Source organism: Rhizobium giardinii bv. giardinii H152 (assembly GCF_000379605.1).
Taxonomy (GTDB): Bacteria; Pseudomonadota; Alphaproteobacteria; order Rhizobiales; family Rhizobiaceae; genus Pararhizobium; species Pararhizobium giardinii.
On record NZ_KB902713.1, the window covers coordinates 1 to 57,671 of the forward strand.

Here is a 57,671-nt window from a genome sequence, read left to right on the forward strand (position 1 = left end):
ATGATCTGGCAGATGTTCGAGGAGGAGCGCGGCAGCCTCGTGCATTACGTCGGCCCGTTCGATGGTTTCCACTGTGTCCCGGCCTCGGTGTCGAAGACCTGCACNGTCCGCTTCGACAACAACAAATACTCTGTCCTCTCAACGGCTGTCGGCCGCCCTGTTGAGGTTCATGCCTATGCCGAGAAGATCGTGATCCGGCAGGATGGCGTGAATGTCGGTGAGCATNCTCGTTGCTTTGGCCGTGGCGAGACGNTCTANGATCCNTGGCATTATGTCCCTGTTCTGGCTCGNAAACCTGGNGCTTTGCGCAANGGTGCGCCGTTCCGNGANTGGGTNNTNCCNGCNGCNATGGAGAAGGTGCGCCGNCGGCTGAAGAGCGTCCATGATGGTGATCGGCAAATGGTCACCATCCTCGGCTGTGTTCCCACCGACGGTCTGGCGGCTGTCGATGCTGCCTGCCAGGAGGCTTTGGATCACGGCGTCTGCTCGGCCTCGGTGATTATCAACATTCTGGCCCGCAGCCGTGATCCGGCTCCGGCCGCAACCCTGCAAACCCCGGATGCGCTGCGGCTGACCCATGAACCGGTCGCCGACTGCGCACGCTATGACAGCCTCAGGAGGGCAAGCTGATGGAACGTTGCTCATCAGTTCGAGAACCTGTGTAGAGAGCGAAGAGTGACGTGATGCAGTGCCTTGCAAGCCTGCTGGAGTGAGAAATGTTCGTCATGTGCGAGGCGAACTGCAAGGGCTTTTCTCCGTTTCAGTTAGCCGACCCATGAGGACGCGATCGGCTGTCTCCTGCTGAAGCCCATATGGGCTTCGGACGTTCGAGCCGCCCGGGTGGGGGCGACAATGAACATCCCGTCGTTAGATAGCCCGGGACCGCCATGGCCGCCTCAAGCCTTCACGTTAAAGCTCATTGCCCTCCCTTCGCCTGTCCAGGAACTGTTCGATCTTAAGCGCCAGCGCCGCGGGCTCGTGGCCAACCGTTTCAAGATGCAGTTCAGGGCTCTCGGGCCTCTCATAAGGCGACGAAACGCCGGTGAAGTTCGCAATCTTGCCCGCAAACGCCTTCTCGTAGAGGCCTTTCGGATCACGCCGCGCGCACTCGTCGAGCGGCGTGTCGACGAAGATCTCGATGAACTCGTCCTCCTCCATCAATTCGCGCGCCATGCGCCTCTCGTCGCGGAACGGCGAAATCAACGAAACGAGAACGATCAGGCCCGCGTCAGCCATGAGCTTGGCAACCTCTGCCACCCGGCGGATATTCTCAACGCGATCGGCTTCGGTGAAGCCAAGGTCCCGGTTCAGTCCGTGGCGCACATTGTCCCCGTCGAGCACATAGGTGTGTTTGCCGCGAGCGTGCAGCAGACGGTCGAGCGCGTTGGCAATCGTTGATTTTCCCGATCCGGATAGGCCCGTGAACCACAGGACCCCGGGCCGCTGGCCCTTGGTCGCCGCGCGCGCGCCTTTGTTCACGTCGGTTGCCTGCCAATGCACATTGTCGGCGCGCCGGAGCGGGAAGTCGATCATGCCGGCGCCGACCGTTGCGTTAGTCGCCCGGTCGACCAGGATGAAATTACCGGTCGACCTGTTGTCCTTGTAGGCGTCGAAGGCGATCGGCGCCTGGGTCGAGATGTTGCAGACACCGACTTCATTCATCTGCAGGGATTTCGCGGCCTCTCGGGCGAAGCTGTTAATATTGACCTGGTGCTTCAGCGCCGTGACCGTTGCGCTAACACTGTCCGTTTCCGTCCGCAGAATGTAGCTTCGCCCGGGAAGCATGGGGTTAGCGCCGAACCAGATGACATGTGCCTGCAACTGGTCCGCCACAAACGGTCTCGATGCTGGTGCTGCCAGCATGTTGCCGCGCGAAGCATCGACCTCGTCCGTAAGGACAAGTGTCACGGCCTCGCCCTCAGCGGCGACGGCCAAACTCCCGTCGAACGTGACGATCGCCTTGACTGACGAACGCTGCCCGGACTTTGCAACAACGACCGGATCCCCAACAGAGATTCTGCCGGAAGCAACCTGCCCGGCATACCCGCGAAAATCCGCATTGGGCCGCACCGCCAGTTGAACCGGAAAGCGGAACGGCCTTTCCTCAACGAGTGGGTCGAGTTGCACCGTTTCGAGGTATTCGAGAAGTGCTGGCCCAGTATACCAGGGTGTGTCCTTTGATGCAGAAATGACGTTGTCGCCGAACCGCGCCGAGATCGGGATGGGTTGGATGCTGGCAAAGCCCAGTGTCTTTGCAAAGAGCATGTAGTCCACGGCGATTTCGTCGAAGACCGATTGTCGGAAGTCGACGAGGTCGAGCTTGTTGACCGCCAGCACGACATGGCGGATGCCGAGCATCGAAGCAATATAGGAGTGACGCCGCGTCTGCTGGAGGATCCCTTGGCGGCTGTCTATCAAGATCACAGCCAGGTCGGCTGTTGAAGCGCCGGTCACCATGTTGCGCGTATACTCCTCATGGCCGGGAGTGTCGGCAACAACGAACTTTCGTTTCGACGTGGCGAAGTAACGGTATGCGACGTCTATAGTGATGCGCTGTTCACGCTCCGCCTCGAGCCCATCGAGAAGCAGGGCCAGGTCGATCTCCCTCCCACCGATGCGCCCGAGATTTGCCAACTGATCCTCGAAGATCAGCTTTGCGTCGTAAAGCAAGCGTCCGATCAGCGTTGACTTGCCGTCGTCGACCGAACCACACGTGATGAACCTCAGGACCGACTTTTTGTCGTGCTCGGTAAGATGCGCCTCGATGTCATGCGGCGGCACCGTTTGAAGATACGACATCAGAAGTACCCCTCCCGCTTTCTTTTCTCCATCGCCCCGGCTTCGTCCAGATCGATCAGGCGACTCTGCCGTTCCGACGTGCGCACCGTCAGCATTTTCCGCAAGATGTCCGGAACCGTGGCTGCGTTGGATTCAATCGCGCCCGTCAGCGGATAGCAGCCGAGCGTGCGGAAACGGACCAGGCGCTCCGTAATCTCTTCTCCAGGCTGAACTGGCATTCGGTCGTCATCGACCATGATAAGCACGCCACCGCGCCGCACCACCGGCCGGCGTGCCGCGAAATAGAGCGGTACGATCGGAATGTTCTCGCGCCGGATATATTGCCAAATGTCGAACTCGGTCCAATTAGAAAGCGGGAAGACCCGCATCGTTTCGCCCGGCCCGACGCGAGCGTTATAGGTCTTCCACATCTCGGGCCGCTGATACTTCGGATCCCAGCCATGCTGTGCGTTGCGCATCGAGAAGATGCGCTCCTTGGCCCGCGACTTCTCCTCATCGCGCCTCGCTCCGGCGAGCGCTGCGTCAAAACCGTATTTTTCCAGCGCCTGCCTGAGCGCAATTGTCTTCATGAGATGGGTGTGGACGTTGGACCCGTGGGTGAAAGGCCCGATTCCCTGATCGATCCCGTCCTGATTGACGTGCACCAGAAGGTCGAACCCTACTTCGCGCGCTATCCGGTCACGAAACTCGATCATTTCCCGGAACTTCCATTTGGTGTCAACGTGCAGGAAGGGGAAAGGTGGTTTGGCCGGGTAGAACGCCTTCGTCGCCAGATGCAGCAAGACCGACGAGTCCTTGCCGATGGAATAAAGCATAACCGGGTCGGAAAACGTTGCAACGACTTCTCGAAGCACATGAATTGCTTCCGCTTCAAGACGTTGGAGGTTGCCATGAGACATATGATGTTTATCCCTTTGAGACGAATTCGTCATCAATCTCAAAGAATCTCGCATAAGGTCCGTCTGCAAAGTGACGTCGCAACGCGTCGAAATTCTCTACCGTTTCGTCCAGCGGCCGCCATTCCTGGCGCTGAAGGATCGCGCGGCTAGAATGCTGAAGCGATGGAGCGCCCAGAAAATCCCAAATTGTTTCCAAGCATGCGGCCGGTTCACTAAGGAGCCTCTCATATTCGATCTCGACTAAGCTGGCCGAAGCGAATGATTGCTCGACCCGAACGTGGAAATCGTCGGCGGCATTGAAGTAGGCCTCGCAGGAGGCGATAGGCAATTTTACCCGTGGCGGCGGTGCCGCATCGTCATCCGAAGTGAACTTTAGCCATTGGCGGCTTTGCCTTGCCTGCTCCAGCGACCGCAGGGACTCCAATGTATTCCGCCGGTACAAGAAAATGACCTTGAGCCCTGGCCAGTGGGCGAGCTCGTCAAAAAAGCCCGGGCGTTCTATAAACTGAGGCTCGTTGATCTTGCACCCGACATGCGTCACCTTCTTGTCGCTACGCCTCGGGAAGCGCAAATAGGCGAGTTCGAGGAGCTCACGATCGCTCCGTAACAGACGATCCTTATCGGGCCAATTTGTATCATACGTGTTAAGTAACTCGCCGTTGCTCAACACGTTCGGATGCTCATTTAGCAAAGCTTCGAGATAGTGCGTTCCAGTCCTTGGCATCCCAAGGATCACAAATGGTTCAGGTGACAGTGCGGAATGGGTCATTGCTTGTGTCCTCAACATTGTTCGCGAAGGTGTGTGCGGGGCCAGCACTAGAATTCTCTGGCCGCGCAGAGCGGCGCGAGTTCATAACGCGCGGCTTTCTTCCGGCAATTTTCAAATAAAGGTCACGGATCAAGGGGCGGCGTCATTTTGCATGAGGAGGCCAGCACCCGGTTCATGGCGACGCGTTCCATGCGCGGCTAGATCGATCGCTTCCATGCAGGACTTCCCTGCACGCTTGCGATGCTGTGCTGCAGTTGCTGCACGACGGTGGCGCCTGCCCCCGCCGAAACGCGGGGCTTCTCACGAACAAGCTGTCCATCAGACCGATGCCATCCTCCGGAAACCAGCTCCCGATATAAAGCTCCTCGAGTCGATGTGTATCGACGCGGGATGGCACAGCGCACATCTCGGCGGCATCAACAAAATTCATGCTCGCCTCCAGGGCTGCGCCCAATTGCGAGAGCCCGGCTTCCGTGGTGTGCTCTTTGGGTGCCCAGGCCCCGTATGCTTATGTTGAGGCCGCTGAGGCCTGGTTCCCGAGACTGCATCGCGCGTCTCCTTCTTGTATGGGCGACGTCAAGGCATCAGACGCCGGCGAAACAGAGCTGCCGACAGGAAGAAGGGCAGTACCGCGTAGATGCAGAGCGCACCGATATGGAGGCCCATGTTACCGGCCGGACGGCTAAGCAACGCCGGACGAATGAGGTCGATTGCATGTGCCAGCGGCAGGAAATGTGCTGCCTGCTGAAAAACGTTGGGCAATTGGGCAACCGGAAATACGGCGCCGCACAGGAACAACATGGGCGTGAGGACGAGCGTTTGGTAAAAAACGAAATAGTCGTAGCTGGGAGCAAGCGCAGTGATGACCATTGCCAGGCTAGCGAAGGCTAATCCAGTAAGCGCGATGACTGGCAGCGCGTAGAGGACGGACGGCCACGCCGCATAGCCCAGCAGTGTGGCAACAACTGTAATTCCCGTGCCGGCGAGAAAGGCCTTTGTGGCTGCCCACGCCAATTCGCCGAGAACGATATCGCCAAGCGTAAGCTGCGTGTAGAGGATTGCTTCCCATGTGCGCTGAGCGTGCATACGAGCAAAAGCCGCGTAAATCGTCTCGAATGTCGCGGCGGTCATTGCGCTTGTCGCGACCATGCCGCCCGCCAAAAATGCCACATACGAGGTGCCGTCAATACGACCTACAACCACCCCGAGGCCAAAGCCGAGACCAAACAGGTAGATCATAGGATCGGCAAGATTACCGAGAATGGACGCGAGCGCAACCTTTTTCCACGCCAGATAGTTGCGGCGCCAGACCGCAATCCAATTCCAGGCGTTGGCGGGCAGGGCCGCAGCACACAGTTCACGCATCGTTCATTTCTCCATTTCGCGCCCGGTCAGCCGCAAAAAAACATCCTCCAGATTTGGCGGACGCTGCAGAAGGCGCAATCCCGCATGCCCGCGCAGTTGCAGGCGCACCTGTTCCGGATCGGGTGCATAACAAAAGAGAGTTTCGCCGCTCACCTCGATGCGCTGCGCATACGGACTGATGAGCGAATGCAGTTCATGCGGATTGCCGCCATAGATCTCGATGACTTGGCACCCGATCTGCTCCTCGATCAGCGCATGAGGATGGCCTTCGGCTATCTTGCGGCCTTTTTCGAGCACGCACAGCCGATCGCACAACCGCTCGGCCTCTTCCATGAAGTGGGTCGTCAAGATAATCGTCTTGCCGCGCGCCAAAAGCGAGCGCAGGCGCTCCCAAATCAGGTGGCGCGCGTGCGGATCAAGACCGGTGGTCGGCTCGTCCATGACAAGCAGCTGCGGATCGTTGATCAGCGCACGCGCCAGCGTCAGGCGCCGCTTCATGCCGCCGGACAGTTCCGAGACCCGCGCATGCGCCTTACTCTCGAGGCGGGCGAACTCGAGTAGCGACGGTATAATCGCTTCGACCTCGCGCGTGCTCATGCCGAAGTAGCGCCCGAACACCAGTAGATTTTCGCGCACAGTGAACTCAAGATCGAGGTTGTCGAACTGCGGGACCACGCCGATGCGTGCGCGAGCCAAGCGAGCTCGAGCAGGCACCGGCACGCCGAGCACCGTAATCTCCCCTGCATCAGGCGATGTCATGCCGAGGACCATACGTGCGATCGTGCTTTTGCCCGCCCCGTTCGGCCCCAGCAGGCCGAAGCATTCACCAGCCGCAACGCGGAACGACAGCCCGTCGACAACTACCTTGCCCTCATATGTCTTGCTTACCCCGGCGAGATCGATTGCTACCGTGGACATATGATCATCTAACCGTAGTCGTTGCGGCGTCTGGCGATTGCTCAGTTATCTGAGTTCTCGTGAACAGCTGGCCGTCGCACCATACGTGTCCGACGCGTTCCCACTCGCAGGCTGCAGCGGCATCCGGGAAAAAGCCACATCCATGGTAGTTGGCGCTCGTATTGCAAAGCAGCGGAATTCCAGTGAGCTTTTCATATTCGATGAGCAGCTCGACGACTTTGTGTTGAGAGCTTCTGGATATCGTCTGCAGCCGGGCAGATCCGTCGAGATGTACAACAGCGGGGACTTTGTCCTGCCATTCCATTCGCGTCTGATGATCGAACAGCATGTATGGATCGGGCGTTCCGGGGCTGAATATTTCCGGCGCTCGGTCTTCCAGGCATATCGGCGCCACGGGGCGGAAGTGTTCGCGAAGTTTGACTTCGTTCAAAAAATCCTTCATTTCGGGCGAAGTCGCGGATGCGAGAATGCTTCTGCCTCCCAACGCTCGTGGTCCAAGCTCGGCGCGCCCGGAAAGGAAAACCACGGGCCTGTTGCCGGCGAGAATACTGGCGAGTTCTCGCATACTGCACGGCGTGGCCTCCCATCCGGTCGGCACATGGCCACTTTGCAGCACCGGGCCACTGTAGACCGACCATTCCAGAGGGACGAAGCCTTGCTGCGCCACCATTGCGCTGCAAGCGGCACCGATTGCCGAACCGCTGTCATTCGGGAAAGGCGGCACCCAGACGGAATCGAATAGGCCCGCCCCCCGCAGTGCGCTGTTCCATTTGATATTGAGGCCGCAACCGCCCACTATACACAAATTTTGCTGTCCCGGATACGCATAACGCTTCAAGACGGTTGTCATCTCGCGGACGAGGAGACGCTCGAGAAAGAGATGAAACGATGCAAGCACATCTTCAGGCGCCTTTGCCGCCAATCGGAAGACGCTGGCATCGAAAAAATCGTGCACAGCCGCAAGCGTCGCCTCTGCACTGTTGATATCCGCGCGGTAACGATGGGCAGCCTCGGTGTTGCCGGCAAAATGCTCATCGTAGAGCCCCTGGAACACGTCGACGATGCCTTCATCAACCGACCCCAGGGCTATGTAAGCCATCAGCTTGCCGGCAATACCTAGATCCCAGCCAGCGCGGCTCGCCCGCTTATAAGGTCCGAAATAATGGCCGGCGGCAGCGTAGGCTTGGCCGATCACTGGGAACAGGCATTCGAGGAAGCGGGCGCCCCCGCCATCCACATAATAGAGGCGCGGAAAGATGCAGCCATCCCACACCAAGCAGAACGCGGGTTGTCCAGCCTTCGCAAAGGGGCTGGTGCAGTATGCGGAGGCCACATGGCCCGTCACATGGGGATAGCTTTTGTACGAAAAGATCCGGGCATCAAGCACCAAGCCGGAGCCGTCGAGGCAATCGAGAAGGCCCTCGGCATGGCGCTCGACATAAGGCGCCCCCTTGAGTGTTAGGGGAACCACGCCGCTGAGGACCTGGAACTGCGACTCGTCCTCACCGTCCCAGCCGTCGATAACAAACTGATCAACATCGCACGCATTCAGACCGTGTTCGGCCAAAGCGGTGACAACAGCGTCGAGATTGTCGATTGTTTGATATCGCGGATTGTTGTTCCGCTTTTCCTGCTCCACGCAGAAGACGAGACGCCCATCTTCGATAAGGGCGACAGCCCCGTCATGGGTCAGCTTGATACCACAGATGCGCATAACGTCTCCATGTCTAGTCGACAATTCGGTTCATGGGGTATCGGAAACTGGATTCCGGAAAAGCGAGAGCAGACAGTCTTCGTTGATCGATTCACCCCGGCACTCATGACGCTCTACCTCGACCAAGGTTTCGCTCAGCATAGCGATGACCGTCTCGGCACCGGCAACGTGACCCCAGCGCCGGCAATTAGCATCGCGTGCGGAGCCGAAGACCAGGTGGCCGCCTGGCGCAAGCAGCTGTACTATGTTGCCGACGGCCGCGCGCATTTCGGCTATGTCTCCGACATAGTAGAGCACCTCGGCCACCACGATCAGATCAAACGGCTCCTCAGTCGAGAACTGTTGAATATCGGAGACAATCCAGCGGATGTGCGGCGGCTCCTTCATCCGTCGACGAGCCAGCTCTATTGCTCGCGGCACCACATCGATTACTGTGAGCCGTTGGCAGGAGGGAGCTAGTCGTTCTGTGAATACGCCCGCAGCGCACCCTACTTCGAGTGCATTTGTGATAGAGCCTCGACCAAGAGACAATCGAAGCATTTGCGTGTGACGTTCCCGCTCGAACGGATTGCCGGCGAGTCGCCACGGATCGTCTGCGGCCAGTTCCCGACTCAATAATTCATGGTTTGTGTTCTGGGTCAAACTCGTCCACCTGGCTAGATTAACTGTCACTCGTCGCTGCAAACGACGTCAGATGTCATGGGCCTTGTGGAATCGCGCGCGAGATTGAACCTGCGAAGCGGAGCCGACCGGGTCGAGTACTCGGCAATGTTTGATTCAGCCATCGGTTGGGTGGGGACCTGCTTTCCACCCTTGTTTGATGCGTCGGGAGTAAAGCTGCGAGACAGCCAATCGCTGTTGCTCAATGTGCACAGCGCGTAGGCTTTCAGGGGCAATAGGAGAAAAATATTGATGAATGTGTGCAGCGAAAAACCCAGAAACCGAAGCTGACGAGCGCGAAAAGCCACCACGGTACAGCGTATAAACGTCATGGACACGATCATCAGGACTGTCCACCAAGGCACGGTGGCTGTCAGTGCCAGCTCTGCGAGCCCTGTCAGCACCGACAGCGCAAGAAGTAGCGGGCCAAGATTCTGTCCGACTACGTCCAGTGTGAGATAGCGATCCAGGCTGGGCAGTAGGCGCAGCCCAAGCAACGTGTCCCGGAAGGTGCTGCGTGCCCAGCGAAGTTGTTGGCGCAGATACGGTCCTAGTTTGTCCGGAACGACAGTAGCTGCGATAGCGCCTGGAACGTACTCGGTCCGAAATCCTGCCTTCAGCATAAGGATGGTGAGATGGCGATCCTCGCCGAAGTCGCTTGGCTTGCCCCGAAAAAATTGCGACTCGTACTGATCGAGCAGCGAAAGCAGCGCGGACCTGCGATACATGGCACATGGGCCGCAGCAGCACATAACGGCCCCGAAGTGAGCCTGTGCCGCACGTTCCTCGTTGCATGCCAGCCAGTACTCCATATCGATCAACCGGGTCAACCAGGTGTCGCTCCGATTGCTGGCCGTCAATTGCCCCATGGCCGCGCCGACCATTGGATCTTGCATCTTCGGCACAAGCTTTGCGATGACGTCGGGGGCAAGTATCGTGTCTGAGTCGACGTTCAGCACCAAATCTCCGGAGGAGCGGCGTATCGCGGCAATCTGAGCCTTGCGCTTACCAACGTTCTGGGGAAGCAGAATGATATTGACCCTGGGATTGCGCGCGAAGCTGACATGTACAGATTTTACGGCTTCCCGATTTCTGGAACCGTCATCAATCACATAGATTTTGACGTCCCCGGCGTATTCCTGGTTTGTAATGGAAGCCAGACACTCCGAAAGCGTGTGCGGGTCTTCGTTGAAACAGGGGACGATGACATCGACACTCGGCAGCTGGCCGGAGCTGACCAAGCCCTCCGACGCTGATGAGTTGTTTGCCGGCACAGCGTAAACGACCTGCATGCTTTTATAAGCAGTCGAGAGCAGCGCATAGAGCGAGATGGCGACCGCGCTCGTTGTATCAAGCAGATTCATGGAATATCGCCTTCAATAATCTCGAGGAAGCGCGCTGATGACAAATCCGCGGTCATGCAAAGCTGGAATAATGCGAGATAGCGCCGCGACGGTCTGGTAGCGCAGACTGGCGTCATTGTCCGGTTGCAACTCGCTGGGAGGGCACCCGTCGTGCAAGAGAACAATTGCGCCCGGCCGGATGGAGTCGAGCACGGCACTGACGATGGCGTCCACCCCGGGGTTAGACCAGTCGCGCGGATCTACCGACCAGTGGACGGCGGTCAGTCCAGCGCTCGCCACCGTAATGAGGACTTCTTCGGTCCAGATCCCATACGGTGCGCGGATGTACCGCACCGAGGCTTGTCGGGACGCGCTTTTGATCGCTCTGTCCGCCTCGAGTATTTGACTTTGTACTTCGCTTGGTTCGCATATGGACAGGTCCGGATGCGTCATCGTGTGGTTAGCGACCTCGTGCCCTTCCGCGATCATTCGTTGGATCAGTTTTGGCTGATCTGCCGCGTACTCGCCAATGACGAAGAAAGTCGCCGGCACCTGGTGTTGGGCCAACACGTCAAGAACTTCAGGTGTAAAAATTGGATGAGGACCGTCGTCAAACGTTAAATAAACGCTGCGCTGGCCGGAGCCATCAGCGCACTCGCTGGGCACTTCGGACAAGCAATCGAGTTGTGTCATAGCTCCGGCCCGTTCCGATCTATTATCGCACCGGTGGGCCAATCGGACATTGAACGTCCAACCGGCAGAACGATGACCAGTGGATCCTCGACGCGTGTGGGCGGCAGATCGACACGCGCATGTGGAAGTGTCGACCTTACGCTAATTCCCGACAGAACAGTCACCGGCCCGTGTCTGCCGAACCTTTCAACATGTTTCCGCAGCTCTGGCCGAACGGTACCGAAAGCGAATGGAACTTGAAGCTCCTGCAGTGTCGGAGACAAGGCGTGGATTGAATGGGAGATTCCGAGCCCCTCAAGATTCGGACGCACCCCATATAAGCCTAGTTCAGCCACCAGCAGGTCTACTCCGTCAACCTTGATGAAACGGCGCAGCAATCCCATATGAGCCGCCACGCCACTTGAGTCATAGCCGATTGCCCGAAGCTCAGGCCTTGCTCCGGCCCAGCTTTGGCTCCCGCTGAACGGCTTTGCATTGAAGACTCCAGTCGGCCCGTAGGTTTTGCGAAAGAACTCGGCAAGTTCGACATGGTCGGCGAGTTCCAGCTCGTTTTCCCAGCACAGCTTCCACCGCACCTCAGAGCGCATGCAAAGCCCTCCTTCTTCTTTTTTCTTGCTGCTTTTCGGAAGACCGCATTATGGGACCGAAGCAGCTGTCAGTTCGCTGCATGCCAGACAGCGACACTGGGGTTCGCGATATTGGCCAAGTGAGATGATCGCACGTTTCGACAGTGCTCGCGCCTGAAGTGATAAACTCGCTCAATACTTCCGACCTTCCTGAGCCACTCGTAATTTGTGTCGACTTACTTGTCTGGTAACCACCAAACTTGTCGGATTATCGACATTTTTCCTAATGCATCATCACGGGAGATTGGTAAAATTGATTGTTTGGATGGCATGTATCCATGCTGTGGATAGACCTGAACTTCCTCATGCGCTCGACGCGCAGATGACCGCGCGAAATGCCACTGCGGGCGGAGCGTGATTTTGGGGCCGGTCGGTCGCATACGTGGCTTCCCCCACTTAAGCGCCTATGTCGGCGATGAGCAGTCGAAGTGAATGCTGGAGAACCTGTCCCTACGCTGCGTGCGCAAGGCTCGCCTCGGCGCCCGCAACGACGCGAGCGTTTCATGATTTCCTGACAAAAACTGCATAAAGGACCTAAGGCTGCCTTATTTCTTGACGCTGTCAATCTGGGTCCTGTTCGCCATCGACTGCAGTGGGGCGTGTAGACGCTCTTTTCGCCGCAGCATTGCCGCCATCGCTGCAGATCTCTTCGATGCGGCTTAGTAAGCTGAAAACATCCTGTAAAACCTCCTCATCGAAAGTCCGCAACTTCACTATGGTAGCCAACAGCAACACCGCTTTGGTTTCAGTATCGCCCCAAAGATGGGGTGCCGCCGGCGCGATGATCTCTTCCGGAGTTGCATCCAAAACATGGGGTAATCGCGGCGCGATCGTCCCAGGCCAGGTAATAAAATGACGGCTGGCGAGGTGGTTGCCCCCGATAAGATGGAAATACGGGCTCACGATTGGCACCGGGCCCAAACATCATTGGAGGCAACCATGAACCAATATATCGGACTCGACATTTCATTGAAAGATACCGCGATCTCGATCCGACAGGAGGGTAAGCGGATATGGCGGGGCAAGTGCCCTTCGGACCCAAAGCTTTTGGCGCAGCTGGTCCGCAAGCATGCCCCGCACGCCAAGCGCGTTGTATTTGAGACGGGGCCACTGTCGACGTGGTTCTATCATGCGCTGACGGCCGAGGGGGTGCCGGCGATCTGCATTGAAGCGCGACACGCGCAAAAGGTCTTGAACGAGACGCTCAACAAGACCGACGCCAATGATGCGGATGGCTTGGCCCAGCTGGCCGAAGCCGGCTTCTACAAGGCGGTCCGGGTAAAGGCGTTCGACAGCATGTTGACGCGCACGCTGGTGGCGGCTCGCAACCAGCTTTTGAGCATCTCAACCCAGCTCAGCAATCAGATCCGCGGCCTGATGAAGACCTTCGGTCTTATCGTCCCCAAAGGAACAGGTCGGATATTCGATGGCAATGTGAGGAACCTCTTGGATGGGAATGACGGCCTGGCACGGATCATATTGCCTCTGCTTGAGGCGTGGCGCGACATACGCAGGCGCGGGGCCGATCTTGATCGCCAGCTTGTTGCAGCAGCGCGGGAGAGCCAGGCGACGAAACTTTTGATGACGATCCCGGGGATCGGCGCCGTCACAGCCGTTTCCTATGTTGCCGCGATTGAAGATCCAGACAATTTTCGAACGTCGCGCTCGGTTGGCGCCTGGCTCGGGCTGACAACGCGGCGTTATCAGTCAGGCGAGGTCGATTATGACGGCCATATCTCACGAAGAGGCGACAACCATCTGCGCTGACTGCTTTATGAAGCGGCGACGGTGATCCTCACGAGAACCAGTGCCAGCAACGAGAGCAGTCTGAAGAGCTGGGGCCTTCGCGCCCGCATATGGGCCACGGCAATTTGCGCCATTGTCAATATCGCCTTCGGATTGACGCAACGAAAGGAAGTTACATGCGTGCGCCATCAGGTGCTGTTGCGGGACTTTGCTCTGCCTCCGCCACCATGTTTGCAGTGGGAATGGCATTTCTAGGTTACTGGGGTTTGTATGAGCCCGGCGGCTGGCGTAGCGCCGACCTAGTCATTGTGGTTTTGGCGCTTGTCGGATTCGCTGCGCTTGGCTCGGTGCCCTGGATTGTTACAACCCCCGTTGCAGATGACGGGGAGGAGAAGGTAGCAGCCGCCCGGCGAGCTTTGGCTTTGGAAGTCGTCTTGATCTGGCTATCTGTTCTCGTCTCAGTCCTCACCTAAGTTTGGATTTAACAGAGCTGGCGACCATTCGATTTGAACCATGGACACGGACAAGAAGTTGTTGCTGCGGCCCGAGGATCGGGTGCGGCTGGAAGGTTAACTGTCGATCCACAAACGGTTCGCAGAGGAGGTGACGTCGTTTGCGTCCGATGAGCCGGGAGATTTGAGCCCTGATGCCGGGGCTGAGGGCTCGGGGGGAACGACGACCCCTGACCGTTTTCACGACACGCCGCCCCCGATGTCGCTAGCATCATGATCAGCGATCCTGGACCCTAGGGTGACTTCTCAAAGGTGTGTCGCCAGAAGCTTGCATGCGCGGTGCGCACGTCGGCGATCTCCGGTGCCATTGATAAGGACCCGCACGTTGACCCATTCGGGCGCCAACAGCCTGACCGGCATTCAAAGGTCAGTCGCCGTAAGTCATAGCTCCGGCCCCATTCGATTGACTATGCCACCTCACGGCCAGTCGCACGTCGAGCGCCGGACTGCAGAACGACGACAAGCGTCACCGACCATGGGGGAATATTGGCCTGAACTAGCGTCTGCAAGAATGGAACGTTCTGATGTATGCCCCCTGGAGAATTGCTGTCCGCTGAACGACATCCAATGGGCTATCGATGCTTGACTCCGATCAACTGATGTACTTCATGCATCCACGCCATGGATGAAGGAAAATATGCGTTTCAAGGGCCTTGACTTAAATCTCCTCGTCGCGCTCGACGCGCTGATGACCAAGCGTAACCTCACTGCGGCGGCCCGCAGCATCAACTTAAGTCAGCCGGCAATGAGCGCGGCCGTCGCCCGGTTGCGCGCCTACTTCGGCGATGAGTTGTTTACAATGAATCGCCGAGTACTCGTCCCAACGCCGCGTGCGGAAGGGCTCGCCTCAGCAGTCCGCGAGACACTCCTCCACATCCAGCTCTCCATCATTTCCTGGGAGCCATTCAATGCTCTCCGATCTGATCGGTGCTTTAGGATCATCCTTTCCGATTTTATCTCGCTTACTTTTTTTGATAAGGTCGTGAAGCGAGTGGCGCAGGAAGCTCCTGCGGTCAGCTTCGAGTTTCTCCCGCTTGCCGACGATTTCGAGGAGCTTCTGCGAAGCGGCGACGCTGATTTTCTCATTCTCCCGGAGTTGTTTATGTCGAACGCGCATGCTCGCGCGAGATTGTTCGACGAGACACTCGTCTGCATAGGCTGCGGTACAAACCAGCAGCTATCAGAGCCGCTAACATTCAAGAGATACATGTCAATTGGCCATGTTGCGCCCAAATTCGGAAATGCGCAGAGGCCTTCCATCGATGAATGGTATTTGCTCGAGCACGGTTTCACTAGACGTGTTGAAGTCGTCGTGCAGGGCTTCAGCATGATTCCTTCAATGGTGTCGGGTACTGACCGTATAGGGACCATGCCGTTGCGGCTCGCGCAGCATTTCGCAAAAACAGTTCCGCTACAGATCGTTGAGCTTCCTCTGCCACTTCCTGCTTTCACTGAGGCCGTCCAGTGGCCTGCACTCCACAATAGTGATCCGGCGAGCCTGTGGATGCGGGAGATCTTGTTGGACGAGGCGTCACGCATGGCTTCGCCGCGTAACGCCGGGGCGGGGCGGTGAATGTTCGCGGGAATGGCATCTCTCCGCCCACCAGGCGGAAATACTTGTGCAGGCTGTATAAACCGCTCCCCGATGCCATTCGCTCATTGGCAATAGGTTCAGCCTTCAATCTTTTGCGACTGACTGGGTGCCGAAAACGCCCCAGGCGGCTGATCGGTACCATCTCATGTGGAGTCCGCGTCCGGAGATCCCCTGATGATTGGGCGACTGCTACTCGTTTGTTTCCGGACGTGCGTTCAACGCGGTCGATTGATCTCGGCTTACCGGCTAAACGGTAGAAGAATCGGCATGGACAAGCCGGACGGTAATGTCGACGAAGCGCCTGCCGCCTTTTCAAGCCGCGGCGCTCAATGAAGTTTACAAATCAGACCCGAGCGGGAGAATAATCGTTTGGGTCTGGCAGGTGTGGCGAAACCATGCGCGACGCCTCCTCTACCAACAGCTCACGGATCCAGAGGCTCGCCGGATCACTATTGTGAAGCGCAGGCCATTGAACGGCCTCGGTGAACGGCAGGTGTTGTGGCAGCGGAAGCTCAACGATCTGCAACGGTATTGTTTTTGCGAAATGCTGCGCCAGCCGCAGGGGGATGGTTCCTATCCGCTCGGTTTCCGAAAGCATAGGCGGAATCAAACTGTAGCCGTGTACGACGACGTCGATCCGTCTCTTGCAACTGTGCCCGAGCAGATATCGTTCCTCGATGCCTAGCCTCAGGGTATCGCCGAACCCGACGACGACGTGTCCCATCGACATGTATCTGTCGAATGTTAGCGGCTCTGACAGCTGCTTGTTCGAGCCACAGCCCACACACACGTGGACATCGTCGAACAGTCTCGATCTGGGGAAGGCATCCGACATGAATATTTCCGGCAGAATCAGTAGATCAACGTCACCGCGCCGGAGGAGGTCCTCATTGTCGTCAGCAGGAGGCCGAAACTCGAAGCTCACAGCAGGAGCTTCCCGCGCTGCGCGCTCTATGATCTTCTCGAAGAATACGAGTGTAACGTAGTCGGAAAGGATGATCCTAAAGCACCGGTCCGATTGAGCCGGGTTGAAAGGCTCCCATGTAATGATAGATAGTTGGATCTGCAGCAGAGCTTCTCGGACCGCCGAGGCGAGTCCTTCCGCACGCGGAGATAGAACGAGTTCTCGGCCGTTCATCGTAAAGAGATCATCGCGGAAATAGGTGCGCAACCGGGCGACGGCCGCGCTCATGGCCGGCTGGCTTAAGTTGATACGGCGGGCCGCCGCAGTGAGGTTGCGCTCGGTCATCAAGGCGTCTAGCGCAACTAAGAGATTTAAGTCCAGGCCTTTGAAACGCATATCGTCATCTATCCAATCCGTGGATGTATGCCATCCAAATGTCAGCACCCTTCGTTATTAATACAAATTGTCCAAAATCAAGGCGAGCCGCCGGCGCAAACAAGAGGGGTCAACGAACATGGTCTCTGGGGCGCATGTTTTCCACGGTGTCGGCCAAACGCGGGCGCTGCATGCTGTGCCGTCCAATGGCCAACCGATCGCGCTCCTTTAAACCCAGCCTGACCGCTATGACGACGCAATTCAAGATGGGCCCGCGTGGCTGCTTGTGGCGATGGAGCAGGGCACACGCGGTGGTTGCTTCTGCCTCGCTGGATTGGGGCAAGACGGCAAGGTGGCCAGATCCGGCCTGCGGCGTCACGGCATTTGTCGCCTCCCGCATGCCGGGCGCCATATGTGGAACGGCCCGCGTGTCAAGGAGCATTTTCTGACGATATTCGCCGTGGGGTTGGTAGCGGTCATATGTCCGGCCTTTGTGTGCGGCGCATGACCGCTGGCCTTGATGAAGTCCGCAAGGCGAGGGGTTAATCAATCAAACGCGCTTTGAGCGCATGTCGCCGCGACCTCACTCGCCTTGGGATTTCGTCCCCGGGGAATCATCGTCTTTTCATGCACCTTGCCTCTGCCGGCTATCGCGCCGATTAGTGTGTTCTTGTCGCAATTGGGCTCAGGCGCTCGCAACGTCCTTTGCCCGCTCCAGCCCTCGATATACACCACCCTTGGTCAGCAGCGCCCAGATGATTCTCGCCATCTTATTGGCGAGAGCCACGGCCGCAACCTTGAAGGGGCGTCGCCCCAGCAGGTCGCCCAACCATTTTGGCGCATTGGCATGGCCCCGCACGTAACGCAGAACCGCGGTCGCCCCAAGCACCAACAGCGAGCGAAGCTCCGGATTGCCCATCTTTGATATCCCGACCAGACGTTCCTTGCCGCCGCTCGAATGTGGTTTCGGCGTCAATCCCAGCCAGGCGGCGAGATGTCGACCGGATTTAAATCCACTGGGATCTGGAATGAGCGCTTTGATGGAAGCTGCCGTGATCGCGCCGACGCCGGGAATTGTGGTCAGCCGTCGCATGTCTTGATCACGCTTCGCTTCGGCAACAAGCTCTCGCTCCAGTTTGTTGATCTGCAGCGCCAGCGCCTCGATTTGGTCGGCAATTGTCGTCAAAGCGAAGCGGGCTGCTTTGGGCAAACGTTTGTCGGTCTCATCACGGACGATTGCCATCAGGCCTACAATCTTCGTCGTACCGATGCCGGCGATTATTCCCAGATCCGACAGGTGCGCACGCAGAGCGTTGATCGCCTGAGTTTGCTGACGAACGAGAAGGGCGCGTGTCTTCAACACCATCCCCGCCGCCTGCTGCTCAGCCGATTTCACTGGAACGAAACGCATCGTCTTGCGTGTCACCGCCTCGCTAATCGCTTCAGCATCGTCTGTCTTCCCCCGCTTCACGAACGGTTTGACGTAGGCTGGTGGGATCAATCGCACCTCGTGACCGAGCGCGCCAATTTCGCGCGCCCAATGATGCGCGCTGCCGCAGGCTTCGATCCCAACCAGGCATGCTGGCTGCTTTTCGAAAAACCTGAGCACTTCGGCCCGGCGCAGTTTGCGGTTTAGGATAGGGGTACCCTCAGCGTCGGCGGCATGAACCTGAAAGAACTGCTTGGCCAAATCTAACCCGATGGTGGTAATCTGCTTCACGGAACGGCTCCTACTTTGTGGCGTTGAGATCAACGACCACGTTTTAGCACCTGGATGCTGTCGTAGCGGGCTGTTCCACCTCATCAATCAAGGTGAGACTCAGCGTCAATCAGGATGAGACTCGGCGGCGGGGGTGTGACGAAGGGAGGGCGTAGCCCGACCGGAGTTACACCCCCGCCGCGGCGCAATTTTTCGGCGTCTGATGATCGCGGTTAGCCCGTTAGCGTGGGTGATTTTCTGAGAATGGAGAATCACCTTTGTGCCGGGTCGCCATGTAACCGATCATCAGACGAGGCTTTTTATGAAGTACCGACAAAACAATTCCATCGAGGTCTCCGCCGCCAAGGCGTCGATCAGCCGGGCGACAGCTTACCGCATCGAGAAGGAAGTGCGTCTTCCATCGCAGAACAGGCCGCCGCGCGACCGGCGTCGCCCCGATCCTCTTGAGCATATCTTTGACACCGAGGTTGTTCCGCTCCTCAAGGCCGCTCCTGGCATCCGTGCGGTCGCCGTTTACAACGAGATGCTGCGGCGTCATCCGGAGCTGTCCGAAGGTATTCGCCGCACGCTTGAGCGCCGTATCCGATCATGGCGGGCTGTTCACGGTCAGGAGCAGGAGGTGATCTTTCGTCAGACGCACGAACCCGGTCGGTTGGGACTGTCGGATTTTACCGACATGGGCAGTCTCGGCGTGACGATTGCCGGCCAACCGCTCGACCATCTGCTTTATCACTTCCGGCTGGTCTGGTCGGGCTTCGAGCACGCCCATGTCATCCTTGGCGGCGAAAGCTTCGTCGCTCTGGCCGAGGGCCTGCAGAACGCGCTGTGGTTGCTCAGTGGTTCGCCGCTCTATCACCGCAGCGACAGCTTGTCGGCCGCCTTCCGCAACCTTGATGCCGATGCCAAGGTCGATCTGACACATCGCTACGAGGAACTGTGCGCCCATTATCGCATGACGCCGACGCGCAACAACAAGGGCGTCGCGCACGAGAACGGCTCGATCGAAAGTTCCCACGGCCATCCCAAGAATGCGATCCGCGATGCTCTGCTGATGCGCGGAACCAGGGATTTTGGCGATCTCGTTTCTTACCGCGCCTTCATCGATGAGATCGTCAGCCGCCGTAATGCCGCGCATGGCAAGCGTATCGACGCCGAGCGCCGGCATCTACAGGCTCTCCCCGATCATCGCACCAGCGACTTCGAAGAAATTATCGTTGCCGTATCGAGCACCGGCGGCTTCGTCTTGCGCAAGGTCTTCTACACCGTACCTTCCCGTTTGATCGGCCATCGGCTACGGGTACGTCTGTTCGATGATCGTCTCGACGTCTTCATCGGAGGCACGCATCTGCTGACTTTGCCCCGAGGCCGTGCCCATGCGAATGGCAAGCACGATCAGGTCGTCAACTATCACCACGTCATTCATTCCCTGCGCAAAAAGCCGATGGCACTTTTAGGGCTCGTTTATCGAGACAAACTCTTTCCCCGGCCGGAATATCGAAGGACTTTCGACACTCTCATCGAGCAACTGCCCGAGCGGCAGGCTTGCAAGATCACCGCCGAACTGCTGGCACTGGCGCATGAGCGATATCGACGTCAGTGCCGAGGTGACCCGCTCGGCTGCCGGCAAGACGGCGCGGAAGATCAGGATCGGCACCATCTACCCGGCCACCATCGGCGTGCTGCCGGCATTCCTGTCGAAGATCGCCCGCAAGTATCCCGACATCCAGCTGCAGGTCCAGAGCGGCTCGACCGACGACAGGTCATTCCTCTATCGCCGGGCGATGTTAGCTGGAGGTGCGTTTGAAATAAGGGGCCCCTATAGGGTTGTCGGTTCGGATCCCTCACATCAGGATTTTTGTCAAATGTTCATTCGAGTGGCATCGAATTTCTCCTTCGTAGGCGGATCCACGGTCTGAGCCCAGTCATTACCGGCCCGTCCTCGGGCCTATACAACCTCACATCCGGTCGCCGCTCGTGGCGGCTGCACCATTATCCCGCGTTCGACGGGCACGGGCTCAGGAGAACGGGGCCAAACTCAAGGTCGGCGTTTAAAGCCAAAAGGATCCCCGGTCCGTTCACCTGGATCCGTCAGGACTGATCAGGCCCTGAGGATTAGAAACTGTGTTTCGCAGCAGTTTGTGTTTCAGGCGGTTTTCATGATTGCCCCTTCAATTACGACGCCGGAGTTCACGTACTTCCAGAGTGCAACCAGCAACTTACGGGCCAGCGCTACTATCATCGGCGTTTTAAGGCGGCCTGCATTGCGTGCAATGCGTTCCTTGAACCATAAAGTTAACGCCGATTTCGGTTGATGCCGCAACCATAGCCAGGCGAGTTCGACCATTGTCGCTCGTAGTCGCGGGTTTCCCGCCTTCGAGACACCTTGTTCGCGATTGACGTTGCCGCTTTGCCAAGGGGAGGGGGCGAGGCCCGCGTAAGAGGCAACTTGCCGCCGATTGTCGAAGTGTCGGAATAGGCCTTCCGTGTAGAGTATCGTTGCGAACTCCGGACCAATTCCTCTGATGCTCAAAAGCGCGGCCGCTTCTTTCGGCGCCTCCGGCGTCTCGTGGACGATCAAAGCATCTCGCTCTGCTTCGACGGCCTTGATATGCGTGAGCAATAATTCGAGGCGATCAAGCTCTCTGGAGACTTCCGCTTTCAAATGCTTTGAGAGTGGACGGCCATCTCCAGTTCGAAGCTCGTCCAGACGCTGGCGACGATCTCGATTTACAGGCTCGTAATCTCGTATTCCCTGCGTGAAGAGCAGTCCCTTTATGCGGTTGACGTGGAAGACGCGTTCCGCAATCAGGGTTTTCCGCTCCCGCCCGATCCGTCGGTTGTCCTCCTCCTCGGGCGTGAGAAGCTTGACCATCGAACAGGCACGCGGCTCGCCACGTTTCCATGCCATCAGAGCGCGGATCAAGGTTTCGCCATCGATGCGATCGGTCTTCGCCCGGCGATGCCGGCGCGGCATGGCAATGGATGCGGCCTCGACAATATGGCTCTCGATCCAGGCTTCCTTGCTGAGCACTCGGCCTAACCAGAAGCCGTCGAGTCCAGCCTCTTGGATCACCACCAGTGGGTAAAGCCTCTCTTTGCGTCGCTGTGCTTTCTGGCGAAGTGCGGCAAAACACGAGAATAAGCCGGCGGTGTCGCCACCAGTGACAGTATGGCGAGACATCTTTTCGCTTCCTGGCGATAAAGCTGTCACGAGCCATGTCGATTTGCTCAATTCCAACGAGACGAAAATTGCGCCAAGATCGATGGGGGTAGCGGTCTGCGCTTGAGTTTGATCTGCTGTTATCGGCATGATTGGCCTCCAGAGAGTTTTCTAGCGACCTCACTCTGCCACGGTGCAGGCCGCTACTCACCCCTGATGGGATCTCAAGACGTTCCACCTGGAATCCTCGCCCAACTCATTTCTTCGGGACGGCTTTCGGTTTCGGTTGATACAGACGCCGTTTGACGTTCGAGCGTAGAGCATTGGAGAGATCTTTGTCCGCGATCGAAAGGTCGAACCATTCCTGATCAAAGTAGCCACCGCACCAACGAATGGTTTCAGCATATTCTGGATCTTCCCGATCGGCGATGATCTCCAGGAACCGCTCATAACCGGACGCCACCAACATCCTCGGGCGGTCGCGCCCTTTCGCCGGCGATGCAGCTTCCTTGTTTGGGCGGAGAAGCGAGCGTCAAGAACTCCTCAACCGCGAGGGTGTGCCGCCAGCCATCCCCGAAATCATAGTGGTAGATGAAGACGGCACCTTGCTCGAAGTCCAGCAAGCGAACTTCTCTCTGATCGAATACTCGAGGATCGTCGTCGGTCGCATCCTCCGTCAGCGTCTCGACATCCCCATACCGCAGCCCACCGATGCGGAATTCATATAGATGATAGTTCCACCAGTTGAATGCGGCCTGAATTCCGAGATGCAAATGCTCCAGGTTCCAATGGACGGGCAGGACCAACCGACGCCAGACCTCCGGCTCGATCTCGTCGATGGAAACTCTGATCTGCACAGCGTTTGCGGCTTTGAACATTGCACGAATGAACAAGGTTGGGCGACCATCGTCAAGAAGGCCGCTGGGTTGTCATTGTATTCGAATTGGATCGTCCTGACGGCGATCTGACAGCTTGTGCAGCCTTCGAGGCTTACTATCTCTTGTGTAACCCCGAACTGGAGCGTCGTCATGGATCGAAGCGCGGCCGATACCCTGTCGGAATTCCACATTGAGATTCTTCCGCCGGACCGCGAAGAGATGTGTGCGTCGGATGCAATGACCTGTCCGTGTTGTCGAAGGTTACGTCCGGCATCGAGCATGGATGACGATGGCTGCGGGATTTGCGACGAATGCCTGGCACCATGACCGCCGGCTCCAAAACACCGCCACCTCTTCTGGCGACCTTCGAAGACGCGCTTGCGAAATTGCCGGACGGCTATGTCGACGGATATTTTGGTGGCCGGCCATGGGGCGTGACCGTCAAGCGGTCGGAGGATAGCAAACGGATCTGGCTCTATGGCGAGGAGCTTAGCGCAACAGATATCGTCAGTTTCAACCTCTATCGATTGGCTGAACCGGGGTCGATACTGAAACCGTGCGAAATGTCCTCCGCCAAGGTGATCGAATTCGTTCTCGGTTTCGAGCCAGCATCCGAGAAAGCTGCGTCTCGAAAATAGTGGCCGAAAAATAAGCAGAGGATTATGTTGCATTGCAACAAGCGCATGGCTGTATTGCAATCTGAGCGCTGGCGGTCGTAGCAGCCTCTGGTATTTTCAGATCATCGAAGCGATGCACCTCCTCCCGCAAAGCTTCGTGTTTCAGGCGACCCATTCCTCCTCCCAAGGGGCGCCTGACGGAACAGCGGCACTCCTCCTCCCAGCCGTTGTTCAATTCTTTCGAAAAGCCTGCCGCACCTCCTCCCGCGGCAGGCTTTTTCGTTTTCCGATACAATCAAGCTCTGAGGTCAGGTGTTAAAGCAGACTGCCCTGTGCCACCGGCTCTCCGGATTTCGAGACGATCGAGGAGCCATAGACTTCGCGCGACGAAATAATTAGCGCGTCGTCCGGTAACGGGCGGGCCAGCTCCTTGGCCTCCTCCCAAGGCGCCCGCATCCAAGTGTCGGTCTCTTCCTTCGTCAGCAGCAGGACCGGCATGGCCTTCTCATGGATCGGCTTCACCAGGCTGTTGGGATCCGTGGTCAAAAACCCATAGAGATCGTCGCTGGTCAGGCCGTCCTTGACCTTTCGGACACTCAGCCATTGCGGTACATGGATGCCAGCGAAAAACATCAGCGACTTTTCCTTGTCGCGGGCAAACCATGCATTGGGCACATTGCCACCCTCTTCCTGGCTGGCCGGATCCGGTTCCGCGAAGCTGGTGACCGGGACGAGGTACTATTTTCGACACCGAACCATCGCTTCCAGTGCGGAAAATTGAGCTTGCGCACGTTGGTCGTACCGCGGTCGGCCTCCTTTGCGACAGAACCCGATAAGTTACAGTGCCGGACGCGTCATCGCCGTAAGGTTTGCGAAGGAGACTGGCCGAAGCGAAGTTTATAGTCGACTGCGAACCGTCCCATATGGCCGAATCCCCATTTTAGGGCGATCGCCGCGACGGACAAAGCCGGCGAAGCTTGCTGAAGCTCCTTGTGAGCCGCTTCCAGCCGGAGATGCTGGAGATAGGTCATCGGTGTCGTCATCTTGAAATCTTTGAAACCCTTCTGAAGCGACCGCACACTGACCTGGCACGCGTCCGCGATGTCACCGAGACTGATGGGGCGAGAGATGTTTGCGTGCATGAAATCAATGGCGCGCTTGACGTGGCGTGGTGCCGGCGACGGCGCCGCACGAGCGAGCTCGCCGGAAAAGTGGTGCGGCACGGTTTCCAGGATGAGGTCGGTCATGGCGCCGGTGAGGTTCGACAGTGCCAAAGGCGATTGGCGTAGGGCAGCGTCTTGCGCCAACCCGCTAAAGGTCGCTTCGGCAAGATCCTTCAATATCAGCCCTGGTCCCGAGGTTAGATCGATGTCGGGATGGAAGTCGAGCGGTCCGCGCACAGGCATCTCCAGCATTCTATGCAGCCGGTTGATCATTTCGTTCTCTTCCACGATCATCACCAGATGTTGGCGCGGTCCGGCGAAGCGGACGGTGCCGAGGGCCGGCCCATTGGAAATGAAGCCACGGCCGGGCTTCGACTCGAAGGTTTCGTTGCCGCGCTTAAAACTCGCATTGCCTCGCAAGGGAAAGAAGAGCACGAACTTGCCGCTGTCTGCCTCAAGCTTGCAGCGAAAATCACCTTCGTAGGTGCAAAAGCCAAAAGAAACCGGACCGGCGGAGACGAATTCGCAGTCAAACGACATGGCCTGGTTTGCCGCAGATTCAACCTTTATCGGTGATGCGGCCGTCGAAAGCGCCCGAGACAACTCATCTGGATCTGTTCCGAAAAACCGGAAACTTTCTTCCGGCGCCGCCGGTTTCAATCGTGATTTCATGCCCTGCCTCATATGCCGGATGCGACCCGCTTTCGCGAAAAGGACGATCAGCAGTTTTCGACTTGCACACCGGATGAGCCCGGCCAGCGGTGATAGAATTCATTGATACGCATTTGCTTATGTGTGCCCGGGTAAACGCAGCGTAAAAGGTACGGCCCCATGGGCACGTACCTCAAACCGAAAAACGGTTCATCTTTGGCGGTTGGAAGGGCGGAAAAGCCTGGAATCGGGAGGAAATTCGGCTGAACAAAGCGTTCTAAGCAATAGATTCGCGCGAATATGAGGTTATTTAACAGGATTCCAAAGAAAATATTGCGTCGCTTTACGGATAAATTTTTCGCTTTTGGGATCACTGGCCAGTGCTATTATGTAATTAATAAAACACTTTTCCAAATTTGACACAAACGTAATTGAGAGATGTTCCAATCTTGGTCGATGTGTCATAGCGTTCGTTAATTATTTAGTATGATTAACGAATTGACAACATAAATCACCAGCAATATTACCTGTATCCGCATCGAAAATATCGTCCCGATGGAGAACCCGCATGGCGGTTGAAGCTGTAACCTCAAATCCGATCACATCGCCGGCTACCGGCACGGATACCTCAACGACACCATCGCCGGATACCACGGAGACAACGAAGAAGGTTGATCCCAACAGCGAGGAAGAGGTGCTGACGGCGGCTGTCGAGGCATTTTTGCCGAGCATGGTGTCCAACACGCTGATGCTCAACAACACGCTCTTCAATTTTGCCAAGGAAGCCATCGACGAGGGCGATCAGGAGTAATCAAGGCGCACCTTCACCGACGCAGTTGGACAGTATCGAATAAACAAGGAGTTGCCGATGAGTGGTGATGGGCTTCCCAGCCGGACCTTTCTTCCGCCGACAGACGCCGTCGGGTCCGGAACGCCGTTGCAAACCAGCGAACTTGTTTCTGTTCGGATCGGAACTATCGGCGATGCCGTGCAAATCGAGCAGGCGGCCTTGCCTCAGGTGCAATTGCGCAAGATCGCCCCAGGTACCGAGCACGCGCCGGTCTTCCATCCGCAGCCGGAAGCGAAAGCGCCGAGCTTCCTCGATCGGATCACATCCGTCCTGCGGCCCGGCGGCGCTGCCCCGGAGACCGCGCTGGTCCGGTTCGTTCAGAAGCCGGATCAGCCCACGGATTTCTCAGACAAGACTGAAAACCTGAGCGACGCGATCGACAGGCTGGAAAAATCGCAGCAGTTCGCCACCGGCACGACACTTGTGTCGTCTCTTACGCAATCGGTGATGTCGTCGTCCAAACGGTTGACGCAGGGCCAATGAGTAAATTGATCATGCAGAGCTCCCTGTTTTCGCTATCGTCGTCGTCCCCGCGCCGTGCGGCGGAGATGCTCGCTGTTCTCCTTTGCGTCGGCTTCCTGTCCGCCTGTAGCGAGGATGTACTGACCGGTCTTGATCAGCGTGATGCGCGCGATGCGCAAGTGCTATTGGAGCGCGCCGGCATCCGCGCCGTGGTCACCGGCGAAAAGGGCGAGGCCTTTAGCATTGCCGTTGACGAAAAGGACCATGCCCGGGCGATCGAGCTGCTTGCCGATGCTGGGTTGCCGCGTCTTCCACGCAATACGATAGCCGAACTGTTTCCCGGCGATGGCTTGCTTGTCACTCCGCTTGAGCAGAAGGCCAGAATGACTTTCGCAGTCGAGCAGCAACTTGCGGAGACACTCTCGGCATTGAATGGGGTAGCGTCGGCCCGCGTGCATGTCGTGCTTCCGGAAGACAACGGGCGAGGTCTCATCAAGGAAAAGGCCCGCGCCTCGGCTCTGCTGCAACACCGTCCGGATGCCAATCTGGTCGACATCGAGATGAAGAGCCGGTCCTTGCTCTTCAACAGCGTTCGGGGTCTTGCCTACGAAGACGTATCGGTGGTCGTCAGCCCCTGGTCGGAGGTAGGTGCTCCCGCCAAAGCCGGGGGAGAAAGCGACACGGCGCCTGCGCAGACAACACTTTCGCTTGAAGCGAGCGGCGCGCCGTCGTTGCTCAATGATCGCAACCTTTCGATCGCAGGTTCGATTTTGTTGGCGCTCGCCGCCGGTCTCATTCTTCTTCTTCCCCGGCGGAAGGAAAGCTGATGCCGCGGGCAATCCGGCACAGTGACAAGGACGCGCTCACGGATGCGGCCATCCGCCGGGCCGCGCTTGCCGGAGCGGGAAATGGCACGGGATGGCTGACGGAGATTGACACGAACCTTCTGCGCCGGATGGACGCGACGCCACGCTTGCAGTCGCGTCTTTTCCATATGCGTGCCGGCACCGGGGGCGATCCCGCGCGTTTGCCGGTTGAAGTCGGCCATTTGATGACGCTTGCGCCGCAGATGCAGCGTGAGGCCGCCCTTTCAACCGGTCTGACCTATCACATTTCGGCCGCCGGTCCTGCGCTCAGCAAGGAAGGTATAACGGCGCTTGCCATGATTTTCGGCCGGAACGTTCTGACGTTCGCCCTCAGCCACATCCATCTTTCTCCGCCGGCGTCGGCCTTGCTCGGTTTCGAGGACAAGACGGTCCAGCAGCTCGTCGAGGCGGACGGTTGGGCGATCCTCAGTCTATGGGCAGCCGAAGGTGGCCTGGCACCGGTTTGGCTTCGCGATTGGCAAGACAAGCAGGAGGACGGCTCGATATCGTTGAACCGTTCCGCCGCGATCACCATCGGAGCGGCCGTCGCAACCGTTCTGGTGGAAGCAAGCGAGGGAGCGGAGCTATGACATCAGCATCCCTCCGCCCCCGGCGGATCATACCGGCTGCCGAATTCGGGCAGATCAGCGAAACGGCGGATATTGTCGCTGCGACCCGCAAGGCGGCGGCGGAACTTCACGCGAGGGCCGAAGACGAGCGGCATAAGACGATGCGGGAAGGCTATCAGGACGGGTTTGCGGAAGGTTTGCGCAAAGCGTCGGAGCAGCTTTCCGAGGCAACCCGAAAGGCTGAAACAGAGTTGCGCGATCTTGAAAACTGGATCGGACCAGTCGTGCTGAAGGCCGTTGCGCTCATTGTCGGGTCGATGGGCGCGGATGAACGTGTCCGCCGGATCATCGCTCGGGCAGTCGCCGATACGGCGGCGACACAGACAATCACTCTTCATGTGCCGCCGGAAGACGAACCTCTGGTGCGCCATGCGGTTGAAGGATTGAATCATCACTCCTTCGATATCGTCGTGGACCCCTTGCTGTCCGCACAGGAGATGGTGATGGAGACGCCATTGAGCCGCACCCATATCGGCCTCCGGGAACAGATTGCCGCCCTTGTGGAGGCGACAATCCGTGGCTGAAGCGTTGGCGAGACTCGAAAGGGCAATCGACCAAACCCGCACGCGGCAGACGAGCGGCCGGGTCACCAGCGTTTCCGGTCTGCTGGTACGTGCAAACGTTCCGGCCGTACGCATCGGCGAACTCTGCGAACTTCGCGAGCCGGGCGTGGACCGGGTCGGTTTTGCCGATGTCGTCGGCATCGAAGGGGATACGGCGCTGTTGTCGCTGCATGGAACGACGCGCGGTATATCGGTACGAACGGAGGTCATTCCGACAGGGCGGGAGCCGGCAATCACGGTGGGAGACTTCCTCATCGGGACAGTGATTGACGCGCATGGCAACATCATCCGCAAGGCTGAGCCAATGCCGAGCCGGGAAGCCGATTCCAGCCAACCGCTCTACGGGCTCCCCTCCGCTCCTCTCTCGCGGCGCCCGATCGCCCGTCGTTTCCCTGTCGGCATTCCGGCGATAGACGGACTTCTGACCTGTGGTGAAGGCCAGCGTGTCGGGATTTTCGGGCCACCGGGTGCGGGCAAGTCGACACTTGTTTCCGATATCGTCAAACATGCAGAGACGGACGTCGTCGTCTGTGCCCTCGTCGGCGAGCGTGGGCGCGAGGTGAGTGAATTCGTAGAGCTTGTCATGCCCGCCGGACGGAGATCGAACGCCGTCCTGGTTACGGCAACATCCGATCGCCCGGCACTCGAACGGTTCAAGGCAGTCCTGACGGCAACCGCAATCGCCGAGCATTTCCGCGATCGGGGCAAGCGCGTCGTCCTCGTCATCGACAGCGTTACGCGTATGGCACGGGCGCTGCGGGAGATCGGTTTGGCGGCGGGTGAGCCACCGGTGCGGCGCGGTTTCCCACCCTCGGTGTTTGCTGCCTTGCCCCAGATTTTCGAGCGAGCCGGCAACAGTGCGCAAGGCACGATGACAGCCTTCTATACGGTTCTTGTCGAGGGTGAGGAACGGAACGACCCTATCGCCGAGGAAACCCGCGCGCTTCTCGACGGCCATATCGTTCTTTCCGACAGGATCGCCCAGGCAGGGCAATTTCCGGCGATCGACATATTGGCCAGCAGAAGCCGGACGATGAACGCGGTGGTGACGGAAACGCACCGGCGAGCATCCGATCGGCTGCGTTCGATGCTGTCCTTGTACAAGGAGGTCGAACTCCTCATCCGGGTTGGCGAATACCAGGAAGGCCGCGACGCGGCGATCGACGAAGCCGTGCGCAAGCGGATGCAGATCGAGAGATTTCTTTTCAGCGGACGCTCCGGAGCTTCATCCTTCGAAGAAACCGTTGCGGCGCTGCAGGAGCTTGCCCGATGAGACCGGCCTTCGATCACGTTGCGGCAGTCGGTCACCCTGCCGGGAATACGGTTCCGCCGGCGCGCGAACCCTGGCAGATCCCTTTCGGCGACAGCATGCTGGCGATCCGGCCGCTGGCGCCCGATATCGCGACGGAAAGGATGGGCGATACCGCGCGCGTGTCTCTGACCGTTGCGGGAGAGCCGGTCGAACTCCTGGCGCCGGCAACCACGCTCAAATTGCTCGTTGACCGGCTGGAGCCGCTCACGCAATGGGACCATCTTTCTCCACCCGCGCGCGCCGCTGTGCTGGAATATCTGTTCGCTGATGTCTTGGACGCGGTCGAGACACAGGCCGGCCGCCAGATTGCCTTGACGGAAATCGGCACTGCGCCCGGCCAGGGCTTGCCGGGCAATTTCGGCTTCGAACTGGTATGGCAAGGACTTTCCCTGCCGGTATGCGGCTATTTTTCCGGCGCGTTACTGGCGGGTTTGACGCGATGGGCCGATCGACTGCCTCGCCGCCGTCTCACCTCGCTGACGGCCTCCGTCGCCATCCGGCGCGGCTATGCGGTTCTTTCCGCGCGCGAACTTGAACAGCTTTCGCCTGGCGACGGGATACTGATCGATCCGGCCGCAGCAGAGAGCGCAATGGCCGTCACAGGCGAACATTTTCTGGCCACCTGCACGCTGTCGAAAGAGGGCGCAACGCTTTGCGGACCGTTATTGATGCGGCCAAAGGGACCAATGAGGCATTTCATGAGCAACGAGACTGTCGACCTGGAATTGCAGGGACCCCCGCGGGTTTCGTCGATCGGCGACATTCCGGTCAAGATCGTCTTCGATGTCGGCCGGATCGAACTTCCGCTGTCGGAGCTGGAAGGTATCGGCGAAGGCCATGTCTTCACCCTCGATCGGTCGAAGCCGGACGCCGTGGAGATCGTCGCCCAAGGGCGGATCATCGGCCGGGGCGAGATCGTCACGCTCGATGGTCTGGCGGCCGTTCGCGTCACGGCGTTGCACGACTGATGGAAAGCGCCTTTCCTCTCACCCAGGGCCTGGCGGCAATGGCTGCCATCTCGGTCTTGCCCGTCATTGCCGTCGTGGCGACCTCGTTCACCAAGATCGCCGTCGTGCTGCTGATCGTCCGCAACGCCATCGGGATCCAGCAGACACCACCGAATCTGCTTGTTTTCGCCGTCGCGATCGTGCTGTCGGCCTTTGTCATGAACCCGATCCTGCAGCAGTGTTGGCAAATCCTTCTTGGCAAGGCGGCAAGCTTCGATACCGTCAATGGTCTGGCGGCCGGCATAGCGGAGGTGGCTGGGCCGCTGAAAACCTTCATGATGAAATTTTCCGATGAGGAAGTTCGGGAATTCTTCGTCGACTCCTCGCAACGCATCTGGGGCAACACAGCGACGCTGCCGGCCAATCCCGAAGACATCACCATCCTGACGCCGAGCTTTCTCGTGTCGGAACTGACCCGCGCCTTCGAGATCGGCTTTCTGCTCTATCTGCCCTTTCTGATGATCGATTTTGCGGTATCGGCCATTCTCGTGGCGCTCGGCATGCAGATGATGTCGCCGACGGTCGTTTCCACACCTTTCAAGCTTCTTCTCTTCGTTGCTGTCGATGGCTGGCGCCGTCTGCTCGAAGGGCTTGTGCTTTCCTATGCGAGTTGAGTGATGGGGCAGGACCAGATCTCGGCGGAAATCGGCGCATCGATCCTCGCCACCTTCGCTCTCGCCGGCCCCATGCTCGGCCTTGCGGCGCTTCTTGGGCTGGTGATTGCCATTTTCCAGGCGGCAACGCAGATCCAGGAACAGACGATCGCGCAAATCGTCAAGATAGTCACCCTGTCCTTCGTGCTGCTTGTTTTTGGCCGCGCCCTGGCAACCCCCTTGCTGGACCACTCGATCCACATCTTCAACGACTTTCCGACCATGGTGCGGTAGGTCCCGATGGAGGCGAGCCTTTCCCAGGTCCCCGTCGTCACCCTGCACACCGCGATCCCGGCAGCAGCCGCACTCGGGGCGGCAAGGGCGCTCGGCATCCTTTCGATCTTTCCGCTGTTCTCGCTGTTCAGCATCACCGGCCTCTTGCGCATCGGTCTTGCCATCGGCCTGTCCGCGCCGGCTGTCGCCTTTGCTCATACGGTGCTCGTGGGCGGCCAGACGACCTACCTCGAACTCGGTGCCCTGTTCGTCAAGGAGTTCGCTTTCGGCGGGATGATCGGCCTGGGGCTCGGTATTCCCTTTTGGGCGGCGCAATCGGCGGGCGACATGACGGACGTTTACCGCGGCGCCAATGCCGCCAATCTCTTCGATCAGGTCAATGCGCTTGAAACGACGCCGCTCGGTTCACTGCTGATGTCGATAGCGCTTGCCATCTTTGTGGCAACTGGAGGCGTTACCGACCTCGTTGCGATCTTCTACAAGTCCTTCGAGATATGGCCGTTGTTCACGTTGAAGCCCGCCTTTGGCAGCGATGCGCTTGGCATCGTGCTGGATCTTTTCACCCAGCTTTTCCGCATAGGCGCCTTGCTGGCAGCACCTTTCGTCATCGTCATGGGCGCGATCGAGTTGTCGCTCGGCTTTGTCGGCCGCTCGGCCAAGCAGTTTCCGCTGAACGACAGCGTGGCAACGTTCAAGAACCTGGCGGTGGCAGCCGTGCTCGTGTTCTACGCCATGTTCGCCGGCAGCTATTTCAACGAAATCTGGATGCGAGGCTTTGCCGAAGTGAAATCTCTCTTCGAGGTCGCCCATGTCGAAAAATGACGACACCGAAGAGAAAAGCCTGCCGCCAAGCCGGGTCAAGCTCGACCGGTTGCGGCGGGAAGGGCAGGTTGCCCGCTCCAAGGAAATTCCCGTGGCCATGTCGGTGCTGGCGATCACCGCCTATCTTGCCTGGGTCTTCGCAGATGTCCTGCGGGATTTTTCTCGGATATTCGATGCCGGTTTTTTGGCGGCCGGGCTGAGTGGAGACAGACCACCCGGGCAGGGCCTTCATTGGACGGCCTTGAAGGAAATGGGGGAAATGCTGTTCGGCATCGTCTGGATGCCGATGTTGATCGGCCTTGCAGTCATCATCGCGACAACCATCATCGATGCTCAGGGTTTCCCGATGTCGATGAAACACATGAGCTTCGACTTCAGCCGTCTCAATCCGGCAGAGGGGATCAAGAAACTCTTTTCCCTGAGCAGCCTTGCGGAGTTTATCAAGGGCATCGTCAAGGTCGCTCTTCTTTCCATCGCTGGCAGCGGCGCCATTCTCTATTTCCTGAACGGGATTTTCTGGGCGCCGCTCTGCGGTGAAGCATGCTCGCTGTCCGTTGCCGATCACCTCATCGGCACCATCGCCGTGATCGCCGCCGCCATCATGCTGGTCGCGGCGTTCTTCGATCTTCGTCTTTCGCGCGCATTGTTTCAGCGCGAGCATCGCATGACAAAGACGGAAGCCCGGCGGGAGCACAAGGATACGCAAGGCGATCCGCACTTGAAATCGGCGCGCCGCCGGGTTGGCGCGGAAATGCGCAACACCCCGCCACGCAAGGAACCGCCGGGAAAATAAGGCCTGTCATTGTCGGCTCAGCGATCATCGTCCTGCGAAGTTTGGCTCGGGCTATTCACACGCCCGATTGCCTGTCTCCCTCGCGAACCCAGTTCTTGACGTTATTGAGCGAAATATCCGACAGGAAGGTGACACTGGCGAGCGAGCTGTCGGTCCTGAAGACATTCGTGCCGTTGGAGAAGGAGCCGCCGTCTATGGTGACATCGGCGTCGATCTGCTTTCCGCCGTTGGTGCGAACAAGGGTCGTAAATCCGTCGGCCTTGAAGTCCTTCAGCACGAAGTTGGTGTCGGCGTTGATCTGGAAGACCTTGTCAGAGGCACCCTTGGCCGAGCCGCCGAGGATCGTAACGTCGCCCTCGCTCTTCACCGTCAGGGCGTCTTCGCCGACATTCAGCCAGTTGACGTTTTCGAGTGTCGCCCCGCCATAGACATGAACGCCATCGGCCCCGTTTTCGCCGAGGTTGACGTTCTTCAGCGTCGCGCCGTTCTTCAGGATGAAGATCGGGCTCTGGGTTTCCGACTGACCGCCGTCGCCCAGTTTGGACGAGGCCGTATAGGTCGCTCCCTTGCCGTCGAACACGCCGCCGTCGATGACGATGGGGGTGTCGACGACAATGACATTACTTTGCTCGGATACATCAGTGGTTTCGGTCGTGGACGTGACAGTTTCGCCGGTTGTGTCGTCTACCCCCGGCTTGATCTTGACCGTTTCTGACTGGAGAGGAAGCCCTGTGCCGCTGTCGTTCACGGTCTTTTCGGTTTCCGGCACTGTTTTGTCCGGATGGGACGTCAACGTCACCGGCTCGAAATTGCTGCTTGGCCCGGCGCTGTCCTTCTTGTCGCCGAAGAGCCAGTTAATCAGCTTCTTCAGCGCCGACGCGATTTCGGGGTCGATAGTCTGGCTGCTCGCGCTTCTGTCTGCAAGCGAGGTAAAGTATTCCACCAGTGGTGTCGACGCGGTGCTTCCGTCGAAGGGCGACGTCTTGCGGGTCGTGCCCTTGAGAAAGTCCAGCGCTTCGGAACGCACGCTGTCCGGAGACGTTTGTTTGTTGTTCCAAGCGCCACCATGGCAACCGGATTCGAATCCGGAATTGATGTTCCTGTCGAAATAGATAGGTTTGTGTGCGTCTATGCCATACATCTCGCTACGCTCCAATCAAGCCACTGGCTGCAACACTTTGGAAACTCGGATGGCTCACCATGGAGACCATTCCGGCGGGTTCGGCGGAGGACGCGGACCGTTGAACAGGATCGGATCGTCCAGAAGACGCTCCGTCTCGTCGCTCATCCGGTTCGTCAGCTTGTCGAATTCCCTCGATTCCTTGATGTCGGCATACATGGTTATGCCCAGCCAGACCGCATTTGAGATCAGGCCGGCTATGCCCGTAACCGTGCTGAACGTCCTAGTGAAGGAAAGCGCTCCGGCGAGCTCCGGCAGGCCGTATTGAAGCGCCTTGGATGCGGCGGAGATCACCGAGCCGACGCCGACGACAGCGTCAGCGACCGTCGCCACGGACAGCATCGAGACCTCGAGCGCATCAGCGCCATTTCTTTTGGCATCGATGGTCCAGAATATGTCGAGCCCGATCCAGCCGAGCCCGATCGCACCACTGATCGCACTCGCCGCCAGTTTGAGCGTATCGGCGGCAAACATGGTGGAGGCCTTTGCGCTCCAGGCGCCGTTATTGAACATCTTGCCGATGTCTTCGACGGAGGAAAGGAAATTGCCGGTTCCGCTCAGAACCTTTCCAACGAAAGAGGTCGCGTAGAAGACAGTCGCGGCTAGCGCATCCGGCGTGGCGTTGCGCCCCGTCGTCGAGCGGTAGGCGACCACGGCGCCATTGACGAGCGCGTTGGCGCCATCGAGCAGCGCGTCATAGTATTTGGTCTTGGAAACGCCCGGTGGAGGCGTGATCTCAACGGCCAGCTTTTCGCGCAACAGTTTCCCGAGCGTCGAGAAATCCCCGCCGGGCTTGAACATGCCCCAGACCGACGTGACAACGGACATGATGTTCAGCCGGAATTGCTGCTGCGCCGGCAAATTGTTCTTGAACAATTCCTGCGCCATGGCCGAAATCGTCGGATCGAGCATGGCGGCCAGGTTTTCCGCGCGGGAGATCGAATCCAGGCCGGTGACGACCTTTGGGCGAGCTACCTCATAATCCCCCGCATTGTTAGCGACAAAATCGGAGAGCGTGGTAGAGGCCGTCTTGATGTCCTCGAACGAGAACGCATCGAGCATGGCCTGATCCCAGCCCTTGCCTTCCGTCGCGAACATCTTCTTGTCGACGGTTGCGATATAGCTCTCGTCGGTTCCGGCGCGTCCCTCCGGATAGCGCACACGCGCATCGGTGATCGAGCGGCCGGCAAGCCCCGTGGCAGCCGCGATCATTGCCGAGATCTCACTGTCGCTGTAGGTGTTGAGGCCGGACTGGCGAACGAACTTGCCGTTTGCGTCGCGCACGACGAGAGGCTGGTTGACATCCGACGGTTGAGTCTGCGCAACCATCGCGCCGCCCTGGATCAGCGCAGTGACTGCATCCTTGATCGCAGCCTCGAAATCCTTGGCGCTCACGCCGTCGGGCGTCTTGAGCCCCTGAAGTAGCCGATCGAAATGTCCCTCGAAATCGCGCGCGGACATTTCACCCTTGGCCATCTTGTCCCAGAGCACGGGCAGGATGTCCATCACCTTGGCGATGAACGCATCGGCCGCAGCCTTGTTGTCTCCGAACGCCTGGTTGGCAAGCATTTCCACCGTGGGCCTGAACAGTTCGGTCTTGCCCGACAGCCACTGCATCAGCCCGCCATCGTAGAGATTGTCGCCGAAGACGGTGGTGGCGAGCCCGCTATCGGCCATGGTCGGCAGGACGCTGTCGAAACCATAGCTGCCCCTGACCGGTGTCGGGTCGGTCACGGTCAGATCCGGTGCGCGATCCTTGACGAGGTCGGTGATCGTCGCCGCCGCGGTCTTGACGTCGTTGAAGGCGAAGGTGTCGCTTACCGCGCCATCCCAGCCGTGGTTTTCCGCGCCGAAGAGTTTCCAGTCGATCTCCGCCGTGTGGGCCGGATTGGAATCGTACCGGCTTTCGCCCGCGGTGGAATGTCCGTTGGCAAGCGACCGGCCGGCGAGCCCGGTCGCGGCGGCGATCATGGCCTCGATCTCATCCTTGCTATAGGTGTTGAGGCCGGACTGGCGGACGAAATTGCCATTGGCATCCCGGACCACGAGGGGTTGCGCGACGTCTGTCGGCGGCGCCTGCGAGACGAGCGCACCGCCCTGAATGAGCGCGATGACCGCTTCCTTGATGCTGGTCTTGAAGTCGCCTGCATTGACGCCGGCCGGAATTTCAACCCCCTGCAGCAGCCGCTCGAAATGCCCCGCGAAATCGCGCTCGGATATCTCGCCACTGGCGACCTTGTCCCATAGGCTAGGCAGAAGCTCCATGACCTTGGCAGCAAAGGCATCGGCAGCAACCTTGTCGTCGCCGTACATCTGGTTGGCGAGCAGCTTCACTGTGGGCTCGAAGAGTTCCATCTGGCCTGACAGCGCCTGCATCAGATTCTTGTCGTAGAGACCGTCGCCAAAGACCGTGGTGCCGAGTTCGCTGTCGGCAATGACCGGCACCACGCTGCCCAAGCCTGGGAACTTGTCGAGTGCGCTTCTATCGGTGGTGGTCCTGCCCAGGAGATCATCGATCGCCTCTATCGGCGAGGTGGTGCCCAGGAGGTTCGTTTGGAGGAATTCCGAATAGTTCGCGTTGGCCTCCACCGCCTTGCTCTTGAAGTCGGCGTCGGACAGGACCTGGGAATAGAAATAGAGTGCTGCGGAATAGTCGTCGAGAATGTCCTTGACCGGCTCTCCAGCCGCCAGACTGTCCGTCAGCATTTTGCCGCTGACGACATTCGTTTCGAAATTCTCCTTGAAGGCGGCGTAGAGCTCGGGATTCTTGCCCTCGGCGAACATTTCCTTGATTTCCTGGAAAATGCGCTTGTTCAGAAGGGCCTGCATATCCGTGTCGGCCTCAAGCGACGAAATTGCCCGCTCGAAGTCGGCCTTGATCTCATCGTGGGTGCGCAGGAACACTTGTGCTGTCCTGTCGGCGCCGGCGCCCAACCATTCGTAGTGCTTGCCAACCGCCTCGGTATATCCGCCATAATTCGCCTTCGACTGTAGAAGGTCGAGGAACATGATCAGCTTCTGCTCAACCGTATATTTCGATGGGTTCTTTGCAACATCGACACTTTCGAACGTGCGATCGGCGTTCTTGTATTCCTCGATAAGGCGCTTCGTCGCTTCGTCCTGCAGTTCCGAGGTCTTCGACATATCCTGTTGCAGGAAGCCCGGATAGGACGATGTGCTGACGGATTCCACCATATTTCTGTTCCCCTAAATGTGTGCGGCGCCTGTTTTCAGCTTTGCGCCTCGTTGTGTGGTTTCGTCACGCAGCGTCCTCCCGCTGCATTCCGACCATGCCCACGACATCGGATGAGATGTCGCGGTCGATTTCTTCGATTGCGATAACCGGGACGCGGCAATTGTGCCGGATCATCAATGCCTGTGTCAGAAGGCGCAGCTCACCCGGCATGACGACCACGGGGTCGAAGCCGCGTTCATTGGCATCCACCAGGGCATCCCTCGTCTCTTCGGCCAGCTGGCGCAGCTTTTCGCTGATCTCTACCTTTTCCGTATTGTCCGAGGTGTCGCTGTAGGACCGGATGAAGCGTTCCCATTCCGATGAAAGCGAAAGCACCGGAAGCAGCCCGCGCTGGTCGAGCAGGCCGAAGGCAATCTGCCGCGACAGGGCCCATCGCGCCTTCTCGGCGAGCTTGTCAGGATCCTGCTCGTGCGGCTCGGCCTTAAGCATGGTCTCCAGCAGACCGCGCGGCTGCGATAGGGTCACGCCGGAATCAAGCAGGCGGCGGATGACGGCGACCAGCAGCATCGGCGAAATCTGGGTCCGGACATCGACGGCAAGTTTGCCGAGTCTCGGCTCGAGGCTCGCAAGCCATTGCGTTGCATCGTCGACGCTGAAGATTGAACCGACGTGGCGGCGGACGATCCGGATGATGTCTTGCGCAATCAGGTCCGCCGATCGGCCGGGCGTGCAATGGATGAGACCGGCCGGCACGTTTTCGACCTGGATATGGATCAGGTCATCTCCCATGCGGGGATCGACGTTGAATGTCGGCACCGTGATGGCGACCCCTACTGCACGGGCGGCGATCCGGATACGTGTATCGAGATGACCGCCGAGATTGTCCGCTTCCAGCCCTGCTGCCGTTGCAGCCGAGAGCGTGGCGACGATGGGATCGCCATATTTGGTGCGATCGAGCCGCGCGGCCGTTACGGCATCGGGGCGGCGCTCCGTGCTGCTGTCGGCGCCCGATGCGGCGAATTGGGCTTTGCTTTTGCGAACAAGGACAAACGCCAGACCGGCAAGCGCAATACCGATCGGCCACAGTACAGTGGCCGGGAACCCCGGAATGAACCCAGCCACCAGCGTAATGGCGGCGGCGATTCCGAGCGCCCGCGGCTCCTTGACCAGCTGGCGGCCAATTTCCACGCCGAGGCTGCTGCTTTCGTCGGCGCTTACGCGGGTGACAATCGTACCGGCGGCCACGGCCATCAGCATCGACGGGATCTGGGAGACCAGGCCGTCACCGATGGAAAGCAGGGAATAGAGGTGAGCAGATTCGGAAAAGCTCAATCCATGCTGGAAAATGCCGATCGCCAGTCCGCCGAGCAGATTGACCGCGACAATCACCAGACCGGCGATGGCATCGCCTTTGACGAAGCGCATTGCGCCATCCATCGCGCCGAAAAACTGGCTTTCCCGCTCCAATTGCGAACGCCGTTTCTGGGCGGCTTCCGCAGTGATATGGCCGCTGCGCAGGTCGCTGTCGATGGCAAGCTGCTTGCCGGGCATGGCATCAAGCGTGAAGCGTGCGCCCACTTCGGCAATTCTTTCGGCCCCCTTGGTCACGACGATGAACTGGACCAGGGCCACGATCAGGAACATGATGAGGCCGACGACGACATTGCCGGAGACGACGAAGGAACCGAATGCCGAAATGATCTCGCCGGCATCGCCCTCCGCCAGAACGAGCCGTGTCGTCGAGATCGTCAGCGCGAGCCGGAACATCGTGCCAATCAGGATGACGGCCGGAAAGGTCGATATGTCGAGCACGTTGCGCAGATAGATCGTCGTCACCAAAACGATGAAGGCGAATGCGAGATTGAAGGCGATCATCGCATCGATCAGCACCGTCGGCATCGGCAGCACCATCATGGCGACGATGACGACGAAAAATCCCGCAAACAGGATGTCTGTCCTGCCGGTAAGGGCTGCAAGCGAGGGCAATGACCTGTTCATGGCTTACGCTCCGCCGTCATCTGCGGTGCGCGCCAGCCGCAAATTCATCCCGGGCTCCGGATTGAAGCTTATGGTGTCGGTTTCGTCGCCGCGGGCGACCACCATCTTGCCAGGTTGTATCTCCTTGATGTGCCAGTCACCCGACACCGTGTCGCCTTCGCGGTAGCGCCGGCCGTCATTGCCGACGACGAATTTGAGAGGCGCATAGCTTGCTGCGGCGACGAAACCCGAAAGGCCGGATGAGAGCGTCGTCACGTCAACGACGGGCACCGGGCTGCGGCGCCCAACGGCGCTGAGAATACCTTCCAACCGTGTCCGGCTGGCAAGATCAAGCGGCAGGGAACCTTCGCCGATATGGATCGCGGCCCCATTCTCGACGGAGACGACGCCAATCTGAAGATGCGCCAGTCGTATCGCCTCCTTCAGTTCGGTGACGATAAAGTCGGTCGTGGGTTGCGGTGCGGGTACGCTGATTTTGCCCATTTCCGTCGATCCGGACCGATCGCTATCTGGACGCATGCCAAGGAGCAGAATGGCTGCTGCAAGCGCCAATAGCCCCGCCGCGGCGACCTTCCGGCTGGGTCGAAATGCTCGAACGACGGGAGAGGCAAGGCCTTCAATGACGCATTCGACATCGGCAAAGCGAATGACCCCTCCGGCAACAAGGGCTGTCGGCTCCCCAGGGCGCAGGGGCCGGCCGGCTGCCTGTACGTCGTCCCGCAGAGCCTCGGCCATGACGGCTGGTTGTCCGGCATTTTCCGTGACCGTGAGAAGAAGCGCAGGCTCCGGTTCCAGGTTCAGAATGACGAGATCGCAGGCTGGACCACCGCCAATCGTGTAAGTGCCCTCGCTCAGCGTATGAACAGACGCCCGTCCGCCGCGGGTGATGCGCAGCTTTGGGCCATCGGGTACCAACTGCCCCCCGGTAGTGGGGGCGGAAACGATGGATGGTTGAAGTGGACCCTTGCGCATGATCTTGAGCGGCTGCTTCCGGTTAGACCCGTTTTCCCGCCGTTACGCGCGCCGTTTTCAGGCAATCGTCCGGAACGGAGTGGAGGGTTTGTAGCGATGGGCGGAAAAGGCGAAGCCGCCTTTGGCGGCTTCGCCAGAGATATTAAGCCGGGCCGATCTTCTTGATGGCGTTGGCGACACCGTTGATCTTGGTGATCTCGGTTGCAACCTGCAAGCTCTGTGCCGTTGCTTCATTCTGCGCGGACTTAAAGCTCGCGATTGCGGAGCTGATGCCAGCATCAAGCGTAGAAGTAGCCATTGCGTTTGTCTCCTTTGTGGTTATGACGCAGGGGACCTTATCCAAACCAAAGTAATAATCAAGATAGTATTATTAATTTATAGTTAATACGTATTTTGGACACAAAATTCGCTTTTTGGATATCACATTATATTTATCGTTCACTATAGTTTAACGCAATTTTAACGACATTCTATCGGTTTGTCTATTAACTATACATGAACATCCTGGAGTAGACGACCTGTGAATTCACCAAAAGCGATGTTACAAGACGGCCGGAAAACGAATGGAGACTTCGGATGAAGCTGCGAACGCTGTCGATTGCTTTTTTTACCTTGCTCGCGCCAATCCGCGCCGAGGCAGCGGCCAACGGGCAGGAGGTGCGCCTCAATGTCGTCTCCCAACCCGTCGCGGACGTGGTTGATACCTTGTCGTTCATGTCGGGAATTCCGGTTACCATTGTCGGAAAGCTTGACGGGAGATTGGAGAATTGGTCGGTGAACGAGCGGGGCGTGGCCGCATTCGCGGCCCTTGGCCGTGTCGGCAACCTCTTCGTCGCGTTTGACGGTAGCCGTGTCATCGTAGCACCCAGGAGCGAAGTAACGACCGTGGTGCTGGAGCAGAAGAAGCGTAACTGGAGCGCGGCGCAAAGTGCCATCGATACGCTTTTCCCATTCCTTCCCGGCGACGCCATCCACCACGATGCAACCAGCGACATTGTGATTGTGCGGGGTCCGGCCCCATTCGTGTCGGCGGTGGAGACAGTGTTGAGCCGTTCGACGGAGGAAACGGTACAAATCATCAGGGGTGGAACGATGGAAACGATAACGACAGCGAACTGATGGACAATGTAACTGCGTTCAAAAAACTCCTGCAGATCAGAAATATGCGTGTCGATGGCATGTCTCGCCAACTCGCCGCACTGCGACGTCGGCAGGATGCGATAGCGGCGGAGCTCGAAATGGCCGAGCGCGAGCATGGAGCAGCGGCCGACCGTGCGGATGCGGTATCACCGACACGGCTGTTGCAGCCGGGCATGTTGATCAGTGGGGAACAACTGCACGCGTCTCACCAGGAAGCAGCTCTTGCTCGTGCCGAGGTGGCGGGAATTGACGAACGGCGACAGAGGGTGGCGCTAGAGCATCGAGCTGGGACGACGCGCGTAGAGAAAATGGAAGAGGCACATTCATCAGCGATCCGCATCGTGCGACGTACGGAGTGTGTTTTGGAAGAATTGGAAGAAAGAACATTCGAAAGTGTTGAAGACCTGGAACGATAGATACCGCGACTAGCACCGTTTGGCGGTTCCATTCGTGATTCATCCGGAGCGACCTCGCATGGCGGACGGCGCATCATGCAGGCTCAGGCCGTGGATGAAAGCAGAGTGCGCCTTACCTCGCCAAATGGTCGGGGTGAAGCGTTGATCGAACTCGAGAGCGCTCCGCGATTAACTCGACAGACGCCTTTTCTTCTCTTTTTATAGAGTGGTTTGGTGGCTCGAATTTTGCCGGATCGAGGTGTTCATCCAGATCAACGAAACCGCGACGATCGCGAAGAGCATGAAACAGCTTGACCAGAGACCAGTCACGTCTTTGAGGAAGCCGAATGCGATCGGCAGGATGAAGCCGCCGAGGCCCCCCATCATGCCCACCACGCCGCCGACGGCGCCGACATGAGCGGGGTAGTAGGCGGGAATGTGCTTGTAGACGGCCGCTTTGCCCAGGCTCATGCAGAAGCCGAGCACGAAGATCACGCCGACGAAGGCGACCGGGGTGACGACGATCGGCATGCCAGCCACACCGCCGGGCACGGAAAGAATGAGCGTTGCGACTGCCGCGACAGTGAACATGGCATACATGATCTTACGCGTGCCAATCCTATCGGAAAGCACGCCGCCGTAGGCGCGGAAGATGCTGCCGGGGATCGAATAGGCCGCCGCGATCATGCCCGCTGTCTCGATGCGGAAATCGTAGACCCCGACGAGGTAACGCGGCAGCCTAAGGGCGAGCGCCACGAAGCCGCCGAAAGCGAAGAAGTAGTAGAGAGCGAAACGCCAGACCTGAATGTTCTTGAGCGGTTCGAATTCGCTGAGGAAGCTCTTACGCGACCCGCCGCAATTGCGGCGAACGCTGAACTGTGGGTCGTCTTCGGTCGTGACCCAGAAGACAACCGCGGTCAGCAAGAGCACGCCAGCCCAGACTTGAGCGACGACCTGCCAGCCGAAGGGAACCAGAAGCAGCGGCGCAAGGACTTGGTCAACGCCGCCCCGACATTACCGGCGCCGAACACGCCAAGCGCGGTGCCCTGCTTTTCCGGGGGGAAGAAGGGCGACACATAGGCGACACCGACAGCAAAGGAGCCACCGGCTAAGCCGACGCCGAGGCCGGCGAGCAGCATCTGAGGATAGGTGGTCGCATGAGCGAGCAGGAAGGTGGCGAGTGCCGCCGCCAGCATGGTGACGGTGTAGACGAGCCGGCCGCCATAGCGGTTGGTCCAGATGTTGAGGACGATGCGGATCAGCGAGCCGGTGAGGATTGACATGCCGATCAGCAGGCCGAATTGCACTTCGCTGAGGCCAAGCTCCTCTTTGATGCGCACGCCGATGATTGAAAAAATCGTCCACACGGCAAAACAAATGGTGAAAGCGCCCGTGGAGACCCACAGGGCGCGGGCCTGTTCCTTTGCAGATATCTTCTGGCGAACAACGGGCATTGTTTCTCCCGGCGCGTCGCACTGCGCCATTAATCGTTGATGTTGGAAATGCCACGAACAACGCGCGCTCATCAGCGATCAGCGCTTCGATCCTGTTCAGCAACTTTGCTTCTGACGCGCGACATTGGGCGTCACCGGCGGGTCTGCTCGGGCTTGCCACAATGGAAGCAAGCGACGTGCCAGATGGAGAAAATTTGCTCTCGATGCAAATTCAAATATTTAGCCAGACAGTCTTTAATCGGGCTTTGTAAGGTGGCCAAATAATAGCCTAGTTTGACTATTGGCGGGCCCGCTGCTCATTGGTCTTAAAGATCATTTCGAAGATTCTCAAATCCGGCAATAACCGTTAAAAATCACATCGCCGTTCTGGATCCGCAAAACCATACTGCGTGTCTCGCCCAAACTGCGCACCCTCAACATTGATGTCGTCTCCCAGCTCAGCGATGAACTTCTCCTTTGTGCCGAGGAAAACGACGGCTTGGTCGATCGCGCAAGTAAAGGCGCCGCGAAGATCGGCATTCCTGAAGGTAGCGTCATGGAAAGCACCTGTGTAAAACATCACACCTTGCAATCGTGCATTGTCGAACGATGCACCTTGGAACATCCCCTGATTTAGATCTGCCCCGGTTAGATCGGCAATAGTAAAGTCGGCGCAGGTCGCGTTTGATCCGGAAAACTTCGAGTGACGGAGAGCGGCGCCCCTGAAACTCGCATGGGCAAGAATGCCGAGGTTGAGTCCGAGGAGTTGAGCTCGGCTCCGTAAATCTGCATTCCCGTGAGCTGGGCGCCTCCGAGGGGCGATGGTTCATCCGAAAATACTTCCGCGATTTAACGGGCTCGAAGCAAAAGCTCGCGGTGACGAATGCCACGTCATTCGCAGGTGACTGCCACGCTAAATGACGACGCGCGTTCCGCTAGGTCCGGGGGGTCTAGTTTTTGGCACTGGACCGTACCACAGGCGAGATTCCGTACGAAAGCAGGAAAGCATAAAGACTTGCTCCGCGCAGGGCGAAATTGACGTTCTGGGGAATGTCGCCGGTTACGGCAAGTGCGGCCACTGCGTCGAGCTTCGAAGTCACTACGCCGATGACATTGCCATAGCTGTCAAGTAGCGGGCCGCCACTGTTACCCTGTTGAACGGGAGCAGATATCTGGATGAAGCGCGTATCGTTCCCAAGACCGGCCAGCGCCGTAACATTGCCGAGGGTGAAGTTGCCTCCGCTGGCCAAGACTTGGGAAAGTGGATAGCCAAAAACGGCCACTGACTCGCCCAGCCGGGTTTCCACCCGTACGGGCGCATATCCTCCCTTATCCGACGCCACACGCAGCAGAGCGAGATCGTTCGTAGGGTCGACTGCCACTATGTTTGCAGGAAGCGCTAGGAGGCCGGGACGGCGTACTTCGATCGCACTGCAGCCCTTGATCACGTGGTGATTGGTGACAAGGTGGCCTTGACTTGAGACGAAGAAGCCCGTGCCGGCGCTGAAGGTGCTCTTCTCGGGTGGCACTGGCGTTGACGTGTTATCGCGGGCTGGCGATGTCTGCTCAGGGGATTTTGACGTTTCCTCGGTTTTCGCGACTTGCGGACCTAGGTATCCATTCCGCGTTAGATGATCACGCAGTGCCTCCGGGAAACTCACCTGCCGCGTGGCTTCCTCTGGGCATGCACCATCCCTAAGAGAAGCGTCACATATGGTCGAGGGCCAGTCGCTTGAACGATCGTAATTTTCCAAGACCACGGTCCAGGCTTGGTCTGATTCGCCCAAAATTGATTTCAATGCCAGCCAGGCGCTCAGGAAGCCGTTCCTTCGCCACAGTTCTGGCTCCAATTTTGCCCGGTACTCCCATCCGAAGAGTTCGCGACGATAGTAGCGCCGGAAGTCAAAATTCCAACGCATGTCAATCAAGCGGTCTCCGTCAAGTTTCGATATTACAAGTGGAGCCGACGAGAAGACGTAGGGAGCGAATGCGTAAAGAAAGGCATTGTCGGCGCTAAGCAATTCGACGCTGCCATCACCGTCGATATCCTGCAGTTGATATCCGCCGCCGTCGAGAGTAGCGCCTTCGATACTGGCCCAGCCGTTGCCACGATTCGTAAGTATTTTTGATACGGTGCAGCAATGTGCTCCATTCCAATAGGATGAAAAGATGATCTGCGGTTCGGCTGCCGTCCGATCGAACCAAGCGATCCGCACTTCAGCGTTCATGTTTTCCGCGAAAGACTCCGAACCCTTCAGGACTTCCCTTACGAGCACCAGTCCCGCCTTGCGAAGTGTGATAGTGGGATACCGGATATTGCCCTCCGCAAGGTGAGACACTTCAATGTCCATACCCCCGGCTGTAAAGATCAATGGCTGGCCGCCTTTGTAGGACCAGGTCGGAATGGCTGGATCTTTCGGCGAGTTCCAGACAGTACGGGTGAAGCTTCGCCCGTTGCTAAGAAACAGGTCATCGGGAAACCCGCCAGCACTCCACAATTCCGCGCGCGCCGCCTTCGCTCCTCTAGCGATCGACACGGGTCCCGCGATGACTGCGAGCCAACCGTTTGAGGACTCCGCCACGCGAACATCATCGAAGCGATGCTTGTAAAGGCTCGCAATCCCAATAGCATTGTCGAGATCTCGTGTACTTGCGAGCACCACCCACCGGGTGCCGCCAGTCTGAAGGAGATCGGCATATGCGGCCGTAGCTAGTGCCGCTGATACCATGGCCACCACAAGCAATCTGAACATTTAATAGACCCCAACCTGTTAGGAGCATCCAACCAGTATGCAATGGGGTCAAGGGGCGGGTTGAATTCGTTTGGACTAATTGACGGCTATGCTGCGGCATCGCAGTTTGTACCGGGTCGATAAGGACCCACTAGCCCGCTAGGTGTTCTTTCTCTGTACTCGGAAGATCGCATAATGTCTCCCCTGGAACTCCCGCCAGCTGTGCTTTCGGTGGTTTCATTCTATTGCCCAGGGCCGCTGGGGTTAATTTCGCGGCATCCTTCGCGTCAAGGGGGAATCGACCCGCTCATCGCTAGGAACTATGACTCGCGGACGAACTTGCCTTCATAGCGGACGCGAAAATTGCGACGCTCAGACTCTTCCCGAAAGCAGACAAAGATCAGCTCGAGATCATCTGCGTTGTCTGCATGGCCCAGCAGGCTGAGCGTCACGATAGCTGTTTCAAGATAGCTCCGGCTCAGCCGGATCGCGGCGCTCCGGATTTCGTTTATGTCGAGATCGTTGCGACGGTCGTTGCGCTGATAGACCAACCAGAAACGGGCTCTTTGCCATGTCGAGCGTAAGGCATCGGTTACCTGCTCTTTGAAGTCATCGGCTGTCGTACCCCGAGTCCAAGTGATGGTCAGCTCGTCGTCGTCGCCATAGATATTGAAGTATCCGTCAAAGCCCTGGCCGCGTGACAATCGCTCCGCAATCATTTTGAACGCCGAGGTGTCGCTGATGGGTGTTGTGAAGAATACCGCCATGGGGACCCAATTGTAGGATGAATTGCTTTGACGATTGGTACCCGCGATACAGGTTTTGTACAAGAAATGGCTGACGTGCCGAGGGTGGAGAGCTGCTGGCTCGGTTTGCGTTGTCCGCTAATCGCCTCCGATTTCTGGCACGTTTTCCCCTTCTGAGGGGTTTACCTATCGCCCCTCAGAATCCTCGCATATCAGAGGCCCATTACGATATTGACGGGACAACTCCGCGATGTCAGTGACTTCGGTGTCCACCGGCGCGACAGCGGTCTTGCTCGGCGGGTTTTGCGTAAATCTTCTCCATCAGCCTTAAGAAAACCCCGCCGGGTTAGGGCGGGGCAAATATGCATCTCACAGTTGGCAATGCGGATGCGGGGAAGCGGCTGCACAGAGCCGCCGCGCGCATTAATACGAGAGTTCCTTGAGGAGGGAAGGCCGGATTTTGCGATTCCGGTACGCTAGCAAGAAGAAACCCGCTGGTGGGGCATGCGCAATCGACGCTATTAGCCAGGACCGCTCTATTTCAAATTTTTTCGTTGGCGGCGCGTAGGATCGGGGTTCCCCCATCAAGGCGGGCAGATTGCAGCTTCCGCCGCAGAGGAGATGTCGTAACTCCGCGGTTCAACTGGTTTGGAAACAAGCGGGGGTCGGTTCGTATTAGCGAGCTCTGGATTTTACTCCGCGAGGCGCACGCCGACACCGCCGTTTGGTGAAGGGCCTTCACTTAGGAAAATAATACCGCGTTCCTCGTAGACCCGCTTTATGGCTTCAACGGTCACAGGTTGAGGACCACGCGGCCCAACATCGTCCTGCTCGACCCTGCTAACTGTATTCGCGGTCACCTTTGCTAGCTGCGCCACTTCTCGCACACCTAGCTTCAACATCGCCCGCGCGGCTCTAGCCTGAATCGAATTCAAAGTTACCTCGTATTTATTTCGATACAGGGTATTGACATGTAACCTGCACTGTTATAGATACACCGTATTCATGCTGCGAGCAAATCTGACAGGCTGGGTGCGGGGCGTTTTGCGTCCGGCAGTTCTAGTGTTGCGACCAATTCCTTCATCCCCCCAATCCGGAAGTAGCATTTTGGAACTGCGCCAACTCACCTATTTCGTTGCCGTTGCCGAAGAGCTCCATTTCGGTCGGGCAGCGGCCCGGGTGCATATTGCCCAGCCGGCGCTGTCGACGCAGATTCAGGCGCTCGAGCGCGAGCTCGGCGTGCAGCTGTTTGTCCGAACGACGCGGCGGGTAGAACTGACGGTGGCAGGCGAGACGTTTTATGACCGATGTGTGCGCATCCTCAGCGATATCGACGTCAGTGCCGAGGTGACGCGCTCGGTGGCCGGCAGGACGGCACGGAAGATCAGGATCGGCACCATCTACCCGGCCACCATCGGCGTGCTGCCGGCATTCCTGTCGAAGATCGCCCGCAAGTATCCCGACATCCAGCTGCAGGTCCAGAGCGGCTCGACCGACGACATCATCCGCAATCTCGAAAGCGGTCAGATCAACCTCGGCTTCATCCGGCCGGTGGAGAACATCGGGTCCTTACGCTTCTTCTCGATGGCCAGCGACGAGTATCTGCTCGCCGTCGGCAAGGACAGCCGGCTGGCCGATCTCGATGAGATCGGCATCGAGGATTTGCGCGATCAGAAGATCATCTCGTTCTCGCGCCAGAACCTGTCCTATACCGAGCGCTATTTCGCCGAGATGTTTGCCGAGCATGAGCTTACCCGTAACATCGCCTATAGCTGCGACGACACGTTCGCGCTGATCTCGCTGGTGTCGGCGGGTCTTGGCATCGGCTTTGCGCCGCAATGGACGAAGGATTTCCCCAACCGCAATTTCGAGCTGCGCAAGGTGAGGGGAGTGGACTTTCGGATCGGCATGGGCGTCGCCTGGAACACCGAAGATCCGACGGCTGCGCGTGACGATATCATCGACATTGCCCGCTCGCTGGTCAGGCGGCAGAGACAGCCTGCAACAGCGCTGTCGCGGTAATCGTGGCAGGTGTCGGCAAAGTCACGGGAGACGATGATGACGCACAATCCATTCCGGTCCAACGGTCCAACAGACCGCAGCCACACAAGGCTTCCAACCCACAACGAACGTCACCGACCGATGAAGCCATCATCGAGCAGGCAGACGCGCTTTATGGCAGTGATGCAGCGACCGCGGTCGCCTACTGTGCGCTGGACGCCCTAGTTCGAGAATGACGAGGTCGAGTTTCGCCGCTTCGGCGGAATGTTTCGAATGCTCAGGACCTAAGAATGCTGCGTTGGCTGGGTTGGCTATCCTAAAAAAGAAAGCGTCCTGTGAAGGGCGAGGATTTCATGGTGATGGAAAAAAGCCTAAATTCGTGACATGTGCGAAGCCTCGGGGTCGTGCCCCGTTTTTAGGATTGTAGAACTTTTTCTATCACGTAAAGGGGCTGTCCTCTCATGCGGCCGAGTTCGCAACGACCCCATTGCTCAACCTTCCTGAAGATAAAATTCACCCGCGCTTCATCAAAATTTGTCGCCACCAGGAGAGCTTCTCTGAGCGCCAGATCGCTTAGAACGGTCGGTTTCTTTATCAGACAACCGTTCCGAAACACACTCAATCGAAAGCAAGCTGGGGGCACCGTCATTCTCCGAATTGCAATTTTTTACCGACCACACCGCTTCCCTTGGCTCCCCGTGAGGGTGCAAAAAATAGACACCCAAGGAAAACAGTTCGACGTTGCATCTCCTACGTTAATGGCACAACGCCACCTTGGGTCTGCCGTTCCGCCACTGCGACCTAGGTCATCTGTCCTCCGACCTTTGCCCTGCCAGCCGGGACCAAAGTCTGAGAGCGGAGCCAAGCTGCACCGTTGCCGACAAGGTGCGGAGGGCGGCTCGACGGCAGGCACGTCAACGGGGAGGAGCGGTCTGGCTGTGATCGCCGCGGCAATACCGGCTCGTCCTTCCCGGGACGGACTGCTGGCTACACATTACATATTGCCTGGCAGCGCGGTTGCAATTGTCCTACACGCGAAGCCATGGGGACCATGGTTATCCCAGGCGTGGGTCATAAGCGGGGCGGAACCCGATCCAGGTTGAGGAAGCAGCGACTGTACTTCCCGAGCTGGGATCGCCTTTGAAAAAAGAAAACCCTGGCCGAAGTCGCAACCCATGTTCCTAAGGTCGTGGCATTGGCCATCGCTTTCGATGCCTTCGGCTGTTGCGGGAATACCGAGATTTCGGCTGAGGCCGAGGATCGACTGAACAATTCTGCGGTGCTTCTCATCCGAGTTCATCTGGTGAACGAAACTGCGGTCGATCTTGATCTTGTCGAACTTGAACCGCAGCAGATGCGCAAAGCTGGAGTAGCCGGTCCCAAAATCATCAAGGGCTATCCTGATCCCGGCCTCGCTGAGATCGCTCAGCACGGCTTCGGCCGCCGAGCTATTCTGTATAAGAGCGCTCTCGGTGATTTCGAGTTCGAGCCTATGCGTTGGGAGTCCCACTTCATCGAGGATCGTCATCAGGCGTAGACCGAGAAGCTTGTCGGCCAGTTGCGTTGGCGAGAGATTGAAGGCCAAACGGATATCCGCAGGCCACGAAATCGCATCGCGACAGGCGCGCCGCAGCACCTTTTCCGAAAGCTCGGTGATCAGGCCGGCCTCCTCGGCGATTTCGATGAACTCGCAGGGCGGTACGCTTTCACCGCTTGGCTGGTTCCAGCGCGCCAGCGCCTCGAATCCGAGAATCTTACCACTCTGCAGATCAACGAGCGGTTGGTAATAGGGCACGATGAGATCATTTCGCACGGCGTGCAGCAGGGCGTTTTCCAATTCAACACGCTTCGAAAGCCCGTCACCCATGGATCGGGCGAAGGCCATCACATTGTTGCGACCGCTTTTCTTCGCGGCATACATGGCAATATCCGAGCAACGAATGACTTCCCGTATCGTTTCGCCGTCCTGCGGAAATCGCGCATAACCTACATTCGCGCCGACTTCCGTGGTGATCCCGCTGATCCGCATCGGCACCGATATGCTTTCGATCACCCGCTGCCCAAGCTGATCGAGATCGACGACGTCGGCATTTCTGCAGAGTGCAAGAAACTCGTCGCCGCCGAGGCGGTAGACGTCTTCCGGCGCGAAAATTTGCTCGAGCCGCCGGGCGATGTTCACCAGCAATTCGTCGCCGCCGGCATGGCCAACGAGATCATTGGTACGTTTAAAGCCGACAAGGTCGATGGAAAAAACAGCGAATCGGCATTCCTTCGAATAGTCGGCGGTCGCGATTTCTTCGAGCCCTTTCCGATTCTGCAAGCCGGTCAGTGCATCGTGACGGGCCGCCCACAGCGTCTGGTGCTCTGCTTGGCGCCGCCTCGATATTTCGCGGCGCAAGTCCCTGATGCGCAAAACACCAAACACAAGGCCGAGAATTCCGGCGATGATGATCCCGATAAAAAGTTGATCGACGACGAACCAACCATTCTCATGCGCGAGGTGGTCGAGTTTCTCATGCAGTTCGTAGACCAGCGCGAGATGCGCCAAGACAACGCCGACGATCGCCAGCGCTATTGCTTCCAACCGCGCGCGGTGGTGACATATGAGATGCAGCATGCGGAACCTATTCAAAATGCGGCCGTCGTGGCGCCTAACGGAGGGCGGCATCCCTTCCTCCGTTAAACGCCCTATGAAGCGATGGGAGCTACGCCCAGCCACGTTCAACTGGGAGGCTGGTGTTCGCCGTCTGCGAGAGACCAACAGAGGGCGCGGCGATCTTCGCCAGTTCATCCTGGATGGCGATCAGAAAATTGGAAATGCCCTGAATCTGGTCGCGGACAGCCTCCATTCTTTCTAGTGCAAGCGTGTCGATTTCGCCCAGCGTCGAAACAGCGCCAAGGTGGTTGATCGGGAACGCGATAATATTGCTCATCGAAACTCCTTCGATTTGAAAATTTCCGAGAAACTCGTCAGGCAGCGACGGTTTCGAGCTCGCTTGGCTGGAACAAGCGTGAAAGGCTGAGGAAGGAGATCATGCCGCTGTCGTGCGTGATGATGCCTTCCGCGACGCTGCGGTCGAAAGAGGTGGTTATTTCCGGCACGGGCTGCACCTGACTGGTACCGATCGTCAGAATATCCGATACGCCGTCTACGACCAGTCCAAGCACCATCTCATGCACCTCGGCCACGACGATCGCGCTGCGCTCCGTGGGCTTCGTGCTTTTCATGCCGAGCTTGTGGGCCAGATCGATGATCGGGATCACCGATCCCCGCAGGTTCATCACGCCGACGATATCCGGCGGCGAGTGCGGCACTGGGATCGAGGGGGACCATCCGCGAATCTCGCGGATGGTGGTGGTTCTGACGCAGAAATCCTGATCGGAGATTCGAAAGGCGATGATCTCGAAGGTGCCGTTGCCGGACTCCGCCGACGATTGAGCAAGCGAAGACATTCTCAAAAGTCCTCCCATTCCTTTACCGCAGCTGCAGTGGCAGTTCTGCCGCTGAAGGCGCTGGCGAGCTTGCTCCCGAGCGCGCGGGCCGGCGAAGCCACCGGCCGGTTTGTCCGGTCGGCCGCGCGCGGCTGGGTAACCATGCCGTCGAGTTTGAAGCCGGCGACGAGATTGCGTAGCTTGGCGGCTTCCTCGGCCAGGCTCGATGCCGCGGCGGTCGATTCTTCCACCATCGCCGCGTTCTGCTGGGTGCTCTGATCCATCGAATTGACCGCTGTGTTGATCTCAGCCAGTCCCGTCGACTGCTCCTTTGCCGACACGGCGATCGCGTTCATGTGACTGTTGACCTGGCCGATGAAGCCACTGATGACGTTCAGCGCATCGCCGGTGTCGCGCACCAGCTTGACACCGCTTTCCACTTCGGTCGACGAGTTGCGGATCAGCCCCTTGATCTCCTTTGCAGCCTGCGCGGACCGCTGCGCCAGTTCGCGCACCTCCTGGGCGACGACGGCAAAGCCCTTGCCGGCATCGCCGGCCCGCGCCGCCTCGACGCCGGCATTCAGCGCCAGGAGATTGGTCTGGAAGGCAATCTCGTCGATCACCCCGATGATGTTGGAAATCTGCTGCGAGCTCTCCTCGATCCGACGCATCGCTTCTTCGGCATGCGAGACGACTTCGGCCGATTTCGCCGCACTCTGGTTGGCATGCGTCGCAACCGTGCGGGCCTCTTCCGTCAGCTTCGTCGACGAGCCGACATTGGCGGTGATCTGGTCGAGGGCCGCGGCGGTCTCCTCAAGAGCGGCGGCCTGCTGCTCGGTACGCTTGGCAAGATCCTGGGCGCCGGAGGCGATCTCACGGGTGCCGTTGTCCATGGTCGCAATGCTCTCGGCGATCGCTGACAACGCTGTGCCGAGCTGGCGGACGGACTGGTTGAAGTCGTTGCGCAGGGGCTCGAAATCAGGTGCGAAAGCGTCCATCAACTGGAAGGCGAGATCGCCGGCGGCAAGGCGCTTCAGGCCGGCCCCCAAGTTGTCGGAGGCAAAGCGCAGTTGTTCGGCTTCCATTTCGGTGCGCTTCTGGACTGCCGCCCGTTCCGCTTCCTGATGTTCGCGCGTGGTCCGAGCCTCGCCTTCGAGGCGGCCATTGTTGATTGCGGCTTCCCGGAAGACCTCAACGGCAGCAGCCATCGCGCCGATCTCGTCATGACGGCCGAGCAGGGGGATCGCCGAAGCCGTATCGCCTTCAGCCAGCTTGCCCATCGCGCCTGTGATCCGGGTGATTGGATTGGCAATGCCGGTAATGGCGTAGAAAGTCGCGGCGGCGCCTGCGAGAAGTGCGATCGCACAGAGGATGTAGATAAGGTTCAGGGAATGCTCGAGGAGCGCCTGATTGTCTGCGCCAGCCTTCGCTGCGCCGTCCTTGTTGATGCCCGTGATGATATGGATTGACTGCGCTATGTCGGCAAAAAGAGGCGCCATTTCCTTAGAAATGATGAGTTTGGCTTCTTCATCCTTTCCCTCAGTCGAGACCGCCACCATCCTGGCACCAGCGACGTCCAACGCCTCGCTCGTGTCCCGTATCTTCTTCAGTTCGGCGTTCTCATTGTCTTCAGTGACAAGGGCGGAATAGTCGTCGAACGCCTTGGCAAAGCGCGCCGTTTCATCCTCGATCGCCTTGGTTGCCCGCGCTTCCTCCTCAGCATTGCTTGCGAGAACATGGCGATTGAAGGCAACCCGCTTATCGGAAAGGGCGGTATCCATTTCCTTCGACCGTTCGACGCTCGGCAGCCAGTTGTCGACGACTGCGTCGTTGTTGCGATCGATCTCACCCATCGAGGAGATGGCGACCCACGACAGGCTGGCTGCAATCAGAAACAGGCCGGCAACGATGCCGATCAAGGAGGATTTTACGCTTGGGCGTTTCATTTCAAATTCCTTCAATTTTTAGCGCGGCGAACGTGGGTCGTCGCGGAATCGAGTATTTGAATCGGCAGCCGTCTGCTGCCGATTCATTGCCGCAGTGAGTCTTCTTCCAGTCCCGGCGTTAAAGAGGACCTTGTGTTCGCCGACATCCAGTGGTGAACAATGATCTCGCTAATGCGCCGAAAACTGCTCGCGTCATTCGGGGAGGTTGAATGACGCGAGGCCTCTACTGGACGTAATCATGGTGTGAGCGGCGCGAAATCATTTCGCGGGACAGCGGCGCGGAAACCGTTGATTTCGGCACGCTGGTGGGGCAGGTTTCCGCAGAAGCACTGCTGCGTGCTGATTGCGCCGACCTCTGTTCTCTAACTTGTACGACGAGCGCTGAAAAAAGATTAACAGTTTCCAGCGGTTAAGGGTTTGAGTTGGAAAATTACGCCTTTCGGATAGCCGTTGCGCGGATTGACCCTGTGGTCTCGCCGATGTTTAAGCGCGCCTCGTAACAATTGAAATTACCGAAACTCTCGTCTCGCTGAGGGCGGTAGCAAGGGCGACGACGCGCTGCGCGAGGATCTCGTCAAGCATGTGCGCAAGGAAATCGGGTCGATCGCCACGCGCGACAAAATCCAGTTCTCGCCCGCCTCTAAAACCCGTTCCGGCAAGATCATGTGCTGCATCCTGCGAAACACGACACAGCGGTTGTCGACGCCCAGCCAGCGTTTCCAATGCATGCTCGCTGTGTTGCGGATATTTGTGGTGCCGCCGTCCGGTTCCATCTTCAACAACTGCTGGAAGTCGACATCATTGCCCTTGGCGCGCAGCTTGTTGGCCCGGTTGGTCGCCGCCTCGAACAGCGCCTGGCCAGAGCTCGGCAGCCCCCCAGCGCACCATCGCCGGCTCGCGCCCAGTCGGCGTATTGCGCACGACCGGCGCCATGCCATCGGGCCATACCTCGATTTCCGGTTCGATGTTGCCGACGCTGTCGACCATCGCGCGCGTGGCGCCGCGGAGACGGCCGATCGCGCGCCGGTCCAGCTCTTCCTCGTGGCCGCATACGCCGCACTCAGCGACAATGACGAACCATTCCGGAAGCGCGCTCAACGTCGCGTAGTCGAATTGTGGCCCGAGGCTCGGCGCCAGCTCAATGCTTCTGTCGTGCCGCATGACGGTCAGTCCCGGTCAAAGCTCGGTGTCCAGCCGCGGGTAAATCCGATGCTCATGCCCATCCGTGTCAATGCCAGCTGCTCACGCAGATGCCGGCAATCCTCCAACAAGGTGCGCACGGCCGCGTCGGCGTCGCCGCCGTGATAGCGGAGAACGTCGTTGAACTCCGCCTCCGCCGACGGTTTAGCGGGTTCGTCGGGTAATGCTGCTTTAAGCGGGCGCATGGCTTCTCCTCTCCACCGTGCATGGCCAGCGGACGATATGGGAACGAATTTCAGATTGGCGGTTACGGCGCCGCGTTGTTCTCATTATGTTCTCATGCGAGGGATAGTCAAGACGTCCGGGTTCGGTAATCCCCATCGGTGATTCAGCGGTCATCGCCCTTGGGCATTTTTGCATCAAATTTATGTAAGTCGCATCAATTTCATGGAAGCCATGACCAGTCGGCCTCGATAGGCTTCAACCGTGGCTCCTGAACGTGGAACACAGGGAGCCGCAGGACGCGGTGCCGCTGCTCTAACTGGTAATAGGGGCAGCGGCATTTCCCGCGTATGCGCACGCCGGAAAGAATGACCCGTTGCGCGGAGCTGGGCGAATTATTCCATCGGCTCGATCCTGTGGGCCCCGCTGCTAACCATGCAAATCCTGCGCTAGCGAGAACATTTCTACAGCTATCCGCAGTGACTGGGTGGGCGCCCTGAGTACGCCTAGTAACATCGGAGCCAGCTCCGAGCTTCGAGGTCCGATGATCGAGGTCAGCTTTCGCGTTTCTGCGTGAAAAGCCGGCGGACCCGGGCCCCATTTTGGTCATTCCGTAGGGTTGAGCCGATGTACGCTATTAGAGAGTTTGAAGCGGAGGTTTGAAACAACAGGGTCGTCGGTTCTGATTCCTTCAAGGCGACGATACCGCTTGCAAATTCAACGGTCCGCCAACAGTGAATGCAATAAGAAGGACGATGGGGCTGGCGGCCAGACTTAATGCCATTTGGATTTTAGCAATGTGGCAATAAGAGATGGTTCGATTTTACACCAAAATTGGAGGTTTCATTTTTTCTTCCAAACCAGCCGCAAAAAGAAAATGGTTTCTTATAATTCATTTTCTCTACTGATTTTATAGACTAAGTTTTGCAACTTAGCGAATGGATCAGTGGCATATGGTCTACCTCCTCAGTCTCCTTGACAAGAGCCCCCTCGACGAAGGGTCCACCGCCACGGATGCGTTGCGCACGACGGTGAAGCTTGCGCAGATGTCGGAGGAGCTGGGCTATCACCGCTTCTGGGTCGCTGAACATCACAGCATGCCGACGCTGGCAAGCTCTGCGCCGGAAGTACTGATCGCCCATCTTCTTGCCCGGACGGCGCGCATCCGCATCGGCTCGGGCGGCGTCATGCTGCAGCATTACAGCGCCTACAAGGTGGCCGAAACATTCAACCTTCTGGCCTCGCTCGCGCCGGACCGCGTCGATCTCGGCGTCGGTAAGGCGCCGGGCGGCTTTCCGCTCTCGACCAAAGCGCTTCAGGTTGGCATCGATCCCGCACGGAAGCCGGATTTCGCCAGCCAGCTCTCCGAGATCAATGGCTATCTCGCTGCTGATCCCAGCAGTAACGGCCCGCTTGCGACTCCGTTCCCGCCGACAGCGCCAGATCGTTTCCTGCTTGGCGCCAGCGTCGAAAGCGCCGAACTGGCTGCATCCAAGGGCTGGCGTCTGGTGTTTGCCGGCCAGCTGAACGGTGATCCGGAAAACTTGCGCCGTACCTTCGAGGCCTATGAACGGGCGAGCGGCGGCAAGACGCCGATCCTGGCGCTGACGGCCTATGCGGCGGAAGATACGGCCGTGGCGCGCAAGGCGGTCGGTGACCTGCGGATCGTCAAGGTTTTCCTGAAGGACGGCCGCAGTGTCAATGTCGGCACCGAGGAACAGGCGGCCGAATATGCCCGACAGGCCGGGGCCGAGATCGACCGGCTCGACACCAAGGCGCCGAGCGTGCTGCATGGCACGGCTGCGGAAGTGCGCCGGCAGCTCGACGACCTGCACAGCCAA

General features: G+C 58.4%; 47 protein-coding genes and 8 pseudogenes (1 of these 55 running past the window's edge). 23 read left to right on the top strand and 32 right to left on the bottom strand.

Going from position 1 to position 57,671, the window contains the following annotated elements; all coding sequences use genetic code 11:
- A partial coding sequence (locus A3AY_RS0126665; RefSeq protein ID WP_018328734.1) for a Mu transposase domain-containing protein occupies nucleotides 1-630 on the top strand: 630 nt, incomplete at its 5' end.
- Between the two features lie 279 nt (nucleotides 631-909).
- On the opposite strand, the gene nodQ is transcribed toward A3AY_RS0126665, so the two are convergent.
- The 11 genes from nodQ to A3AY_RS36230 form a co-directional block, all read right to left on the bottom strand.
- On the bottom strand, nucleotides 910-2,799 hold the full coding sequence (nodQ, locus tag A3AY_RS0126670; RefSeq protein WP_018328735.1) for a bifunctional sulfate adenylyltransferase/adenylyl-sulfate kinase NodQ: 1,890 nt from the start codon (nucleotides 2,797-2,799) through the stop codon (nucleotides 910-912).
- Entirely contained in the window at nucleotides 2,799-3,698 is a 900-nt protein-coding gene (cysD, locus tag A3AY_RS0126675; protein WP_018328736.1) for a sulfate adenylyltransferase subunit CysD, read from the bottom strand. The genes nodQ and cysD overlap by 1 nt, the downstream gene beginning before the upstream one ends.
- Nucleotides 3,699-3,705: 7 nt before the next feature.
- Nucleotides 3,706-4,467, bottom strand: coding sequence for a sulfotransferase (locus A3AY_RS0126680; RefSeq protein WP_018328737.1), 762 nt, complete (start codon nucleotides 4,465-4,467; stop codon nucleotides 3,706-3,708).
- A gap of 576 nt (nucleotides 4,468-5,043) precedes the next feature.
- Nucleotides 5,044-5,832 (bottom strand): ABC transporter permease, encoded by a 789-nt coding sequence (locus tag A3AY_RS0126685; protein ID WP_018328738.1) that lies wholly within the window; start codon nucleotides 5,830-5,832, stop codon nucleotides 5,044-5,046.
- Nucleotides 5,833-5,835: 3 nt separating this feature from the next.
- Nucleotides 5,836-6,750 (bottom strand): nodulation factor ABC transporter ATP-binding protein NodI, encoded by a 915-nt coding sequence (nodI, locus tag A3AY_RS0126690; RefSeq protein ID WP_018328739.1) that lies wholly within the window; start codon nucleotides 6,748-6,750, stop codon nucleotides 5,836-5,838.
- Nucleotides 6,751-6,754: 4 nt separating this feature from the next.
- Nucleotides 6,755-8,464 (bottom strand): nodulation protein NodU, encoded by a 1,710-nt coding sequence (gene nodU / locus A3AY_RS0126695; protein ID WP_018328740.1) that lies wholly within the window; start codon nucleotides 8,462-8,464, stop codon nucleotides 6,755-6,757.
- Nucleotides 8,465-8,494: 30 nt separating this feature from the next.
- Nucleotides 8,495-9,106: a nodulation methyltransferase NodS gene (gene nodS / locus A3AY_RS0126700; RefSeq protein ID WP_026203860.1), complete on the bottom strand. Its 612-nt coding sequence runs from the start codon at nucleotides 9,104-9,106 to the stop codon at nucleotides 8,495-8,497.
- A 26-nt stretch (nucleotides 9,107-9,132) separates the two neighbouring features.
- Complete coding sequence (nodC, locus tag A3AY_RS0126705; protein WP_018328742.1) at nucleotides 9,133-10,488, bottom strand: chitooligosaccharide synthase NodC; 1,356 nt, start codon at nucleotides 10,486-10,488, stop codon at nucleotides 9,133-9,135.
- A 12-nt stretch (nucleotides 10,489-10,500) separates the two neighbouring features.
- Entirely contained in the window at nucleotides 10,501-11,160 is a 660-nt protein-coding gene (gene nodB, locus A3AY_RS0126710) for a chitooligosaccharide deacetylase NodB (protein WP_018328743.1), read from the bottom strand.
- The gene (locus A3AY_RS0126715) at nucleotides 11,157-11,747 is read right to left on the bottom strand and encodes a NodA family N-acyltransferase (RefSeq protein WP_018328744.1); all 591 of its coding nucleotides are present in this window, start codon (nucleotides 11,745-11,747) and stop codon (nucleotides 11,157-11,159) included. Before A3AY_RS0126715 ends, nodB begins: the two co-directional genes overlap by 4 nt.
- A 600-nt stretch (nucleotides 11,748-12,347) precedes the next feature.
- Nucleotides 12,348-12,689: a hypothetical protein gene (locus A3AY_RS36230; protein ID WP_234913105.1), complete on the bottom strand. Its 342-nt coding sequence runs from the start codon at nucleotides 12,687-12,689 to the stop codon at nucleotides 12,348-12,350.
- 36 nt (nucleotides 12,690-12,725) lie between these two features.
- Between A3AY_RS36230 and A3AY_RS36235 the strand changes: the two are divergent.
- The 3 genes and pseudogenes from A3AY_RS36235 to A3AY_RS0126735 form a co-directional block, all read left to right on the top strand.
- Nucleotides 12,726-13,640 (top strand): annotated as a pseudogene (locus A3AY_RS36235) (IS110 family RNA-guided transposase); the annotation flags it as partial.
- 68 nt (nucleotides 13,641-13,708) lie between these two features.
- Nucleotides 13,709-14,005, top strand: a complete 297-nt coding sequence (locus A3AY_RS0126730; RefSeq protein ID WP_018328748.1) for a hypothetical protein — start codon at nucleotides 13,709-13,711, stop codon at nucleotides 14,003-14,005.
- A 676-nt stretch (nucleotides 14,006-14,681) separates the two neighbouring features.
- Nucleotides 14,682-15,617, top strand: coding sequence for a LysR family transcriptional regulator (locus A3AY_RS0126735; protein ID WP_018328749.1), 936 nt, complete (start codon nucleotides 14,682-14,684; stop codon nucleotides 15,615-15,617).
- 364 nt (nucleotides 15,618-15,981) lie between these two features.
- On the opposite strand, the gene A3AY_RS0126740 is transcribed toward A3AY_RS0126735, so the two are convergent.
- On the bottom strand, nucleotides 15,982-16,938 hold the full coding sequence (locus tag A3AY_RS0126740; protein WP_018328750.1) for a LysR family transcriptional regulator: 957 nt from the start codon (nucleotides 16,936-16,938) through the stop codon (nucleotides 15,982-15,984).
- Nucleotides 16,939-17,602: 664 nt separating this feature from the next.
- Entirely contained in the window at nucleotides 17,603-18,637 is a 1,035-nt protein-coding gene (locus tag A3AY_RS0126750) for an IS110 family RNA-guided transposase (RefSeq protein WP_018328752.1), read from the bottom strand.
- 259 nt (nucleotides 18,638-18,896) lie between these two features.
- On the opposite strand from A3AY_RS0126750, the pseudogene istA reads away from it, so the two are divergent.
- A pseudogene (gene istA, locus A3AY_RS36240) lies at nucleotides 18,897-20,222 on the top strand (IS21 family transposase); the annotation flags it as partial.
- Nucleotides 20,215-20,394: pseudogene (locus A3AY_RS41700) on the top strand (LysR family transcriptional regulator); the annotation flags it as partial. The pseudogenes istA and A3AY_RS41700, both read left to right, overlap by 8 nt.
- Before the next feature lie 386 nt (nucleotides 20,395-20,780).
- Here the strand turns inward: A3AY_RS41700 and A3AY_RS0126760 are convergent.
- On the bottom strand, nucleotides 20,781-21,947 hold the full coding sequence (locus A3AY_RS0126760; protein ID WP_018328754.1) for an IS110 family RNA-guided transposase: 1,167 nt from the start codon (nucleotides 21,945-21,947) through the stop codon (nucleotides 20,781-20,783).
- A 106-nt stretch (nucleotides 21,948-22,053) separates the two neighbouring features.
- A pseudogene (locus tag A3AY_RS36245) lies at nucleotides 22,054-22,675 on the bottom strand (plasmid pRiA4b ORF-3 family protein).
- Nucleotides 22,676-22,986: 311 nt separating this feature from the next.
- Between A3AY_RS36245 and A3AY_RS0126770 the strand changes: the two are divergent.
- Nucleotides 22,987-23,313, top strand: coding sequence for a hypothetical protein (locus A3AY_RS0126770; RefSeq protein ID WP_018328755.1), 327 nt, complete (start codon nucleotides 22,987-22,989; stop codon nucleotides 23,311-23,313).
- Nucleotides 23,314-23,607: 294 nt separating this feature from the next.
- On the opposite strand, the pseudogene A3AY_RS36250 reads toward A3AY_RS0126770, so the two are convergent.
- Together A3AY_RS36250 and A3AY_RS0126780 are read right to left on the bottom strand one after the other, a co-directional pair.
- Nucleotides 23,608-24,110, bottom strand: a pseudogene (locus tag A3AY_RS36250) (SOS response-associated peptidase family protein); the annotation flags it as partial.
- A gap of 36 nt (nucleotides 24,111-24,146) precedes the next feature.
- Entirely contained in the window at nucleotides 24,147-25,115 is a 969-nt protein-coding gene (locus tag A3AY_RS0126780; RefSeq protein ID WP_018328757.1) for an AraC family transcriptional regulator, read from the bottom strand.
- 559 nt (nucleotides 25,116-25,674) lie between these two features.
- On the opposite strand from A3AY_RS0126780, the gene A3AY_RS0126785 reads away from it, so the two are divergent.
- The 11 genes from A3AY_RS0126785 to A3AY_RS0126835 are packed head-to-tail and all read left to right on the top strand — an operon-like array spanning nucleotide 25,675 to nucleotide 33,297.
- Nucleotides 25,675-25,917, top strand: a complete 243-nt coding sequence (locus A3AY_RS0126785; protein WP_018328758.1) for a hypothetical protein — start codon at nucleotides 25,675-25,677, stop codon at nucleotides 25,915-25,917.
- Between the two features lie 57 nt (nucleotides 25,918-25,974).
- Entirely contained in the window at nucleotides 25,975-26,439 is a 465-nt protein-coding gene (locus A3AY_RS0126790) for a hypothetical protein (protein ID WP_018328759.1), read from the top strand.
- Entirely contained in the window at nucleotides 26,436-27,245 is an 810-nt protein-coding gene (gene sctJ / locus A3AY_RS0126795; protein ID WP_026203862.1) for a type III secretion system inner membrane ring lipoprotein SctJ, read from the top strand. The genes A3AY_RS0126790 and sctJ overlap by 4 nt, the downstream gene beginning before the upstream one ends.
- Nucleotides 27,245-27,874 carry a hypothetical protein gene (locus A3AY_RS0126800; RefSeq protein ID WP_018328761.1) on the top strand — a complete coding sequence of 210 codons (630 nt, stop codon included), beginning with the start codon at nucleotides 27,245-27,247 and terminating at the stop codon, nucleotides 27,872-27,874. Before sctJ ends, A3AY_RS0126800 begins: the two co-directional genes overlap by 1 nt.
- Nucleotides 27,871-28,437 carry a type III secretion system stator protein SctL gene (sctL, locus tag A3AY_RS0126805; protein ID WP_018328762.1) on the top strand — a complete coding sequence of 189 codons (567 nt, stop codon included), beginning with the start codon at nucleotides 27,871-27,873 and terminating at the stop codon, nucleotides 28,435-28,437. The genes A3AY_RS0126800 and sctL overlap by 4 nt, the downstream gene beginning before the upstream one ends.
- Nucleotides 28,430-29,749 (top strand): FliI/YscN family ATPase, encoded by a 1,320-nt coding sequence (locus A3AY_RS0126810; protein ID WP_018328763.1) that lies wholly within the window; start codon nucleotides 28,430-28,432, stop codon nucleotides 29,747-29,749. Before sctL ends, A3AY_RS0126810 begins: the two co-directional genes overlap by 8 nt.
- A complete protein-coding gene (sctQ, locus tag A3AY_RS0126815) occupies nucleotides 29,746-30,756 on the top strand; it encodes a type III secretion system cytoplasmic ring protein SctQ (RefSeq protein WP_018328764.1) in 1,011 nt (336 codons plus the stop codon). The genes A3AY_RS0126810 and sctQ overlap by 4 nt, the downstream gene beginning before the upstream one ends.
- Complete coding sequence (gene sctR / locus A3AY_RS0126820) at nucleotides 30,756-31,409, top strand: type III secretion system export apparatus subunit SctR (protein ID WP_018328765.1); 654 nt, start codon at nucleotides 30,756-30,758, stop codon at nucleotides 31,407-31,409. Before sctQ ends, sctR begins: the two co-directional genes overlap by 1 nt.
- A gap of 3 nt (nucleotides 31,410-31,412) precedes the next feature.
- Entirely contained in the window at nucleotides 31,413-31,682 is a 270-nt protein-coding gene (locus A3AY_RS0126825; RefSeq protein WP_018328766.1) for a flagellar biosynthetic protein FliQ, read from the top strand.
- 6 nt (nucleotides 31,683-31,688) lie between these two features.
- Nucleotides 31,689-32,504, top strand: coding sequence for an EscT/YscT/HrcT family type III secretion system export apparatus protein (locus A3AY_RS0126830; protein ID WP_018328767.1), 816 nt, complete (start codon nucleotides 31,689-31,691; stop codon nucleotides 32,502-32,504).
- Complete coding sequence (locus A3AY_RS0126835) at nucleotides 32,491-33,297, top strand: EscU/YscU/HrcU family type III secretion system export apparatus switch protein (protein WP_018328768.1); 807 nt, start codon at nucleotides 32,491-32,493, stop codon at nucleotides 33,295-33,297. The genes A3AY_RS0126830 and A3AY_RS0126835 overlap by 14 nt, the downstream gene beginning before the upstream one ends.
- A gap of 55 nt (nucleotides 33,298-33,352) precedes the next feature.
- Here A3AY_RS0126835 and A3AY_RS36255 read toward each other — a convergent pair whose 3' ends face one another.
- The 5 genes from A3AY_RS36255 to A3AY_RS39880 all read right to left on the bottom strand — a co-directional run bounded on the left by A3AY_RS36255 (nucleotide 33,353) and on the right by A3AY_RS39880 (nucleotide 40,941).
- A complete protein-coding gene (locus A3AY_RS36255; protein WP_018328769.1) occupies nucleotides 33,353-34,438 on the bottom strand; it encodes a pectate lyase in 1,086 nt (361 codons plus the stop codon).
- 54 nt (nucleotides 34,439-34,492) lie between these two features.
- Entirely contained in the window at nucleotides 34,493-37,672 is a 3,180-nt protein-coding gene (locus A3AY_RS0126845; protein WP_018328770.1) for a hypothetical protein, read from the bottom strand.
- Between the two features lie 64 nt (nucleotides 37,673-37,736).
- On the bottom strand, nucleotides 37,737-39,671 hold the full coding sequence (locus tag A3AY_RS0126850; RefSeq protein WP_018328771.1) for a flagellar biosynthesis protein FlhA: 1,935 nt from the start codon (nucleotides 39,669-39,671) through the stop codon (nucleotides 37,737-37,739).
- A 3-nt stretch (nucleotides 39,672-39,674) separates the two neighbouring features.
- Nucleotides 39,675-40,643, bottom strand: coding sequence for a SctD/MshK family protein (locus A3AY_RS0126855; RefSeq protein ID WP_018328772.1), 969 nt, complete (start codon nucleotides 40,641-40,643; stop codon nucleotides 39,675-39,677).
- Nucleotides 40,644-40,785: 142 nt separating this feature from the next.
- The gene (locus A3AY_RS39880) at nucleotides 40,786-40,941 is read right to left on the bottom strand and encodes a hypothetical protein (protein WP_018328773.1); all 156 of its coding nucleotides are present in this window, start codon (nucleotides 40,939-40,941) and stop codon (nucleotides 40,786-40,788) included.
- A gap of 278 nt (nucleotides 40,942-41,219) precedes the next feature.
- On the opposite strand from A3AY_RS39880, the gene A3AY_RS0126865 reads away from it, so the two are divergent.
- Entirely contained in the window at nucleotides 41,220-41,762 is a 543-nt protein-coding gene (locus tag A3AY_RS0126865) for a hypothetical protein (RefSeq protein ID WP_018328774.1), read from the top strand.
- Nucleotides 41,762-42,199: a hypothetical protein gene (locus tag A3AY_RS0126870; protein WP_018328775.1), complete on the top strand. Its 438-nt coding sequence runs from the start codon at nucleotides 41,762-41,764 to the stop codon at nucleotides 42,197-42,199. The genes A3AY_RS0126865 and A3AY_RS0126870 overlap by 1 nt, the downstream gene beginning before the upstream one ends.
- A gap of 198 nt (nucleotides 42,200-42,397) precedes the next feature.
- Here A3AY_RS0126870 and A3AY_RS36260 read toward each other — a convergent pair.
- The 4 genes and pseudogenes from A3AY_RS36260 to A3AY_RS0126895 all read right to left on the bottom strand — a co-directional run bounded on the left by A3AY_RS36260 (nucleotide 42,398) and on the right by A3AY_RS0126895 (nucleotide 47,110).
- Nucleotides 42,398-43,632 (bottom strand): annotated as a pseudogene (locus A3AY_RS36260) (MFS transporter).
- Nucleotides 43,633-43,978: 346 nt separating this feature from the next.
- Entirely contained in the window at nucleotides 43,979-44,434 is a 456-nt protein-coding gene (locus tag A3AY_RS41705; protein WP_083926049.1) for a pentapeptide repeat-containing protein, read from the bottom strand.
- 127 nt (nucleotides 44,435-44,561) lie between these two features.
- The gene (locus tag A3AY_RS36265; RefSeq protein ID WP_018328777.1) at nucleotides 44,562-46,364 is read right to left on the bottom strand and encodes a S1C family serine protease; all 1,803 of its coding nucleotides are present in this window, start codon (nucleotides 46,362-46,364) and stop codon (nucleotides 44,562-44,564) included.
- A gap of 299 nt (nucleotides 46,365-46,663) precedes the next feature.
- Nucleotides 46,664-47,110 carry a hypothetical protein gene (locus A3AY_RS0126895; RefSeq protein ID WP_018328778.1) on the bottom strand — a complete coding sequence of 149 codons (447 nt, stop codon included), beginning with the start codon at nucleotides 47,108-47,110 and terminating at the stop codon, nucleotides 46,664-46,666.
- A gap of 1,086 nt (nucleotides 47,111-48,196) precedes the next feature.
- On the opposite strand from A3AY_RS0126895, the gene A3AY_RS0126900 reads away from it, so the two are divergent.
- Entirely contained in the window at nucleotides 48,197-49,111 is a 915-nt protein-coding gene (locus A3AY_RS0126900) for a LysR family transcriptional regulator (protein WP_018328779.1), read from the top strand.
- Nucleotides 49,112-50,084: 973 nt separating this feature from the next.
- On the opposite strand, the gene A3AY_RS0126905 is transcribed toward A3AY_RS0126900, so the two are convergent.
- The 4 genes from A3AY_RS0126905 to A3AY_RS0126920 form a co-directional block, all read right to left on the bottom strand.
- Nucleotides 50,085-51,638 carry a putative bifunctional diguanylate cyclase/phosphodiesterase gene (locus tag A3AY_RS0126905; RefSeq protein WP_162709255.1) on the bottom strand — a complete coding sequence of 518 codons (1,554 nt, stop codon included), beginning with the start codon at nucleotides 51,636-51,638 and terminating at the stop codon, nucleotides 50,085-50,087.
- Nucleotides 51,639-51,795: 157 nt separating this feature from the next.
- A complete protein-coding gene (locus A3AY_RS0126910) occupies nucleotides 51,796-52,023 on the bottom strand; it encodes a hypothetical protein (RefSeq protein WP_018328781.1) in 228 nt (75 codons plus the stop codon).
- A 37-nt stretch (nucleotides 52,024-52,060) separates the two neighbouring features.
- Complete coding sequence (locus A3AY_RS0126915) at nucleotides 52,061-52,543, bottom strand: chemotaxis protein CheW (protein WP_018328782.1); 483 nt, start codon at nucleotides 52,541-52,543, stop codon at nucleotides 52,061-52,063.
- A gap of 2 nt (nucleotides 52,544-52,545) precedes the next feature.
- Complete coding sequence (locus tag A3AY_RS0126920; protein ID WP_018328783.1) at nucleotides 52,546-54,468, bottom strand: methyl-accepting chemotaxis protein; 1,923 nt, start codon at nucleotides 54,466-54,468, stop codon at nucleotides 52,546-52,548.
- 537 nt (nucleotides 54,469-55,005) lie between these two features.
- On the opposite strand from A3AY_RS0126920, the pseudogene A3AY_RS41265 reads away from it, so the two are divergent.
- Nucleotides 55,006-55,161 (top strand): annotated as a pseudogene (locus A3AY_RS41265) (AMP-binding enzyme); the annotation flags it as partial.
- On the opposite strand, the pseudogene A3AY_RS40795 reads toward A3AY_RS41265, so the two are convergent.
- Together A3AY_RS40795 and A3AY_RS0126930 are read right to left on the bottom strand one after the other, a co-directional pair.
- Nucleotides 55,152-55,455, bottom strand: a pseudogene (locus A3AY_RS40795) (SOS response-associated peptidase); the annotation flags it as partial. The pseudogenes A3AY_RS41265 and A3AY_RS40795 sit on opposite strands and share 10 nt — an antisense overlap.
- A gap of 179 nt (nucleotides 55,456-55,634) precedes the next feature.
- The gene (locus A3AY_RS0126930; RefSeq protein ID WP_018328785.1) at nucleotides 55,635-55,853 is read right to left on the bottom strand and encodes a hypothetical protein; all 219 of its coding nucleotides are present in this window, start codon (nucleotides 55,851-55,853) and stop codon (nucleotides 55,635-55,637) included.
- A 930-nt stretch (nucleotides 55,854-56,783) separates the two neighbouring features.
- On the opposite strand from A3AY_RS0126930, the gene A3AY_RS0126935 reads away from it, so the two are divergent.
- On the top strand, nucleotides 56,784-57,671 hold the 5' portion of the coding sequence (locus tag A3AY_RS0126935) for an LLM class flavin-dependent oxidoreductase (RefSeq protein ID WP_018328786.1). Its footprint extends 105 nt past the window's final position; 888 of the gene's 993 nt are visible here — the first part of the coding sequence; its start codon is at nucleotides 56,784-56,786; its stop codon lies beyond the right edge, outside the window.

Bases quoted from the DNA above. Each gene is read 5' to 3' on its own strand.
- nodQ (WP_018328735.1), bottom strand. From the start codon at position 2,799: ATGTCGTATCTTCAAACGGTGCCGCCGCATGACATCGAGGCGCATCTT.
- cysD (WP_018328736.1), bottom strand. From the start codon at position 3,698: ATGTCTCATGGCAACCTCCAACGTCTTGAAGCGGAAGCAATTCATGTG.
- A3AY_RS0126680 (WP_018328737.1), bottom strand. From the start codon at position 4,467: ATGACCCATTCCGCACTGTCACCTGAACCATTTGTGATCCTTGGGATG.
- A3AY_RS0126685 (WP_018328738.1), bottom strand. From the start codon at position 5,832: ATGCGTGAACTGTGTGCTGCGGCCCTGCCCGCCAACGCCTGGAATTGG.
- nodI (WP_018328739.1), bottom strand. From the start codon at position 6,750: ATGTCCACGGTAGCAATCGATCTCGCCGGGGTAAGCAAGACATATGAG.
- nodU (WP_018328740.1), bottom strand. From the start codon at position 8,464: ATGCGCATCTGTGGTATCAAGCTGACCCATGACGGGGCTGTCGCCCTT.
- nodC (WP_018328742.1), bottom strand. From the start codon at position 10,488: ATGAATCTGCTTGATACAACGAGCGCGGTCGCCATCTCGCTCTATGCG.
- nodB (WP_018328743.1), bottom strand. From the start codon at position 11,160: ATGACACAACTCGATTGCTTGTCCGAAGTGCCCAGCGAGTGCGCTGAT.
- A3AY_RS0126715 (WP_018328744.1), bottom strand. From the start codon at position 11,747: ATGCGCTCTGAGGTGCGGTGGAAGCTGTGCTGGGAAAACGAGCTGGAA.
- A3AY_RS0126730 (WP_018328748.1), top strand. From the start codon at position 13,709: ATGCGTGCGCCATCAGGTGCTGTTGCGGGACTTTGCTCTGCCTCCGCC.
- A3AY_RS0126735 (WP_018328749.1), top strand. From the start codon at position 14,682: ATGCGTTTCAAGGGCCTTGACTTAAATCTCCTCGTCGCGCTCGACGCG.
- A3AY_RS0126740 (WP_018328750.1), bottom strand. From the start codon at position 16,938: ATGCGTTTCAAAGGCCTGGACTTAAATCTCTTAGTTGCGCTAGACGCC.
- A3AY_RS0126760 (WP_018328754.1), bottom strand. From the start codon at position 21,947: ATGCCGATAACAGCAGATCAAACTCAAGCGCAGACCGCTACCCCCATC.
- A3AY_RS0126770 (WP_018328755.1), top strand. From the start codon at position 22,987: ATGCCTGGCACCATGACCGCCGGCTCCAAAACACCGCCACCTCTTCTG.
- A3AY_RS0126785 (WP_018328758.1), top strand. From the start codon at position 25,675: ATGGCGGTTGAAGCTGTAACCTCAAATCCGATCACATCGCCGGCTACC.
- A3AY_RS0126790 (WP_018328759.1), top strand. From the start codon at position 25,975: ATGAGTGGTGATGGGCTTCCCAGCCGGACCTTTCTTCCGCCGACAGAC.
- sctJ (WP_026203862.1), top strand. From the start codon at position 26,436: ATGAGTAAATTGATCATGCAGAGCTCCCTGTTTTCGCTATCGTCGTCG.
- A3AY_RS0126800 (WP_018328761.1), top strand. From the start codon at position 27,245: ATGCCGCGGGCAATCCGGCACAGTGACAAGGACGCGCTCACGGATGCG.
- sctL (WP_018328762.1), top strand. From the start codon at position 27,871: ATGACATCAGCATCCCTCCGCCCCCGGCGGATCATACCGGCTGCCGAA.
- sctQ (WP_018328764.1), top strand. From the start codon at position 29,746: ATGAGACCGGCCTTCGATCACGTTGCGGCAGTCGGTCACCCTGCCGGG.
- sctR (WP_018328765.1), top strand. From the start codon at position 30,756: ATGGAAAGCGCCTTTCCTCTCACCCAGGGCCTGGCGGCAATGGCTGCC.
- A3AY_RS0126825 (WP_018328766.1), top strand. From the start codon at position 31,413: ATGGGGCAGGACCAGATCTCGGCGGAAATCGGCGCATCGATCCTCGCC.
- A3AY_RS0126830 (WP_018328767.1), top strand. From the start codon at position 31,689: ATGGAGGCGAGCCTTTCCCAGGTCCCCGTCGTCACCCTGCACACCGCG.
- A3AY_RS0126835 (WP_018328768.1), top strand. From the start codon at position 32,491: ATGTCGAAAAATGACGACACCGAAGAGAAAAGCCTGCCGCCAAGCCGG.
- A3AY_RS36255 (WP_018328769.1), bottom strand. From the start codon at position 34,438: ATGTATGGCATAGACGCACACAAACCTATCTATTTCGACAGGAACATC.
- A3AY_RS0126845 (WP_018328770.1), bottom strand. From the start codon at position 37,672: ATGGTGGAATCCGTCAGCACATCGTCCTATCCGGGCTTCCTGCAACAG.
- A3AY_RS0126850 (WP_018328771.1), bottom strand. From the start codon at position 39,671: ATGAACAGGTCATTGCCCTCGCTTGCAGCCCTTACCGGCAGGACAGAC.
- A3AY_RS0126855 (WP_018328772.1), bottom strand. From the start codon at position 40,643: ATGCGCAAGGGTCCACTTCAACCATCCATCGTTTCCGCCCCCACTACC.
- A3AY_RS39880 (WP_018328773.1), bottom strand. From the start codon at position 40,941: ATGGCTACTTCTACGCTTGATGCTGGCATCAGCTCCGCAATCGCGAGC.
- A3AY_RS0126865 (WP_018328774.1), top strand. From the start codon at position 41,220: ATGAAGCTGCGAACGCTGTCGATTGCTTTTTTTACCTTGCTCGCGCCA.
- A3AY_RS0126870 (WP_018328775.1), top strand. From the start codon at position 41,762: ATGGACAATGTAACTGCGTTCAAAAAACTCCTGCAGATCAGAAATATG.
- A3AY_RS36265 (WP_018328777.1), bottom strand. From the start codon at position 46,364: ATGTTCAGATTGCTTGTGGTGGCCATGGTATCAGCGGCACTAGCTACG.
- A3AY_RS0126895 (WP_018328778.1), bottom strand. From the start codon at position 47,110: ATGGCGGTATTCTTCACAACACCCATCAGCGACACCTCGGCGTTCAAA.
- A3AY_RS0126910 (WP_018328781.1), bottom strand. From the start codon at position 52,023: ATGAGCAATATTATCGCGTTCCCGATCAACCACCTTGGCGCTGTTTCG.
- A3AY_RS0126915 (WP_018328782.1), bottom strand. From the start codon at position 52,543: ATGTCTTCGCTTGCTCAATCGTCGGCGGAGTCCGGCAACGGCACCTTC.
- A3AY_RS0126920 (WP_018328783.1), bottom strand. From the start codon at position 54,468: ATGAAACGCCCAAGCGTAAAATCCTCCTTGATCGGCATCGTTGCCGGC.
- A3AY_RS0126930 (WP_018328785.1), bottom strand. From the start codon at position 55,853: ATGCGCCCGCTTAAAGCAGCATTACCCGACGAACCCGCTAAACCGTCG.